56 protein-coding genes (1 of these 56 only partly in view) are annotated in these 57,671 nt (G+C 41.8%); 38 read left to right on the forward strand and 18 right to left on the reverse strand.

The features are described from left to right. From murA to P8610_RS11945, 5 genes are all read left to right on the forward strand, one after another. Nucleotides 1–1,199 carry the 3' portion of a UDP-N-acetylglucosamine 1-carboxyvinyltransferase gene (gene murA / locus P8610_RS11925; protein WP_289494080.1) on the forward strand. The gene continues 115 nt to the left of window position 1, outside the view, so only the last 1,199 of its 1,314 coding nucleotides appear in the window; the start codon falls outside the window, past its left edge; its stop codon occupies nt 1,197–1,199. Nucleotides 1,200–1,774: 575 nt separating this feature from the next. Then, nucleotides 1,775–1,921, forward strand: a complete 147-nt coding sequence (locus P8610_RS11930; RefSeq protein ID WP_394604555.1) for a lmo0937 family membrane protein — start codon at nt 1,775–1,777, stop codon at nt 1,919–1,921. A gap of 225 nt (nt 1,922–2,146) precedes the next feature. Beyond that, nucleotides 2,147–3,814: a M4 family metallopeptidase gene (locus P8610_RS11935; RefSeq protein WP_394604556.1), complete on the forward strand. Its 1,668-nt coding sequence runs from the start codon at nt 2,147–2,149 to the stop codon at nt 3,812–3,814. A gap of 141 nt (nt 3,815–3,955) precedes the next feature. Next, entirely contained in the window at nt 3,956–4,666 is a 711-nt protein-coding gene (locus tag P8610_RS11940; protein WP_394604557.1) for a YetF domain-containing protein, read from the forward strand. Between the two features lies 1 nt (nt 4,667). Continuing rightward, nucleotides 4,668–5,372, forward strand: coding sequence for a YetF domain-containing protein (locus P8610_RS11945; protein WP_394604558.1), 705 nt, complete (start codon nt 4,668–4,670; stop codon nt 5,370–5,372). An 82-nt stretch (nt 5,373–5,454) separates the two neighbouring features. Here P8610_RS11945 and P8610_RS11950 read toward each other — a convergent pair whose 3' ends face one another. Beyond that, nucleotides 5,455–6,069 carry a DUF3298 and DUF4163 domain-containing protein gene (locus P8610_RS11950; protein WP_394604559.1) on the reverse strand — a complete coding sequence of 205 codons (615 nt, stop codon included), beginning with the start codon at nt 6,067–6,069 and terminating at the stop codon, nt 5,455–5,457. Nucleotides 6,070–6,263: 194 nt separating this feature from the next. On the opposite strand from P8610_RS11950, the gene spoIID reads away from it, so the two are divergent. The 9 genes from spoIID (at nt 6,264) to P8610_RS11995 (ending at nt 14,200) form a co-directional block, all read left to right on the forward strand. Then, nucleotides 6,264–7,304, forward strand: coding sequence for a stage II sporulation protein D (spoIID, locus tag P8610_RS11955; protein WP_394604560.1), 1,041 nt, complete (start codon nt 6,264–6,266; stop codon nt 7,302–7,304). Nucleotides 7,305–7,529: 225 nt separating this feature from the next. After that, the gene (locus P8610_RS11960; protein ID WP_394604561.1) at nt 7,530–8,477 is read left to right on the forward strand and encodes a peptidoglycan DD-metalloendopeptidase family protein; all 948 of its coding nucleotides are present in this window, start codon (nt 7,530–7,532) and stop codon (nt 8,475–8,477) included. Between the two features lie 527 nt (nt 8,478–9,004). Further along, complete coding sequence (gene spoIIID, locus P8610_RS11965) at nt 9,005–9,271, forward strand: sporulation transcriptional regulator SpoIIID (protein WP_007203593.1); 267 nt, start codon at nt 9,005–9,007, stop codon at nt 9,269–9,271. 195 nt (nt 9,272–9,466) lie between these two features. Continuing rightward, nucleotides 9,467–10,462: a rod shape-determining protein gene (locus P8610_RS11970; protein ID WP_289494088.1), complete on the forward strand. Its 996-nt coding sequence runs from the start codon at nt 9,467–9,469 to the stop codon at nt 10,460–10,462. A gap of 388 nt (nt 10,463–10,850) precedes the next feature. Continuing rightward, nucleotides 10,851–11,678, forward strand: coding sequence for a flagellar hook-basal body protein (locus P8610_RS11975; protein ID WP_394604562.1), 828 nt, complete (start codon nt 10,851–10,853; stop codon nt 11,676–11,678). Between the two features lie 11 nt (nt 11,679–11,689). Next, nucleotides 11,690–12,517, forward strand: a complete 828-nt coding sequence (locus tag P8610_RS11980) for a flagellar hook-basal body protein (RefSeq protein ID WP_394604563.1) — start codon at nt 11,690–11,692, stop codon at nt 12,515–12,517. A 15-nt stretch (nt 12,518–12,532) separates the two neighbouring features. Further along, a complete protein-coding gene (locus P8610_RS11985; RefSeq protein ID WP_289494091.1) occupies nt 12,533–12,820 on the forward strand; it encodes a DNA-directed RNA polymerase subunit beta in 288 nt (95 codons plus the stop codon). 134 nt (nt 12,821–12,954) lie between these two features. Further along, nucleotides 12,955–13,380, forward strand: a complete 426-nt coding sequence (gene fabZ / locus P8610_RS11990; RefSeq protein ID WP_066244840.1) for a 3-hydroxyacyl-ACP dehydratase FabZ — start codon at nt 12,955–12,957, stop codon at nt 13,378–13,380. 145 nt (nt 13,381–13,525) lie between these two features. Then, nucleotides 13,526–14,200 carry an HAD family hydrolase gene (locus tag P8610_RS11995; protein WP_394604564.1) on the forward strand — a complete coding sequence of 225 codons (675 nt, stop codon included), beginning with the start codon at nt 13,526–13,528 and terminating at the stop codon, nt 14,198–14,200. Between the two features lie 292 nt (nt 14,201–14,492). Here P8610_RS11995 and P8610_RS12000 read toward each other — a convergent pair whose 3' ends face one another. Next, the gene (locus P8610_RS12000) at nt 14,493–15,524 is read right to left on the reverse strand and encodes a class I SAM-dependent methyltransferase (RefSeq protein ID WP_394604565.1); all 1,032 of its coding nucleotides are present in this window, start codon (nt 15,522–15,524) and stop codon (nt 14,493–14,495) included. 125 nt (nt 15,525–15,649) lie between these two features. Here P8610_RS12000 and P8610_RS12005 point away from each other — a divergent pair, with 125 nt between their 5' ends. From P8610_RS12005 to P8610_RS12050, 10 genes are all read left to right on the forward strand, one after another. Then, a complete protein-coding gene (locus P8610_RS12005) occupies nt 15,650–16,246 on the forward strand; it encodes an SGNH/GDSL hydrolase family protein (protein WP_394604566.1) in 597 nt (198 codons plus the stop codon). Between the two features lie 21 nt (nt 16,247–16,267). Beyond that, nucleotides 16,268–16,744, forward strand: a complete 477-nt coding sequence (locus P8610_RS12010) for a GNAT family N-acetyltransferase (RefSeq protein ID WP_394604567.1) — start codon at nt 16,268–16,270, stop codon at nt 16,742–16,744. A gap of 165 nt (nt 16,745–16,909) precedes the next feature. Continuing rightward, nucleotides 16,910–17,086, forward strand: a complete 177-nt coding sequence (locus tag P8610_RS12015) for a hypothetical protein (RefSeq protein WP_394604568.1) — start codon at nt 16,910–16,912, stop codon at nt 17,084–17,086. Between the two features lie 391 nt (nt 17,087–17,477). After that, on the forward strand, nt 17,478–21,824 hold the full coding sequence (locus P8610_RS12020) for an alpha-amylase family glycosyl hydrolase (RefSeq protein WP_425590821.1): 4,347 nt from the start codon (nt 17,478–17,480) through the stop codon (nt 21,822–21,824). Nucleotides 21,825–21,999: 175 nt separating this feature from the next. Further along, nucleotides 22,000–22,710 (forward strand): HAD family hydrolase, encoded by a 711-nt coding sequence (locus P8610_RS12025; RefSeq protein ID WP_394604569.1) that lies wholly within the window; start codon nt 22,000–22,002, stop codon nt 22,708–22,710. A 117-nt stretch (nt 22,711–22,827) separates the two neighbouring features. Continuing rightward, complete coding sequence (locus P8610_RS12030; RefSeq protein WP_394604570.1) at nt 22,828–23,322, forward strand: Lrp/AsnC family transcriptional regulator; 495 nt, start codon at nt 22,828–22,830, stop codon at nt 23,320–23,322. Continuing rightward, complete coding sequence (locus P8610_RS12035; protein WP_394604571.1) at nt 23,319–24,491, forward strand: aminotransferase; 1,173 nt, start codon at nt 23,319–23,321, stop codon at nt 24,489–24,491. The genes P8610_RS12030 and P8610_RS12035 overlap by 4 nt, the downstream gene beginning before the upstream one ends. A 287-nt stretch (nt 24,492–24,778) precedes the next feature. Further along, entirely contained in the window at nt 24,779–26,953 is a 2,175-nt protein-coding gene (locus P8610_RS12040) for a type IA DNA topoisomerase (protein ID WP_394604572.1), read from the forward strand. 211 nt (nt 26,954–27,164) lie between these two features. Next, complete coding sequence (locus P8610_RS12045) at nt 27,165–28,010, forward strand: SMI1/KNR4 family protein (protein WP_394604573.1); 846 nt, start codon at nt 27,165–27,167, stop codon at nt 28,008–28,010. Between the two features lie 27 nt (nt 28,011–28,037). Beyond that, on the forward strand, nt 28,038–28,391 hold the full coding sequence (locus P8610_RS12050; protein ID WP_394604574.1) for a cupin: 354 nt from the start codon (nt 28,038–28,040) through the stop codon (nt 28,389–28,391). An 87-nt stretch (nt 28,392–28,478) separates the two neighbouring features. Here P8610_RS12050 and P8610_RS12055 read toward each other — a convergent pair whose 3' ends face one another. Then, the gene (locus P8610_RS12055; RefSeq protein ID WP_394604575.1) at nt 28,479–28,748 is read right to left on the reverse strand and encodes a hypothetical protein; all 270 of its coding nucleotides are present in this window, start codon (nt 28,746–28,748) and stop codon (nt 28,479–28,481) included. A gap of 200 nt (nt 28,749–28,948) precedes the next feature. Here P8610_RS12055 and P8610_RS12060 point away from each other — a divergent pair, with 200 nt between their 5' ends. Next, complete coding sequence (locus P8610_RS12060; protein WP_394604576.1) at nt 28,949–30,250, forward strand: YjiH family protein; 1,302 nt, start codon at nt 28,949–28,951, stop codon at nt 30,248–30,250. Between the two features lie 366 nt (nt 30,251–30,616). Next, entirely contained in the window at nt 30,617–31,633 is a 1,017-nt protein-coding gene (locus tag P8610_RS12065) for a MoeB/ThiF family adenylyltransferase (RefSeq protein WP_394604577.1), read from the forward strand. A 21-nt stretch (nt 31,634–31,654) separates the two neighbouring features. On the opposite strand, the gene P8610_RS12070 is transcribed toward P8610_RS12065, so the two are convergent. Beyond that, the gene (locus tag P8610_RS12070) at nt 31,655–32,572 is read right to left on the reverse strand and encodes a DMT family transporter (RefSeq protein WP_394604578.1); all 918 of its coding nucleotides are present in this window, start codon (nt 32,570–32,572) and stop codon (nt 31,655–31,657) included. Nucleotides 32,573–32,924: 352 nt separating this feature from the next. On the opposite strand from P8610_RS12070, the gene P8610_RS12075 reads away from it, so the two are divergent. The 7 genes from P8610_RS12075 to P8610_RS12105 all read left to right on the forward strand — a co-directional run bounded on the left by P8610_RS12075 (nt 32,925) and on the right by P8610_RS12105 (nt 39,557). After that, a complete protein-coding gene (locus P8610_RS12075; RefSeq protein WP_394604579.1) occupies nt 32,925–33,842 on the forward strand; it encodes a DMT family transporter in 918 nt (305 codons plus the stop codon). 104 nt (nt 33,843–33,946) lie between these two features. Beyond that, nucleotides 33,947–34,897: an ABC transporter ATP-binding protein gene (locus P8610_RS12080; RefSeq protein ID WP_394604580.1), complete on the forward strand. Its 951-nt coding sequence runs from the start codon at nt 33,947–33,949 to the stop codon at nt 34,895–34,897. Further along, nucleotides 34,869–35,828: an ABC transporter permease gene (locus P8610_RS12085; protein ID WP_394604581.1), complete on the forward strand. Its 960-nt coding sequence runs from the start codon at nt 34,869–34,871 to the stop codon at nt 35,826–35,828. Before P8610_RS12080 ends, P8610_RS12085 begins: the two co-directional genes overlap by 29 nt. 197 nt (nt 35,829–36,025) lie before the next feature. Then, nucleotides 36,026–37,720: a hypothetical protein gene (locus P8610_RS12090; RefSeq protein WP_394604582.1), complete on the forward strand. Its 1,695-nt coding sequence runs from the start codon at nt 36,026–36,028 to the stop codon at nt 37,718–37,720. A gap of 11 nt (nt 37,721–37,731) precedes the next feature. After that, nucleotides 37,732–38,259, forward strand: coding sequence for an SMI1/KNR4 family protein (locus tag P8610_RS12095; RefSeq protein WP_394604583.1), 528 nt, complete (start codon nt 37,732–37,734; stop codon nt 38,257–38,259). Between the two features lie 46 nt (nt 38,260–38,305). Further along, a complete protein-coding gene (locus tag P8610_RS12100; RefSeq protein WP_394604584.1) occupies nt 38,306–38,854 on the forward strand; it encodes an SUKH-4 family immunity protein in 549 nt (182 codons plus the stop codon). Between the two features lie 256 nt (nt 38,855–39,110). Then, entirely contained in the window at nt 39,111–39,557 is a 447-nt protein-coding gene (locus P8610_RS12105; RefSeq protein WP_394604585.1) for a DUF2569 domain-containing protein, read from the forward strand. A gap of 70 nt (nt 39,558–39,627) precedes the next feature. Here P8610_RS12105 and aceA read toward each other — a convergent pair whose 3' ends face one another. The 3 genes from aceA to yhfH form a co-directional block, all read right to left on the reverse strand. Further along, entirely contained in the window at nt 39,628–40,914 is a 1,287-nt protein-coding gene (gene aceA, locus P8610_RS12110; RefSeq protein WP_289494114.1) for an isocitrate lyase, read from the reverse strand. Nucleotides 40,915–41,112: 198 nt separating this feature from the next. Next, nucleotides 41,113–42,702, reverse strand: coding sequence for a malate synthase A (aceB, locus tag P8610_RS12115; RefSeq protein ID WP_394604586.1), 1,590 nt, complete (start codon nt 42,700–42,702; stop codon nt 41,113–41,115). Between the two features lie 85 nt (nt 42,703–42,787). Then, nucleotides 42,788–42,919, reverse strand: a complete 132-nt coding sequence (yhfH, locus tag P8610_RS12120; RefSeq protein ID WP_082820809.1) for a protein YhfH — start codon at nt 42,917–42,919, stop codon at nt 42,788–42,790. Between the two features lie 398 nt (nt 42,920–43,317). Between yhfH and P8610_RS12125 the strand changes: the two genes are divergently transcribed. The 3 genes from P8610_RS12125 to P8610_RS12135 all read left to right on the forward strand — a co-directional run bounded on the left by P8610_RS12125 (nt 43,318) and on the right by P8610_RS12135 (nt 45,991). After that, nucleotides 43,318–43,797: a site-2 protease family protein gene (locus tag P8610_RS12125; RefSeq protein ID WP_289494117.1), complete on the forward strand. Its 480-nt coding sequence runs from the start codon at nt 43,318–43,320 to the stop codon at nt 43,795–43,797. A 167-nt stretch (nt 43,798–43,964) separates the two neighbouring features. Next, entirely contained in the window at nt 43,965–44,933 is a 969-nt protein-coding gene (locus tag P8610_RS12130) for a DMT family transporter (RefSeq protein WP_394604587.1), read from the forward strand. Nucleotides 44,934–45,121: 188 nt separating this feature from the next. After that, on the forward strand, nt 45,122–45,991 hold the full coding sequence (locus P8610_RS12135) for an AraC family transcriptional regulator (RefSeq protein ID WP_394604588.1): 870 nt from the start codon (nt 45,122–45,124) through the stop codon (nt 45,989–45,991). Between the two features lie 300 nt (nt 45,992–46,291). On the opposite strand, the gene P8610_RS12140 is transcribed toward P8610_RS12135, so the two are convergent. The 8 genes from P8610_RS12140 to P8610_RS12175 all read right to left on the reverse strand — a co-directional run bounded on the left by P8610_RS12140 (nt 46,292) and on the right by P8610_RS12175 (nt 54,541). Next, the gene (locus P8610_RS12140; protein WP_394604589.1) at nt 46,292–47,434 is read right to left on the reverse strand and encodes a hypothetical protein; all 1,143 of its coding nucleotides are present in this window, start codon (nt 47,432–47,434) and stop codon (nt 46,292–46,294) included. 15 nt (nt 47,435–47,449) lie between these two features. Beyond that, nucleotides 47,450–48,718 (reverse strand): ABC transporter permease subunit, encoded by a 1,269-nt coding sequence (locus tag P8610_RS12145; protein WP_394604590.1) that lies wholly within the window; start codon nt 48,716–48,718, stop codon nt 47,450–47,452. Beyond that, the gene (locus P8610_RS12150; protein WP_394604591.1) at nt 48,711–49,598 is read right to left on the reverse strand and encodes an ABC transporter ATP-binding protein; all 888 of its coding nucleotides are present in this window, start codon (nt 49,596–49,598) and stop codon (nt 48,711–48,713) included. The genes P8610_RS12145 and P8610_RS12150 overlap by 8 nt, the downstream gene beginning before the upstream one ends. Beyond that, nucleotides 49,599–50,354 carry a hypothetical protein gene (locus P8610_RS12155; protein ID WP_394604592.1) on the reverse strand — a complete coding sequence of 252 codons (756 nt, stop codon included), beginning with the start codon at nt 50,352–50,354 and terminating at the stop codon, nt 49,599–49,601. Further along, nucleotides 50,355–50,900 carry an RNA polymerase sigma factor gene (locus P8610_RS12160; RefSeq protein ID WP_394604593.1) on the reverse strand — a complete coding sequence of 182 codons (546 nt, stop codon included), beginning with the start codon at nt 50,898–50,900 and terminating at the stop codon, nt 50,355–50,357. 391 nt (nt 50,901–51,291) lie between these two features. Beyond that, entirely contained in the window at nt 51,292–51,987 is a 696-nt protein-coding gene (locus P8610_RS12165) for an OmpA/MotB family protein (RefSeq protein WP_289494125.1), read from the reverse strand. Between the two features lie 5 nt (nt 51,988–51,992). After that, complete coding sequence (locus tag P8610_RS12170) at nt 51,993–53,612, reverse strand: hypothetical protein (protein ID WP_394604594.1); 1,620 nt, start codon at nt 53,610–53,612, stop codon at nt 51,993–51,995. 269 nt (nt 53,613–53,881) lie between these two features. Further along, entirely contained in the window at nt 53,882–54,541 is a 660-nt protein-coding gene (locus P8610_RS12175) for a DUF975 family protein (RefSeq protein WP_394604595.1), read from the reverse strand. A 123-nt stretch (nt 54,542–54,664) separates the two neighbouring features. On the opposite strand from P8610_RS12175, the gene P8610_RS12180 reads away from it, so the two are divergent. Together P8610_RS12180 and P8610_RS12185 are read left to right on the forward strand one after the other, a co-directional pair. Beyond that, nucleotides 54,665–55,078, forward strand: a complete 414-nt coding sequence (locus P8610_RS12180; protein ID WP_394604596.1) for a thiol-disulfide oxidoreductase DCC family protein — start codon at nt 54,665–54,667, stop codon at nt 55,076–55,078. A gap of 76 nt (nt 55,079–55,154) precedes the next feature. Then, nucleotides 55,155–56,102, forward strand: a complete 948-nt coding sequence (locus tag P8610_RS12185) for a nucleoside hydrolase (protein ID WP_394604597.1) — start codon at nt 55,155–55,157, stop codon at nt 56,100–56,102. A gap of 22 nt (nt 56,103–56,124) precedes the next feature. Here P8610_RS12185 and P8610_RS12190 read toward each other — a convergent pair whose 3' ends face one another. From P8610_RS12190 to P8610_RS12200, 3 genes are all read right to left on the reverse strand, one after another. Further along, complete coding sequence (locus tag P8610_RS12190; protein ID WP_394604598.1) at nt 56,125–56,559, reverse strand: hypothetical protein; 435 nt, start codon at nt 56,557–56,559, stop codon at nt 56,125–56,127. Between the two features lie 122 nt (nt 56,560–56,681). Further along, nucleotides 56,682–56,852 carry an aspartyl-phosphate phosphatase Spo0E family protein gene (locus P8610_RS12195; protein WP_082820769.1) on the reverse strand — a complete coding sequence of 57 codons (171 nt, stop codon included), beginning with the start codon at nt 56,850–56,852 and terminating at the stop codon, nt 56,682–56,684. 234 nt (nt 56,853–57,086) lie between these two features. Further along, complete coding sequence (locus tag P8610_RS12200; RefSeq protein ID WP_394604599.1) at nt 57,087–57,647, reverse strand: transposase; 561 nt, start codon at nt 57,645–57,647, stop codon at nt 57,087–57,089. Between the last annotated feature and the right edge of the window lie 24 nt (nt 57,648–57,671).

Genomic DNA, 57,671 nt, shown 5'->3' on the forward strand with positions numbered 1-57,671 from the left:
AGAGCACAATAAAAGATGTGCCAGCCCTTGCTGATGTGTTTACGATTAACGAAGTATTACGTTATTTAAATATTGATGTAGCATTTGATAACGGAGAAATTTCTGTTGATGCTACAAGCGAACTGAAAACAGAAGCACCATTTGAGTATGTCCGCAAAATGAGAGCATCATTCCTAGTTATGGGACCGTTGCTTGCTCGTGTTGGACTTTCTCGTATCGCACTTCCTGGAGGCTGCGCAATCGGATCACGTCCGATCGATCAGCACTTAAAAGGATTTGAAGCGATGGGAGCTACGGTTAAAATCGGGAACGGTTTTATCGAAGCAAAAATCGATGGCCGCTTGCAAGGTGCAAAGATTTATTTAGACTTCCCAAGTGTAGGTGCTACTGAGAACATCATGATGGCCGCAACACTTGCTGAAGGTACAACAATCATCGAAAACGCTGCAAAAGAACCAGAAATCGTATGTCTAGCTAACTACTTGAATGCGATGGGTGCAACAGTTATCGGTGCAGGTACTGGTACAATCCGTATCGTCGGTGCTGAAGAGCTTGCAGGTGCTGAGCATACTGTAGTTCCAGACCGTATCGAAGCAGGTACGTACATGGTAGCAGCTGCTATCACGGAAGGCGACGTATTGATTGAGAATGCAATCGCAGAGCACCTTCGTCCTTTAATCGCAAAAATGGAAGAGATGGGTGTACAAATTCAAGAAGAAGGAAACGGACTTCGTGTTCGCGGACCTCGTGAATTAAAGCCTGTTGATATTAAAACAATGCCACATCCAGGATTCCCGACTGATCTTCAGTCGCAAATGATGGCGCTATTGCTTCGTGCGAACGGAACAAGCGTAATCACGGAAACTGTATTCGAAAACCGTTTCATGCACGTGGAAGAATTCCGCCGTATGAATGGAGATATCAAAATTGAAGGCCGTTCTTCTGTAATCAACGGACCTGTAAATCTGCAAGGTGCTGAGGTTGCTTCAACTGACCTTCGCGCAGGTGCAGCTTTGGTACTTGCTGGGCTTGTCGCAGACGGTTACACACGTGTAACTGAACTCAAGCACATCGACCGTGGATACGTTGATTTTACTGGAAAACTAGCCGCATTAGGTGCTGACATCGAGCGTGTGAACGAAGATGTGAAAACAACACCTGCAAAAGAAGAGCAATCATTAAAAAGTAATTTAGCTTAATTTATACAGAGAAAGCTGACTCTAAGGTGCTATATGTACCTTTGTAGTCAGCTTTTTTGTTTGTTAGTAGTTGATTTTCGCTCCAGGATGCTCGCTTTTCGCGGGGCAGGAATCTCGCACCTTCCGCTACAACCTACTGTTCAAAGAAGACGAAATAAAAGATTAAAAAGCAATAATCTTTCAGAAAAAAGCCTTTAGAAAAAGCTTTTTTTGATCAAGTGAACCCTTTTTTTAAGTTTTATCACATTATTTAATGCGATTGATGATTAAAAATGTACTCAGATACCCGGTCTGCGCGAGAAACAGTGAAACGTGCGCGTAACTGATGCTTTTCTGCGCGCAATCAGGACTGAACTGCGCGCGAAAGAGGCTCAACTGCGCGCAAATAAGCCTGCGTTGCGCGTAACCAAAATTTGACCCACTGAGTTGCTTAAGTTCACGATAAATGCATCATATCTTTACCATGAACACCCTGCATAAAGTTTTAAACCAAAATTGTTTACGCCGCATGTTGTTCGGGAAATCTATACCTATAACTAAACATATCTATTTTCCTCGGAAAGGATGTCGAACTCATGCTTTGGACCATTATTGGTATATTAATCGTACTCTGGTTATTAGGCGTAATCTTTAAAGTAGCAGGCGGTATTATTCATATCTTACTCGTCATCGCTTTGATCGTCTTCGTGTTAAATTTTATTAAAGGCAGGAAAATGAAATAGCTGTAGAAAAAGCTGGCAGAGGTTGCCGGCTTTTTTTATTGTCTATTTTTTGGTGAAAACAACATTTAATCAAAATTATAGTAACAAACACCCAATTTATTGAAAAACAGCTTTCAACTAGTACCTTATAATCAAAATTTTTAAAATAGTTTGAAAATAAAATAAAAGGTGCTAATATAAATCCACTGGCTTTAAAATTCATGAAGCAAAGGGGATTGAAAGGGTATGAAAAAGCAGTTATCAGTATGGGGTTTAGCACTAGGTCTTGCGGTGAGTCCATTAGCGGCAGGACAAGCTAATGCTGACGCACCAGTTAATGTTCTATCAACAAAGCAGTTCAATAGCTTAACGGGTACACCATCTTTTGTATCAGGTAAATTAACGGAGGCATCATCAAAATCTGCAAAAGAAGTGGTTATGTCTTATCTTCAAAAAGAGTCAAAGACATTTAAATTAGGAAGTCAAAAAGCGGAAGAGGCGTTCACAGTTAAGTCTGTGACAAAAGACGAGCTTGGCAGACAGCTAGTACGCCTTCAGCAAACATATAAAGGAGTACCTGTTTGGGGATCCACACAAGTGGCTCACGTTAACGATCAAGGAGAACTTGTTGTATTCTCGGGAACAGTGATTCCGAATCTGCAGAACAAGCCAGGATTAGGTTTTGGTAAAAAGATTTCTGCATCTAAAGCGGTAGCAGCAGCCGTTAAAGACTTAGGTTTCACACCTGAATATGAAGCAGATCCAACGTCAAATCTTGTTGTTTATACAGAAGGAGATCAAGCGACATATGCTTACTTAGTAAACCTTAACTTCTTATCTCCTGAGCCAGGAAACTACAACTATTTTGTAGATGCTGTAACAGGTAAGATTTTAAACTCTTACAATGATTTAGACGAAGCGCATGGCGGTACGAAAGCACCTCCAACAGGCGGCGGTTCATTGGTTGGAACAAACGCTGTTGGTTCTGGAACAGGTGTATTAGGTGACTCAAAAACGCTAAATACGTTACTATCAAACGGAACGTACTACTTACAAGATAATACAAGAGGTGGAGGCGTATTTACATACGATGCGCAAAATCGCCAGCAGCTTCCAGGAAAGCTTTGGGCAGATGCGGACAACCAGTTTAACGCAACATACGATCGTGCAGCTGTAGATGCTCACTATTATGCAGGAGCAACGTACGATTATTATAAAGAAGTTTTCAACCGTAACTCTTACGACAATAAAGGAGCTGCGTTAAAATCAACAGTACATTACGGCCGTAACTACAATAACGCGTTCTGGAACGGTCAGCAGATGGTTTACGGTGATGGTGACGGAACAACATTCGTCTCCTTATCCGGTGGTCTGGATGTTGTAGCGCATGAATTGACACACGCTGTAACAGACTTTTCTTCTGATCTGATCTATCAAAACGAATCTGGTGCGTTGAACGAAGCCATGTCCGATATTTTCGGTACGTTAGTTGAGCACCATGAAAATAACAACCCGGATTATGAGATCGGTGAAGACATCTACACGCCAGGAACGCCAAATGATGCACTGCGTTCGATGAGTGATCCTACAAAGTATAATGACCCTGACCACTATTCCGTTCGCTACACAGGAACAGGTGACAATGGTGGCGTACACATCAACAGCGGTATCATCAACAAAGCGGCTTACTTGCTGGCAGTTGGCGGAACGCATTACGGCGTGACAGTTCCGGCGATCGGCAACCAAAAAGTAGGAGCAATCTATTACAGAGCGAATACGGTTTACTTAACAGCTTCTTCTAACTTCAGCCAAGCAAGAGCAGCGCTTGTTCAATCGGCGTCTGACCTTTATGGCGCAACATCTGCTGAAGTAGCAGCGGTTAAAAAATCGTACGACGCAATTGGCGTAAACTAAATCATAATGAAGAAACCCTGATCTTTGCTTGTGGAGATCAGGGTTTTTTAGCGTTACCAAATAATTATAGAAATATTGGGGATTTTAACCTATATATGCAAATTCAAGAATCACAAAAGAGTCACTAAAGGAAGATGAAGTATGGAACTTAAACATGTGTTATTTCAAGCAGAGGATTTAAGCATAATTGAACAAATCTTTAGAACTTCCTTGCTGTATTTTTTGTTATTTGCGTCTGATAAAGCAATGGGTTTTAAGCAGAATGCTATTACGACCCCTTATAATTTCATCATGGCAGCTGGAATCAGTCATATCTCGGCTACCCGTATCGTGGTTCCTGATTCGCGGCCGATCGATGCTTTTGCCATCATCATTGTTTATACGATATTTATGCTATTTCTCACCTATTTCGGGTACCTTAAGTTCCCTTCCGTTGTTTCTCAAACTCCAAATATTATCGTGAAAAACGGTAAAATCATAAAGAAAAATTTAAAGAAAACAAGACTGACACTTGATAATGTGTTTTCTATATTAAGAGTGAAAGATGCTTTTAACCTTGAAAAAGTGAAGTTTTTAGTAGCAGAAACAACGGGAGATTTTAGTGTCGCGATCGACAATCAAGACCTGCCTGTAACAAAATCTTCTATGGGCATACCAACAACTCCGAATGAGCTGTCTCAGCTTCTAATCTATGAAGGTAAAGTGGATCAGCGCGTGCTGAGGAAAAACAATCTAGACAGCGAGTGGATAGACCAGCAGCTGCAGATGCTTAATATTCCAGCGATAAAAGATGTTTTTGTAGGAATTCTTACACCTGGTGGAACACTATACATAAACAAACAGGGGGATTAAGATGCCTCAAGTTTTTGGTGAATTAAAAGACATAACATTGATAGGGTACGTCATTCGAACGATTCTTGTAGGGGTTATCGTTTTTTTTGTTGGAAGGTTTGTGACGAAAAGGTCCTTCAGTCAGATGACGACCTTTGACTTTGCGCTGATCTGGATATTAGGGGCACTTACTGTTTCTCCTTTATTGGATGGAGAGGTGACTTTTACACGCACGATCACCCCCATTCTAACGCTATTCTTTTGGCATACTCTTTTGAGTATGATCTCCTTAAAGAGCAGGTCTTTTGCCCATTTTTTTAACGGAAAGCCTCTCCTGCTTATAGATGACGGGAGAATCGTAAGGAAGCATCTGAGAAAGCACTTTATAAATATTGATCTCTTACTGGCAGAGCTTAGAATCAGAAAAGTATTTAACATTTCAGAAGTAAGGTATTGCATGTTGGAGCCGAACGGTCAGCTAAGTATCATGAAATACAGTGCTCACGATCCTGTTACAGCATCAGATGTTAAAGTGGCAGCTGACCAAGTTGAAATTCCTTTAGTAGTAATAAATGATGGGAAACTATTCGAAGAGAACCTAAAGAAAGCAAAAGTGGATCTGCCGTGGCTGAAAGAAAACTTGGTGACTTATCAAGTTGAGGATATAGACTCCGTGTACTTGGCGACTGTTGATCAGCATAAGAAGCTGTATGTATCGAAAAAATAAGAAGTTTCCAGAATAAAAACGGCCAGAGTGAATGAAATCTGGTCGTTTTTTTGTGTGATCATTAAATGTAAGATTCCTGTTTTTAAAGACTATTCACCGCCAACCTCCCGAGCGGTCCGTTCTCATCGATAATATTCTGCAGATCAAACACTGAAATCACAAACATCGGAAAGCCGTACGCATAGGCGGTTAGATCATACAGTTGAAAATAGATAACGAGCGCTTTATCAGCAATGTAATAATCTTGGTTCGGACCGATTGACTTGAACGGTTCCAGCGTGATGATCTGCTGCGATTTAATCTGAGCTTTTATGATGCGATTCAACACTTCTACATAGTCGCTGCCAGGTTTAAATAGATCCTTTAATTGATAGGTTCTTCCTGTTGATAGGTCCCACGTCTGTGACTTAATGTACGTCATGCCATGAGCCGCCATTGGGGTGTATGCATAATTCAAAAATCCGATGCTGAGAATGTTCTTTTCGTTTGTTTTCACAGCGAATTCTCCGTACATGCCCGGACGCGCTTCAGGGTTTTGCATTTGCTGAAGCTGCTGATTGATCTGAATGATCTGCTGATTGACTTGTTGCTGAATGCGCGGATTGATGCGACCTTCAACCTGCGGATAATAAATCTTCATGCTGCCAGGTGCATACGTAAGCGTTCGAACCAAAACAGGAGGCTGAAAACTGTCCATGCTGTTCACCCTTTCGTGCTGGTCATCTCTTTATTTTATGCAGAGAATGGTCTGTCTCAGTATCTGCAGCAAAACTTGTAAATCAGGAATTTGAATAGCACATTTCAATTGTAAAAATGCTAGTTTCGAGTTCTAAAGCCCATCTTTTTTGTATAAGTTGTATGGTAGAAAACATTATAGGAGGGCATTGGAACGTGAATGTAAAAATCAAGCCGCTGATCTGGATTCTAGCTATTTTTGTCGCTATCATCGTCCTGCTTCCCACGATACTCGTACTACCATTTTCGTCAGCACCTCCTGAATGGAAAGAAGAGAAAACAGCGCAGCCGTCTGAGAGAATGCTAGCTTTGGAAATTCCTCACTCAGATATCGTTGTCCCTGTTTTCAGAAAGTCCATGGACACGGTCGAGAACATCCCTTTAGAAGAGTATGTGGCAGGTGTGGTCGCATCTGAAATGCCGGCAGACTTTGAGCTCGAAGCACTGAAAGCACAAGCATTAACAGCAAGAACGTTTATTGTAAAAGCCCTTTTAAACCGAGGCAGAGATGATAGTTTGCCAGAAGGTGCCGTAGTGTCAGACACCGTGATGCATCAAGTGTATAAAGGCAACAAAGAGCTAGAAACCCTTTGGGGAGAGGATTTTGACACCAAAATAGAAAAAATCATTAAAGCGGTCTCTGAAACAAAAGGACAGATTCTAACCTATGAAGGAGATCCGATTCAAGCAAGCTTCTTCTCCACGAGCAATGGCTTTACGGTTAATTCTGAAGACTATTGGAAAAACAAATACCCCTATTTAAGAAGTGTAGAAAGTCCGTGGGATAAAGAAGAATCGCCAAAGTACACGGATACCATACAGCTTCCAGTCAGTACGGTAGAACAAAAGCTGGGTGTTTCGCTATCAAAGAACGGTAAGATCGGAAAAGTCGTCGCAACAACGAGCGGGAAGCGAATCGGTAAATTCGCGATCGGTAAAAAAGAGTTTACCGGTAAAGAGATACGAGAAAAGCTGGAGCTGCGTTCAACAGATTTTCAGATGGAGAAAAAAGGTAAGCAGGTCAGCATCACGACGCGCGGCTACGGACACGGAGTGGGACTGAGCCAGTACGGAGCGAATGGAATGGCGAAAGAAGGCAAGACATACAAGGAAATCGTTAATTATTACTACAAAGGAATTGAGATCACTGATTATAAGCCTATCGCTGATAAAGGGCTTGCGTATCAGCCTCAGTGAATGTTGTGGAAATGGTGTGGAATTGTGTGAAAATTGTAGGGGGTCTGTCCCGGGGACAGACCCCCTACAATTTCATTCAACTTATTTCAAACCCTAAATTGACCGCATTGTGCTCTATGCATGATGCGGTTTTTTATATTGTCGAAAAGAAATTTTATAAAAAATAGAGTGCTAAAGTATATATTTTCAGAATTCTGTTCAAACTTGTTGCTGAGGTGATGAAAAATGAAAGAAGAAGAAAAACAAACCAAAAAAACAATACCGATGAAAGGTAAGAGTGCTATGAAAAAACGTTGGGTTTATCCGGCAGTATATCTTAGTTTTGCAGCAGTCATTTTAACATCTGTTCTATGGTATCAAAACGATGCGAAAAACGTGGAGAAAAATAATACTCCTGACAGCGCATTAGAAGACAATGGAGCAGCAGTACCCGTTTCACTAACAAAAGAACAATTCCAAATGCCAGTTGCTGATCCTGAAGCCATTGAAGTAATAAAAGATTTCTTTAGTCCAGACGCTACAGCTCAAGAGCAAGAAGCAGCACTCGTATTCTATAACAATATTTACTACCAAAACCGCGGAATCGATTTAGCGACTGCTGACAACAAAGCATTCGACGTAACAGCAGCATTAAGCGGGAACGTTGTAAAAGTGGCAAAAGATCCTGCGCTAGGATTTGTAGTAGAAGTAGAGCATGATAAAGGTGTTGTAACACACTACTCATCACTCGCTTCTGTATCTGTTAAGCAAGGTGACCAAGTGAAACAAGGCACAGTCCTTGGACAAGCTGGTGAGAATGCGTATGATAAAGATTCTAAAATCCACGCTCACTTCGAAGTTCGTAAAGACGGAGAAGCAGTAGACCCGGTGATGGCTTGGGATCAATCTGTTGCACAGCTTGCAGCCGCTGTTGATGATTCTCGTAAAGAGATGAAAAAAGCAGAAGAAAAGAAAGCTGCTGAAGAGCAGAAAAAAGCTGAAGAGCAAAAGCCTGGTAAAGAAGAAGAAAAGCCAGCACCAAAAGCCGACGATAAAGGCGGCAAAGATATGAAAGATTCAAAAGATACGAAAGACACGAAAGATGGCAAAGATGCCAACGGTGAACAAGAATCATCATCTCAATCAGCAGAAGACACTGGCGCACAAGCCGACGATTCTGGTGCAAACGAATAATTTTCATAAGGAAGCTGTCTCGGATACGAACCGAGGCAGCTTTTTTCGTTGTTTAGGAAATTATAAAAACGAGTCTTGTGTACTTGCTATTTTTTGATTGTGCAATGTAAGGATCATAGCTCGTTCGAACGCTTAACGTTGTAAATGCACCTCAATCGGCAAACGCGTAACAAATTTAAAAAACACGTTCCGTAACGTAACATAAACGTAAAACATTTCTTCCACCCAGAAATGTGCTAATTATAAAATTTTCCATGAGTTTACAAAGGTTTTTTTAAGAAAATGGACATTTCCCCTTGTCCCAGTTGAGATTTAGGCATATAACGAAAACTTGGTTAATAAGATGTTACAAAACCTACAATAATTCAATTGAGGGTGAGCGGTGAGAAATCGTACTATGGCTGCGGTGGAAAAAGGGGAATGGAAGCAATACTTATAAGCCGAAGATGACAACAAAACTTGTCACGTAGCTTGTTCATAGAAGTCTCTATCGCATCTCTCACATCCATTTTAGGGAGGCGAGTGGTGTGCACGATTACATCAAAGAGCGAACCATCAAGATAGGACGGTATATCGTGGAGACAAGAAAAACAGTCCGCATGATCGCAAAAGAATTCGGGGTTTCCAAAAGCACGGTGCATAAAGATCTCACCGAGCGGCTGCCTGAAATTAATCCCGATCTTGCAAATAACGTAAAAGAAATCCTCGAATACCATAAGTCCATCCGCCACTTGAGAGGTGGAGAAGCGACGCGTGTGAAGTACAAAAAAGGCACAGAGGAAGTTGTTCAGTAAGTCTGGAATTGATAGGGATGAAACATGACACTTGAAACATTATGTGCCGTATAGGTCTGACGCCCAATAATTATTTTTTGACAATATTTAACCTTGTTCGACATACTTGTGATATAATGATAAATTGGATAGAACTTCGATTTTTTACTAAAAATGTCATTATATTGTATGGATGTTTAACAGGGAGGATATAACATGTTTTCAAGGGACGTTGGAATTGACCTTGGTACCGCTAATGTACTGATTTATGTAAAAGGAAAAGGAATTGTGCTTGATGAGCCATCTGTTGTTGCGATCGACACGAATACCGGAAAAGCACTCGCTGTAGGGGAAGAAGCCCGCCGTATGGTAGGCCGTACACCAGGAAACATCGTGGCGATCCGTCCGTTAAAAGACGGAGTTATCGCTGACTTTGAAGTAACCGAGCAAATGCTGAAACACTTTATTAACAAAATCAAAGTGAAAGGCGTGTTTGCCAAGCCTAGAATCTTGATCTGTACGCCAACGAACATTACGTCTGTTGAACAAAAAGCCATTAGAGAAGCTGCGCAAAAGTGCGGAGCTAAGCAAATTTTTCTTGAAGAAGAGCCGAAAGTGGCTGCAATAGGGGCGGGGATGGATATCTTCCAGCCAAGCGGCAATATGGTTGTTGACATCGGTGGTGGCACAACTGACATTGCGGTCTTGAGCATGGGCGATATCGTCACCTCCTCTTCTATTAAAATGGCTGGGGACAAGTTCGATACAGAGATTCTTCAGTACATAAAGAAAGAGTACAAGCTGTTGATCGGGGAACGTACCGCTGAAAACATTAAATTAAACGTCGCGACGGTTTACGAGCGTGACGAAGAGCTAGAGATCCGCGGCCGCGATATGGTATCTGGTTTGCCGCGTACGATTACCGTTGGCTCAAAAGAAATTCAAAAAGCGTTGATGGAGCCTGTTATGGTGATTGTTCAAGCAGCGAAAAGCGTGTTAGAGAAGACACCGCCTGAACTTTCTGCTGACATCATCGACCGCGGCATCATGCTGACAGGTGGAGGAGCACTTCTTCACGGAATCGACCGATTGTTTGCCGACGAGTTAAAAGTGCCTGTGCTGATTGCAGAAGAGCCGATGAGAGCCGTAGCGAACGGAACCGGCTTAATGCTTGAGCATATGGATAAAATTGCGAAACGAAAAGTGTTTTAATGAAGGAAATGCCGCCCGCAGTGGGTGGCATTTTATTTTTTTGTGAAAAAGTAAGCTTGGCCTGTGCCAAGCAACCTAATAAAAAGTCTCAAAAACTGCTTTTAGGCCCTAAAACAGATTTTATAGTCCTTCAAAATAATTTATAGTCCCTTCAAGTAAGTTTATGGTCCTTCAAAAAAGTTTATAAGCCCTCAAAATTATTTATAGGCTTTTCGACAAATCTACCTCAGCGATTTCAACGCATACTTCATCATTCCTGGTACAAATTCCTCATTTTAAAAAAGGATTCCGTCAATTTCCGCAGAATTCTATTAAGAAATGTAAAAAACTGTCGATAAGACAGATGAGACATATTGTGTCCAGATTACAAGTGCAGGAGGAATACTCCGTGTTAAGAGGCTTTTATAATGCTGCAGCCGGTATGCTGGCACAGCAGCGCAAACAAGAAATTTTAACGAACAATATGGCGAATGCCAATACACCTGGATATAAAGCGGACAATGCAAGTCTGCGCACGTTCCCTACGATGCTGCTTCAGCATATGGGGGAGACCGAATTAAACGGAAAAAAAATACCGAATAACTACTCGATCGGGCCAGCCACGTTATCAACGGGAGTCTATGTGCAAGAGACGACACCAAACTTTCTGCAAGGCGACATGCGCGAAACGGGGATTAAAACCGACATTGCACTATTGCAGGGCCAAGTGCCTGCTGACCCAGAAAGTGGAGCTCCCGGCGGACTCTTTTTCCGGTTAAATGTGAATGGTGAAGAGCGTTTTACGCGAAACGGCCATTTTTCGGTGGATGCAGAAGGAAGTCTTGTTACGCCTGAAGGCTATTACGTGCTTGGAACAGATGGCAATCCGATCACCGTGACGAGCGACAATTTTACGGTGAACAAAGACGGTACAGTTATTGATAATGGTGCTGTGGCAGGTCAGATTGATGTTGCGTACATCACGAACCCTAACAATCTTGTAAAAGAGGGATCAGGTTTGTTCAGGCTTGATGGTGAAGCGGACAGTGCGATCGGAAACCCAAACATCACTTACAATCTGCAGCAAGGATTTGTGGAGAGGTCTAACGTGAACACGGAACAGACGATGACGGAGATGCTGACGGCATACCGCGCGTTTGAGGCTAATCAAAAAGTACTTCAAGCATATGACCGTACGATGGAAAAAGCAGCGAATGAAATTGGCAGGATCGGCTAGGGGGAGCAAACATGAATCAGTCTATGATTTCAGCAGCGGTGACGATGGGACAGCTTCAGCATAAGCTGGATACCATTTCAAACAATATGGCGAACAGCACGACGAACGGTTACAAAAGACGTGAAGCTCAGTTTTCGGATATTCTTTTTCAGCAGATTAAAAGTGAAGCACTAGAACCGACAGAAGCCGGCCGTTTAACTCCGAACGGAATCCGACTCGGAAGCGGAGCGCGTGTTTCGTCGACGGCAGTAAGTATGGAAACAGGCACACTGCAGCAGACAGGACGTGCGCTCGATGTAGCACTAACGCAGCCTAGTTTTTATTTTCAGATTGCTGGAGTGGACACGAACGGAAATGAAACTCAGCAATTTACAAGGGATGGCAGCTTTTATTTATCCCCGTCTGCCGGTAACCCTGAAGAGATGGAACTCGTGACCTCAGAAGGCAATAAAGTGGTGGGCGTTGATGGACCGATCACCATTCCAGCTGACCATAGTAAAATTACCATTGGACAAAACGGCCAAGTTTCGGTAACGTTAAATAATGGAGCAGTTGTTGAATCAGGACAGCTGGCGATTGTGAATATGATTCGGCCGCAGCTGATGTTATCTGTTGGGCAGAACTTACAAGCGCCAGAAAACATGCCGTTAAATCAACTAATAGAGGAAGTAAATGCTGGAGAAGTTAATTTCGTTCAGCAAGGTGCACTCGAATCCTCAAATGTTAACATTTCCAATGAGATGACGGAACTGATTCAGACACAACGTTCTTATCAATTTAATGCGCGTTCTCTTACAATTGCTGACCAGATGATGGGGTTAGTAAACGGGCTTCGCTAAATGAGGTAGGTTTGTATGACGAATAAGATGCAAGAGTTGAATCATAACGAAAAACCAAAAACACAGCGTTACAATGAGAAAGAGAAATCTTCTAAAGAAGAGAAGAAACAGTGGTATCAACGTCGAACGAAAAGAAGCTTCCCAATCTGGCTTCGTCTTCTTCTGCTAGTCTGCGGAATCATTGTGTGTTTTGCTGTGGGTACGATGGTCGGTTACGGTGTAATTGGTGACGGTAAGCCGATGAACGTGTTTGAAAAAGAAACATGGACACACATCATCGACCTTGTACAAAAAGAATTGTAAAGATATAATAAAAAAACAATGGCAGGTTTTGAGAGTCATTGTTTTCTTTTGAGGTAAAATTAGTACCAGGTAACAATACCAAGTATAATGAAAATAAATGTATATGATAATGCAAAAGAAAGGTGATGTTTTGTATGTTAACGATTGAAGAAATCAAAGAAATTATTCCGCACCGTTATCCGTTTTTGCTGATTGACCGCATTTTAGAAGTAGATGAAGGCCAGCGCGCAGTCGGCATAAAAAATGTAACAGCAAACGAAGAATTCTTTAACGGCCACTTCCCGGAGTATCCTGTGATGCCAGGAGTGCTGATCGTTGAAGCACTTGCTCAAGTAGGCGCAGTGGCGATGCTGAAAAAGGAAGAAAACCGCGGCAAGCTTGCATTCTTTGCAGGAATCGATAACTGCCGATTCAAGAAGCAAGTCGTACCAGGTGACCAGCTTCGCTTAGAAGTAGAGATGACGCGTGTGCGTGGTTCGATCGGTAAAGGCAAGGGGATTGCAACGGTCGACGGCCAGGTAGCCTGCGAAGTCGAAATCACCTTCGCCCTAGGTAAATAAGGGGGGTCTGACCCCACACAATTATCATAAAAGCTTGAAATGGAGCAAACACCCTAGAGGAATGCTCCATTTCAAGCTTTCTTTTTATGGTATTTTAAATAGAGAGCATCCAAAATACAAAAAATAAGGAGCGGAGATGATTTACTTGGAAAAAATCTATAAGATTATTCTTTTTGACTTAGACGGCACACTATCTGATCCGAAAATAGGCATCACTAAATCTGTTCAATTTGCTTTAGAAAGAATGGGCATCAAAGAAAAGAGCCTCGATCACTTAGAACCATTCATTGGACCACCGCTTCAACAATCGTTCTCAGACTTTTACCACTTCAATGATACACAGACGCAAACAGCCATCACACATTATCGCGAACGATTCAGCGACGTGGGGATGTACGAAAACACACTTTATGAACACATTCCAGAGCTTTTACAGAAGTTAAAGGAAAGCGGCTTTACGTTAGTTGTTGCTACTTCTAAGCCAACCGTCTTTGCTGAACAAATTTTGAAGTATTTCAATATCCATCACCACTTCGATCTAATCGTCGGAAGCAACCTCGATGGAACAAGAACCGCCAAAACGGACATCATCCAGTACATACTCCAACACTACAACAACCATCCAAAACAAGATTTCATCATGATCGGTGACAGAAAACACGATATCATTGGAGCGCATAACACAGGTATCGATTCGATTGGAGTTACGTACGGTTATGGATCATTAGACGAGATTACGACAGCAGCGCCTACTATTATCGCTGAAAGCGTCCTTGAATTAAGGAAATATCTATTAAAACACACTTCAATTAAGGTGTAATAACGAGATTCGGTTAAATCTAAAAGATTTGTGTATGCCTGAAATAGACATTCTGAGAATATGTGTTCACAAGACGAACACCTATTAATCATTAAGAGCTAATTCACTTTTTATCCACGGATAAGGCCTATAATTCCGCGGTAATTCATTTTATATCCGCGGATAAGACACATAATTCCGCGTATAAAATTATTTATCCGATTTTCGACAAGTTCTGCTATTTTCATAACCGCCTTCAACCTTAACCAACCCGTGAACCAATCAAAAAAACCTGGAGCTCACTCCAGGTTTTTTACTTCGTCCTCGCCACGATCCCATTATGCACCTTGATATATCCGTGCTTCATAATATCCAGGCCGTTTTCATACAGATAAAGCCCCATCTGCTCTAATGTCATCAGTTCACGATAAGTGTGGTTCATCACATCAGCCATAATTTCGTAATATAACTTGGAACGTAGCTGCGCGCGCGGTGTGGTCATCACGATATAGCCGTTTGGCTTCAAAAATTTCCGATGCCACTCTACCACCTCAGATTTCATGGAGTCCGGAAAATGCTCCAATAAACCAACGCTCAGCACAATATCAAACTCCCTGCCGTACGGAAGGTTTCGGATGTCGTCCACCACATATGAAATGTTGAAATCATTTTTATAATAAACCTTATCTCCGCCCGTTCGTGGATTCTCCCCTAAAAATGGGTAAGCGTCCGGAAACTCTGCAAACCTTGCATCGCGGCAGAACGGATCATAATCGACCATCACCACTTCGCCGCCAGGATATATAGCAGACAACTGCATCGCCTCATAACCTTCCGCTGCTCCCAAAAATAAAATGCGGGGCTTCTTCACATCAAGCCCTTCAAACAAGGCTCGCTTCCCCCGCGGATCCCAAATGCCATCTTGGATACGGTGAACATAATTCCACAAATGAATGCGCAAATAATCCCCAAGCGCGACTTTTACTTCAGAAGGTTTAAAGCTTTTTAAACTATGAAAAAATGCACCCTTTTTATCTTGAATATCAGCAGGAACATCCTTTGAAAACCATTCGTGAAACGACTGGTTGAACATTGTCCATGACGTATGGACCGGAAGCGTTTCGCCGTGTGCCTTTTCCCAATCTGTTTTTTCTTTTGAAAAAGAAGTAACTTCATAAGGCTTGCCGACATCTTTCCAAGACACGGTAGACCAATCATTCACCGTATTTACTTTTACAAACTTCTCATAATCTTTCTGACTATATTGGCGCAAATCCATGCGATATGACGGTCTCATTTCCGTGTGGCCAACATTCACTGGGCGTTGAACAACAGTTTCAAGCATATTTGCCCTCCTGTAAAAAGGATTTTATATAAGTATTCAAAGAAACGCTGCAAAATCCTTTAAAGCCTTTATTTTTACCGTGTCATGATAAAATAGAATAAAAGAAATCAGAGAGGGGAACGGCCATGAAGATTATTTTTATTGGCGACAGCATCACAGCTTCAAATAAAAACACAGATCCAGAAAGACTAGGAAACGGCTATGTACGGATGATTAAAGAAGCTTTGCCAAAAGACGTAAATGTCATCAACAAAGGGGTAAACGGACATCGCGTATCGGATCTGGCACTTCGTTGGGAGCGGGATGTTCTTGATTTGGAGCCAGACCTTTTATCGGTTTCAATTGGGATCAACGATGTATGGAGACAGTTGGACAGCCCAGGCATCGGGCAAGTAGATGTATCAAAATTTAAAGAAGTTTACCGTGAGCTGTTGTCACAGGTTCCTGCCACCATCAAACTAATCCTCATGGAACCCACAATCATAAAAGAAAATCCGCAATCTCAAGGGAACCAGATGCTGATTCCGTATGTAGAAGTGGTTCGAAAGCTGGCAATGGAATTTGATGCAGTCCTCGTTCCAACGCATGATGTGTTTATCAATCACCTTAATAAAAAACCAGATGTGTCCGTAACAACAGACGGCGTACATATGAGGAAAAAAGGAAATGAATTAATAGCAAAAAGCTGGCTAGAAGCAGCAAAGTCACTCATTAACCAATAAAAATGAACCGAGGTTATGATTATGGGGAACACCGCACTCGCTTTTTTTGAAGAAAAACATAGAGAAGCTTTAGAAAAATTTTATTTACCTGAAGATCAGGAGAAATTTACTCAGCTGCCTGCAAAAGCATTAACATTTTGTGAAGAAGATGACAAACGAACTCCGGTTGTCATTGAAGCGTCTGGCAAAACAGTAGGCTTTTTTGTTTTACATACAGGAGAGAACATTCAAGATTTTACAGCAAACCCAAATGCAATGGTCATACGCGCGTTATCCATCAATCACTCCGAGCAAGGAAAAGGATATGCGAAGGATGCGATGCTGCAGCTGCCAGAGTTCGTCACGGCAAACTTTCCTGATGTCAACGAACTTATCCTGGCGGTAAACTTTAAGAATGAGCCAGCTAAAAAGCTATATGAAAAAGCTGGATTCGTTGATCGCGGTCAGATCAAACATGGTCCGGTTGGGCCTCAATATGTGCTGCATTATGATGTCTAATTATTAAGCTGATATAAAGCTGATTTTAGGATTGTAAAGTCTCCGTTATGACTTAGTAAATTGCGTCTTTTCGGGATTTTTTCATGATATATTCTGAACAGGGACAAAGAAACCCCGTACTCATGCAAAAATCATAATGAATATCCGAAGGGAGCAATTTTAAAGATGAGCAAAACGTTTTTGGCGAAAATCGGAGCATCTCTTATGGCAATTTTTTTGATCACTGCATGTAACAACGCGGAAGACACGAACACTGAGGGAGAAACAAACACAGAACAATCTGATACTCAAGACGAAGAAACTTCAACAGATGAGGAATCAACGGAAGAGTCAGCTGAATAAGATAAAGGAAGTGCCGGGCCTCTACCTACCAGAGAGGACCCGGTTTTTCGTTGTGATGAGGGGAATCAATCAGGCGCAACCTGTATTTATTACGCGTTTGCGCACTAACCAGGAGTTTACGCGCAGGAAGTATCTGTTTGCACGTGCGTCGAGCGAAATTGCGCGCACGTAACTCCAATCACGTGCACTTTTCCTCTATTTCCGCGCAACAGCACTCATCACTGTCGAAAACATAAGAATATATACCTATTTATAAACAGTTTTATCAGCCGAATGCCTTATTTTCCAATAAAAGAAAACATGACATAATAAAGTAAATGAAAGCGTTATCTTAAATGCATTTGTGCAAACGCTTTCACTAGTTTGCACACTATTAAAAGGGGGAAATGAAGTGAGGAAAACGAAATCACGCTATGGAGTTTCATGGCTATTGCTTTTTACAATGATTTTGCAAACGTTTGCATCTGCAATGCTTATACAACCTGCTTCAACAAAAGCGCAAGAGCGTACGGTGACACTTGTTGGAAATCTGCAATCTGAACTTGGCGGCACAGAAGACTGGAACCCTGCAGACGCAGCTACAAAAATGGAGCTTCAACCGAACGGAAAGTACAAGCTCACTGGAAAACTTCCAGCGGGCAACTATGAGTACAAAATTGCGATTAACGGCTCATGGGACGAAAACTATGGTGTGGACGGAAAACAAGGTGGCGACAACTACAAACTGACGATTGACGCTGAAAAGGAAGTGACGTTTGTGTACGATGACACGACGCACAAAGTTACAATTCCAGAACTACTTCCAGCAGAACAAACACCGCGTATTGTTGGTGATATTCAACCTGAATTAGGTGCTGGCGGCGAGTGGGCACCTGGAGAATCAACGGCCCTCCTACAGGACGAAGACGGTGACAACATCTACACGTACACCGCACAAGTGCCAAAAGGAAAGCACGAATTTAAAATTCTGCTCGGCAACGCTTGGGGTGCACCAGCATACCCAGCCGACAATTTCAAACTAAACGTTATTAAAGAAGCTGAAATCACGTTTTTTTACAACCACGATACGAAAGAAGTGTACACAAACTATGACCCTGGATTGCCGGATGGCAGCGTGAACGCGGGCAAGCTTTTCCATGATACGTGGAACGAAGCATTTCGTGCGCCGTTTGGAGCAATCAAAGCTGGACAAGATGTAACATTGCGCCTTCAAACGAAAAAAGGCGACCTGACTGGAGCAAAACTTTACCTTCGCAACTATAACTCTGGCTCTACGACTGTAAAAGATATGGAGAACGCGGGCTGGACAACCGTGAACGGTGAAGAGATCGAGCTTTGGGAAGCGACAGTAACACCTGAGGAAAAAGGCGTTTACGGATATAAATTTACTGCGCGCGATGGAGATGCGGTAAAAGAGTACGGTGAAGACACAGCAGAGGGTGGAAAAGGAGCGGCATCTGACACGAACGCTGGACTTTTCCAAATGACGGTTTACGATCCGTCTTACAAAACTCCTGACTGGATGAAAGAATCTGTCGTTTATCAGATTTTCCCGGACCGTTTTTATAACGGAAACGAGAAAAACGATACAGCCAAAATAACGGCACGCGGAACAGAACCGATTGAGCATCAAGACTGGAACGAGCTGCCGGACAATCCTCGTCAAGCTGAAACAGAAGGCTATGACGGAGACGAAATCTGGTCGAACGATTTCTTTGGCGGTGATATTGCGGGTATCCAAAAGAAACTAGACTACATCGAGTCACTTGGCGTAAACACGCTTTACCTAAACCCGGTGGCACATGCTGCTTCCAACCACAAGTACGATGCGACAGACTACAAAGCAATGGACCCGATGTTTGGATCACCTGAAGAATTCAAAGCTTTTACAAAAGAACTCAAAAAACGCAAGATGCACTTGATCTTAGATGGCGTGTTCAACCACGTTGGAGACGACTCGATCTATTTTGACCGTTACGGAAAATACGATACAGTCGGTGCTTACGAATATTGGGCAAGCATCTATGATCTGATGAGCACCAAAGGCTTAACAGAAGCAGAAGCGAAAAAACAAACAGAAGCGAAGTTCACGAAAGAAGGACAGAAGTTCAGTCCATACGGCTTCCACAACTGGTTTAACATCGAGGACGAAAAAGTGAACGGTGTTTATAAATACCAGGCATGGTGGGGCTTTGACTCACTTCCTGAGATCAAGTCGATTCCTGGTGAGGCCGTAGACTATGATTCTGAATTAAACAACAAACCGTTTGCAGACTATATCATGTATGACGAAGATTCTGCGGCGAAATCGTGGCTTGACCGCGGTGCATCAGGCTGGCGTCTGGACGTTGCGAACGAAGTAGATACCGAGTTTTGGAGAGAGTTCCGTAACGAGTTGAAGGAAGGCAAGAAAGAAGATCCGCTTATCTTGGGCGAAATCTGGGACGATGCGTCTGAATACTTCCTTGGCGACCTTTACGACTCTGTTATGAACTACCGATTCCGCGGTGCGATGATTGATTACCTAAAGAACGGTAACGCGGAGAGTGCAGAAAACCAGCTGAACGCTGTATTTGAAGATTACCCGCAAGAAGCATTCTACGCATTAATGAACTTGATGGGATCTCATGACACGCCACGTGCGGCATTTATCCTTGGAAACGGAACAGATTCGTACGAGCGTGCTGAACTCGATCCTAAGTACGATCATGAGTTAGGTGTAAAACGACTGAAGCTTGCAGCGATTTTACAGATGGGTTATGCAGGCGCACCGACTCTTTATTACGGAGATGAAGCGGGAGTTACAGGCTCTAAAGATCCGGATGACCGCAGAACTTATCCATGGGGCTCTGAAGATAAAAACTTAGTGAAACACTATCAAAATATCGGAAAAGTACGTGCAGACTATCATGATCTGTTCAGCTATGGTGAGTTGAATCACCTATTCGCTGAAAAAGACGTGCTAGCGTATACACGTACGGATAAAAAGAACGCGGCACTTGTGATCACAAACCGCGGAAACGAAGACAAAACCGTTGAGCTGGACGTGAAGAAGCTGATCGTAAACAACGTGAAGCTGACAGATCAACTGGATAAGAAGTACAAAACAGCCGTAAAAGACGGCAAACTGACAATAACGGTTCCAGCAATGACGGGACGCATGCTCGTGTCAGATAAAGGACAGAATCTAAAGACACCTGAAGCAGTAACAAACGTGAAAGCAACAGAAGAAAGCCATTCTGTATCCCTTTCATGGAGTGGTGATGCTAAAAGTTACGCAGTCTACCAAACAACGATCTCTGGTGCTTTTTATGAAAAGGTAGCTGAAACGAAGAGCAACTCCATTAAGATTGACGACCTAGATAACGGACGCAAGTACTACTTCGCTGTTGTCGCGATCGACAAGAATAACAATGAATCTGTGAAAACAGAATCAAAAGCAGCAATTCCGCACGTTGCACTAAAAGACGGCAACTATGAAATTGCGGGAGTAACAACATTAGAGAACGGTGTAATCGACCTTTCTAATTCACAAAACGTTTCAGCTGATATTTTTATAAAAGGTGAGACAGAAAGTGACTTGGCAGAAGGTCTGCAAGCAGAACTTCAAGTGAAGGAGCCAGGTAAGGATACTTGGACAACCCACAAAGCAACTTACACAGCTCAAAACGGAGAGTTCAACACATTCAGCTCGTCATTCCTGCCGTTTAACGAAGGAACGTATGAATATCGTTATGCGTTTTCTACCGATCTTGGCCGTACATGGGTAACGAGTGAAACGAAATCCGTAACGTTCACAAAAGGTGATGACACAACAGCACCAGCAGAATCTGTAACACTAGAAGAGCCAGCACAAGAATCTGGACAAGTAAATCTAAATTGGACGGTTGAAAGTGCGAACGAGCCATACCTATTCACAATCGTTCGTGACGGGGAAGTGATCGATCAGATTCTTGATACAAACGCAACAACCTACAAAGATATGAACGTAACAAATGGAAAAACGTATTCGTATGAAGTGCACATCTACGACAAAGCAGGTAACAGCGTGAAGTCAAACACGGTAAGTGTAACACCTGACCTTGTGATGGTAAAAGTAACGCTGAAAGTGAACGCGCCAGCGTATACACCACAGGGCGTGGACATTACAATACCAGGCAGCAAGAACGGCTGGAATACAGGAGCGTGGAAGATGACGCGCGGCGGTGCTGTGACAAACGATTACGAGTACACGTTTGAAGCGCAAGAAGGCGAAGTCATTACGTACAAATACGTAAAGAACAGCTCATGGGATCAAGAAGGTCTTGCTGACCACACACCTGGTAACCCGAATGATGATGATCCGAGTTATTATGGTTATGGTGCGCAAGGAACGGACCTTAGCTTTGTTGTTACAAACCAAGGCGGCAACAAGATGACCGTTCAAGACAAAATCGTACGTTGGATCGACATGCCAGTTGTTGTAACGTCACATACTGATGGTCAAACTGTGTCATCTGATAGCATCACGCTAAAAGGTACAGCGATTAAAGAAGGTGTGATGACGATTAACGGTCAGCCAGTAACGATTAACGATGACATGACGTTCTCGCACACGGTGAACTTGAATCCTGGAGAAAACAAACTCAACATTCATATCGAACCGTCTGAAGAAAACAAATCTACTATTTTTAAGAACGACGGTGGTGCAATTGCCAAGAACACAAAAGATAGTGTGATGACGATTATTAAAAACTAGATGGTTTGGATGCTGCTTCTTTAATGAAGCAGCATTTTTTTTTTTTAGAAAATGTGTTGGAACGAAGCACTACATAGTTTATTTAACGGGCTAGACTGTCTAATAAGCATGCAAAATCGTAATTAAGGGTAATCACCATTTATAAAGAGAATGCAAGGATAGGAGAATGTCGATAATGATAAAAGCTGTATTGTTTGATTTGGACGGAACGCTTTTGGACCGCGACACGTCGGTTAAGAAGTTTGTAGAGGACCAGCATACTCGTCTGTCATCCGTTCTGTCCCATATTCCTAAAAAGATATTTGCAGAAAAATTTATTGCGCTTGAACAGAATGGATATGTGTGGAAGGACAAAGTGTACCAGAAGCTAGCCGAGGAGCTGGCTGTAAGAAGAATGCCACCAGGAGAATTGCTAGACGACTACTTAACAAATTTTAAGTATCATTGCACACCGTTTCCAAACCTTTTAAGCATGCTGGGTGAACTGAAGAAAAAGGGTCTGCGCCTTGGTTTGGTCACGAACGGATACGGCGTGTTTCAAAATGACTCCATTAAGGCATTAGAAATTAAGGAATACTTTGACGCCATCCTTATATCTGAGATGGAGGGTCTGAGCAAGCCTGATCCACTCATATTCGAGAGAGCTGCGGAGCGATTGAACGTTAAGACGGAAGAGTGCATGTTCGTAGGCGACCACCCGAAAAATGACGTAGAAGCCGCGAAGAACACTGGAATGTTAGCCGTTTGGAAAACAAGCCCCTACTGGGACGAAGCCGAAGCAGCCGATTATAGTATAACTGATCTGGAGGAGCTGAAGCTGATCATAGAAAATGAGGAGAAGAGGCAATACAACCTTCAAAATAAAGAAAAGAGCACTGTGATGTAGCAGTACTTGCACATTAAATCACTTACATTTACCAAATTAATTCTAATAAGATGAGTGGCTTAACTTAGAGGGTTTGTTATAATGGTCAGCATATTCTATTAAAAGCGAGTGATTGATTTGAATTCTACAGAACGCGAACTATTGCAACTCATTGAAAAAAACGGACGTCTTGAAACAGCAACGATCGCAAAGTTAATGGGTATATCAGTGGATAAAACAAAGCAAATCCTAGAAAAACTCGAAAAAGAAAAAGTGATACTAGGCTATTCTGCCATTATTGACTGGACGAAGGGTACCGAAGAAGGAACTGTAACAGCCATGATTGATGTAAAAGTCACACCAAAACGAGGTGTCGGCTTTGATAAAGTTGCCGAGCGAATCTACCGTTTTCCTGAGGTTAAAGCGGTGTATCTCATGTCCGGTGTTTATGATTTGTCGGTATCGATTGAAGGTAAGACGATGGCAGAAGTCGGCCGCTTTGTATCTGAAAAACTCTCGACCATCGATTCGGTCATATCGACAACTACTCATTTCATCCTAAAAAAATACAAGCATGACGGCCTTGTTTTTAGTGATAATGATGAGGATAAGCGAATTGTGGTGTCGCCATGATTACTGAACCAACTTCAAACTATCTATCAAATACTGTAAAATCCATTCAGCCATCGGGTATCCGTCGTTTTTTTGATCTTGCTTCTTCTATGGAAAACGTCATTTCCCTTGGCGTCGGTGAACCGGATTTCGTTACACCTTGGAACGTGATAGAAGCAAGTTATCACTCGTTGGAACAAGGCTATACCGCCTATACAGCAAATGCCGGATTGTTCGAGTTGAGGAAAGAGATTTCTCGATATATGAAAAGGCGATTTGGTGTTGCGTACAGTGCGGAAGAGGAAATGGTGGTTACAGTCGGTGCTTCACAGGCGATTGATCTTGCTTTGCGTGCCGTCCTTAATCCAGGAGAAGAAGTCATTGTCGTTGAGCCAAGCTTTGTGTCATACGCACCTACAGTAACACTGGCAGGCGGAGTCCCTGTTCCAGTAAATACGTACAGAGAGGATGATTTCAAGCTTCAGCCTGAACAAATTGAAGCTGCTATCACGGATAAAACGAAAGTCATTATGTTATGCAGTCCGAATAATCCAACAGGAACCGTTTTATCTAAAGGAGATTTGGAAAGGATTGCGGAGGTCGTAGAGAAGCATGATCTGCTCGTGATTTCAGATGAAATTTACGCGGAGCTAACGTACGATGAACCTTATACTAGTTTTCCTGCTGTGAGAAAGATGCGGGACCGAACGATCTTAATTTCTGGATTTTCAAAAGCCTTTGCCATGACGGGCTGGCGATTAGGTTTTGCATGCGGTCCAAAAGCTATTTTGCAAGCCATGCTAAAAATACATCAGTACACGATGATGTGCGCTCCTACCATGGCTCAACATGCTGCTCTTGAAGCTCTCGTAAACGGACAGAAGGATGTCGTGAAAATGAAAGAAAGCTATAGGCAGCGTCGCAGTTTGGTCATTCATGCTTTAGAGGAGATGGGTTTATCGTGCCATGTTCCAGGTGGTGCTTTTTATGTATTCCCCTCGATTGAAAAGACAGGACTGTCATCCGAAGAGTTTGCAGAACAGCTCCTGATGAAAGAGCAGGTTGCTGTTGTACCAGGTAGTGTTTTTGGTGAAAGTGGAGAGGGGCATGTTCGCTGCTCTTATGCGACCTCTGTTCAAAAGCTAGAAGAAGCGATGCGTCGAATTGACCAGTTTTTAAAAACGTTATAAGGATCTGTTTACGAAGGTAGCAACGAACGGTGCATTTCTGTGTTAAGAATTGCACCGTTTTTTTATGATTACGGAGCAGCATTATGAAAAATCCACAATGTGAGTAAACATGAACCATGGAAGAATAGCTTGATGCTCAATTTTATAAGATATGGGTAAAAAAAAGTAGAAACCACTTAGGCTTTCTAACACTCAAATTCATAGATTCAGAGAATGTTATTGAATTTATAATCAAAATGATACAATAAGAAGAAAACTAAGTGATATAGGATTAAGGTGAAGTTAAAATGAGCAAAATCGTCATTCTAGCAGAGAAACCGTCACAAGCTAAGGCTTACTCAGATGCCTTTTCGATAAAAAAGAAAGATAAAACGTTTATTGAGTTGAACCCATGCAGCATCTTTCCGAATGGTGCCGTGATTACATGGGGAATCGGGCATTTAGTAGAGCTGAAGCAACCAAAAGAATATAAGCAAGAGTGGGGAACATGGCGTTTATCTTCCTTACCGATCCTGCCAGAACGCTATGAATTTAAAGTGGCAACAGGAAAATATGAACAGTTTAATGCGGTAAAACGTTTATTTAAGGAAGCTGACATCATCATTAACGGCTGTGATGTTGATCGTGAAGGTTCGAACATCTTTTATTCGATCTACCATATGACAGGTGTGAGAGGCAAGACCATTAAACGACTATGGATTAACTCACTAGAAGTCGATGAGGTCCAAAAAGGGTTTTCTAACCTTCATGATAACGAGAAAGATCTATTGCTTTATGCAGAAGCGAAAACACGTCAGATTTCGGATTGGCTCGTTGGAATGAACGGAAGTCGGCTGTATACCTTGCTTTTACAACAAAAAGGTCTTAAAGATAGCTTGAGCATTGGTAGAGTGCAGTCGCCGACAACGTATTTAATTTATCAGCGGCACCTCGAAATTGAGAATTTTGTGGCTAAACCGTTTTATGAGATTGAAGGTAACTTTACAGCTGCCAGCGGTAAATATAAAGGAAAAGCAAAAATAAAAAGTGAAAATAAAGAAGAAGTCGAGCGGCTGTTGAACAAGCACAACATAACAGGAAATGATAAAGGTATTATCAAGACTGTCTCAAAAAAGGAAATGCGAATCAAATCTCCTAAATTGCATGCGCTCTCTACCTTGCAAGCAACAGCTAATAAACGATGGAAATACAGTCCGAAAAAGGTCCTTGATACCGTTCAGAAGTTATATGATAAAAAAATCCTATCCTATCCAAGAACAGATACACAATATATTACTGAAAATGAGTTCGCCTATCTAGCTGCTAATCTTGAATCCTATCAAGAACTAATAGAGAACCCTTTTACCCCAGCTTCTAAAAGACCGAGTAAAAGGTATGTAGATGGATCAAAGGTTCAAGAACACTATGCGATCGTTCCTACAAAAAAGGTTCCAACACGTGCAAAAATTCAGGGGTTATCAATAGAAGAAAGAAATATTTACTTTGAAGTCTTAAACACAACCTTAGCTATGTTTCACCATGATTATGTTTACGAAGAGACAAAGGTAACAACGGATGTGAACGGTTTAGACTTTGAGACGGTAGGAAAAACAGAAATCAGCAAAGGCTGGAAAGAACTGTTTAACTATGGTTCAAATGACAATAAACCTAAGAAAGATGACAACGCTGCACAACCTCTTCCTAAACTTGAAAAAGGAGAGAACGTGAAGAGCGTCATCAAAATGAAAGAAGGAATGACTACTCCTCCGAAACCTTACACAGAAGGTCAGCTCATTTCGATGATGAAAACGTGTGGAAAATCTGTTGAAAATGAAGAAGAAATGGAAATTCTAAAAGAAGTTGAAGGCTTAGGTACGGAAGCGACACGAAGCGGAATCATTGAAACGATAAAGAAACATCAATACATCGAAGTGAAAAAGAACATTGTTCAAATAACCGAAAAAGGGAAGATTCTGTGTCAGTCGATAGAAGGTAACTTACTTTCCAGTCCTTCCATGACGGCCAAATGGGAAGCCTATTTAAAGAAAATCGGAAACGGAAACGGTACGCCCCAAGCCTTTTTAGGAAGTATAGCAAAGTTCATTAATAAATTGATTGAAGAAGTGCCAGGACAACTGAATGCAGATTCTATTCAACGGAGTCTGGACGTTGTTAAGAAAGTGAGCCAGAAACCGATCGCTCTATGCCCTCGCTGCAAAAAAGGAAGCATCAGCGTGAATCGTTCATACTATAGCTGCTCAGAATCTACGAATGGTTGCAAACAGACCTTTCCAGGAAAATTACTTAGTAAAAATATTACTGAGAAACAGGTGAAGGATTTGTGTACGAAGGGCAAAACCAATGTCATTAAAGGGTTCAAACCAAAAGCGAAAGAAAAAAGAAAGTTCGATGCGATGCTCATTCTAAAGGATGATTTAACAATAGGATTTGAGTTTCCTAAAAAGCAATTTGCTAAGAAATGAGTATTTTTAGAACACGAAGGACAATTTATAAAGTTTAGTTAGGTGAGATGCTGCTTCTGTAATGGAGCAGCATTTTATATTAAACAGCATTTCTGTTTTTCCAGCATTAAAAAGGGTTTTAAAAATACTGCATTGAATATATATCAAGGTTTAAAGTACAGATTTACTTTGTATGGAACATTGAAACATCTCTTAATTTCAGGAGGATATCATGATTTTTTCAGGCGATTATTTTGATAACTACCGTTTAGAGGATCTAACTAGCGAAATGATTGAAGCAGCAGAAAAGAAGTTAAAGGTGAAGCTGCCAGCTGCGTATGTTGAATTGATGAAAGTGGAAAACGGTGGTGAGCTAAAACGCCAAAAGTTTGTAAATGACATTTTTGAAGATGGGTTTATAGAAATAGAATATTTATATGGAATTGGCAAAAAAAGCGGAGAAGGAATTCTGATAGATTCGTATACGCGAAAAGAATGGGGTTTATCCAATAAGTTTGTTTACCTCTACGGAGATAGCCACAATTGGATAGCTTTAGATTACCGCAGATACACTGGAGATAATCCACCTGTTGTATATCTAGATGTTGATACAAAGGAAAAAGTACAAATCGCTGATAATTTTACCGAGTTCATAAGCAGACTGACGGTTTTAGAGGAGCGGAGTGAACCCTTTGTTTTTGGTGAAGAGGAGTTTGTAAGAGAAGAAGTGGAAGAAGCATTATTAGGTGGAACCAATATATACTTAATGACTGCAGGCATCAAATACTTTGGAATGCACGATGAGGATTTAAATTGGTTTTTAACCCAAATGGATAGTTCCATAAAAAGAATGATAAACCAACGTCCGTATGAAGGTCTTTATAACATCGATGATTATTTAAATACGATGATCGAGATCATAAAAAAGAGAAGTATTGATCTTACTCAATATCCGCAAACAAAAGAACTGTTCGATTTATTAACAAAATTCCCACCTGATCTCGATGATCATTCAATGATACGAAAAAAAAGCGAAAGAATTCAACATTATATAGAGAATAATGGGATTTCCATCTAAAAAAAACTAGATGAATCGGGGGTACTAATGAAAATTTATCACTTTCAAAAAGAAACAGGTAAGAAAATTACGAAATTTAATTCTGATTTCATTATGTCGCATATTACCCAAACTCAAAAAACAGCTCATATAGGATGTATGTATTTAGAGGAGAATGGAGTAATCGGTTTTCATCAAGCAGTAGTCCCTCAACTTCTTTTAATTGTAAGTGGAGAAGGATGGGTTAGAGGGGAAACAAATGAATATATTAAAGTTCATAGTGGCGAGGCAGTTTTTTGGGAAAAAGACGAGTGGCATGAAACCAAAACGGATACAGGGTTAACTGCAATTGTTATAGAGAGTGAAGAGTTAACCACTGCCACGGTAATGGTAGTGGAGTAAGGGAAGATTGTTTTCTATTAAAAGCACTGCAAAATTCTGCAGTGCTTTCTCAATCTATTACTTATTAGACCTATTAGAATCAACAAACTATCCCCGATACCTCTCCAAAATCTTTTCTGTAACACCCCTCATATCTCCATTTCCTCTCTTCGCCTCCGCATATTGCTTGTAATCTTCAGCGGAAACCTCCAGCAAGAAGCTTTTAGGAAAGATATAAGGCTTTCCATTGTCCTGCTCATCTAAGTTGTTCATCACTTCAAGCTCATCGTTGTTTTCCTCGTTCGTCGCAGGATCGAAGCTGAACAGCTTACCGTACTCTTCTTCCACACTTTTATTCACGTTCATAAAGTATCGCATCACTAACACTCCTATTCTTGGGCTATGTAAATGGTATTCCCTACACGTCTGAATAACAGACATGTTTCCGTGCAAAAAAGGGGATTAAAAAATAGAACAGTTGTACAAGCACGACTCGTCATATTTCGTACTTTGTCCCGATATGATGTATAGAGAGCCTGAACCGGCAGGCTTATCAACGGTTGAGGGAGTTGAATGAAATGAAAAAAGCTGCAGATTCCTGGTCTCATTCTTTGAAGTTTCTTTTTTTCAGTGCAGTCGGTATTTTCATGTTCTTCGTTCCAATCACGGTAAAAGGGAAGTCATCCATTCCGCTCGATCACCTCGTCACATGGGTGAGAGATACAGCGGGTGAGGCTGTCCCGATTTACGCGCTGCTCGTTATTCTTCTTGGTGCAGTTTATCCGTTCTACACAAAAACGTGGAACAAAGACCGGGTCACAACCACTTTCTCTTTATTAAAAGTCGTGGGTTTGATCGCGGCAGTCCTTCTTTATTTTGAATGGGGTCCGAGCTGGTTGAGCGACCCGAACATGGGGCCATTTTTATTTGAAAAACTAGTCGTTCCCGTAGGACTGCTCGTTCCGCTTGGGGCAGTATTCCTTGCCTTTATCGTAGGTTATGGTCTGATGGAATTTATCGGTGTCCTCGTACAAAAGATCATGCGTCCGATTTGGAAGACGCCAGGCCGATCAGCTGTTGATGCCGTTGCCTCGTTTGTTGGCAGCTATTCAATCGGCTTACTCATTACGAACCGTGTGTTTAAAGAAGGGAAGTATACGGTAAAAGAAGCGGCGATCATAGCAACAGGCTTCTCGACCGTTTCCGCCACGTTCATGATCGTTGTGGCAAACACGCTCGGGCTAATGGAGATGTGGAACACGTACTTCTGGACGACACTCGTTGTTACGTTCCTCGTAACGGCGATCACGGTTCGAATCCGTCCGTTAAGCAGAATGGATGATTCGTATGTTGGCGGGGAGGGACAGCCGGAAGAAGTCGTAAGCGAGAAATATCTGCAAACCGCGTGGAGAAGCGCGATGGATTCATCACAAAACGCTCCAGCATTTTTGAACAATATCTGGTCTAACTTAAAAGATGGATTCGTGATGGCGATGAGCATTCTGCCTTCCATCATGAGCGTCGGGCTGATCGGCTTGCTACTCGCCGAATACACGCCTGTTTTTGACTGGGTCGGCTACGTGTTCTATCCGATCACATGGGCGCTGCAGCTACCAGATGCCATGCTTGCAGCAAAAGCAGCCTCAATTGGTGTAGCTGAAATGTTCCTTCCAGCACTATTAGTAACAGAAGCGGCTCTCGTCACAAAATTTGTAATCGGCGTCGTATCCGTAGCATCCATCCTATTCTTTTCCGCAAGCATTCCATGTGTATTATCAACAGAAATTCCGATCAGTGTGCCAAAACTTCTATGGATCTGGTTCCAACGCACGGTTTTAGCGTTGATTTTGGCAACACCGATTGCGTATTTGTTGTTATAGGTGTAATAAAATACAAAAAGACGCTGCTGAACGTTTGGCAGCGTCTTTTTTGTAGCGTAAAATGGCGCTCGGATCGATAAAATGAACATCATTTGAAGGTAGTTTACCTTTCGCTGCGCGTAAACTCAGTCTTAGCGCGTGTAACTCCCCACTTTCTGCGCGCAAAACAGCTCAGTCTGCGCGTGAAATGTACTGTAGCGCGTGAGAAAAGCAGTTGACTGCGCGAATCTGTAATACATATAAGAACACGTACCGTAAAAATCTCTATCCAAGACAATCCCCTGTCAAAACATACAATATGATAATCTATAAATAGAAATCATCGGCTGCACAATGCGACAGTCCTAGATAGGGGTTGAACACAAAGTGAATGACAGATATTCGAGGCAGGAATTATTTAGACCGATCGGTAGAGAGGGGCAAGAAAAAATCAGGCAAAAGAGCGTGCTGATCGTTGGGGCAGGGGCCCTTGGCGCAGCGAGTGCGGAATCACTCACACGAGCGGGTGTAAAACGCATCGTACTCATCGACCGAGATTATGTAGATTGGACGAACCTTCAGCGCCAGCAGCTGTATACAGAGAATGATGCAAAACAACAGCTACCAAAAGTCATTGCCGCTAAAAACCAGCTAACCCAAATCAATTCAGAAGTAGAAATCCAGGCACATGTGATGGATATGGGAATTGAAGAAGCTGAGGAGCTGATCGAGGGGATCGACCTCATTATAGATGCGACGGACAACTTTGAAACACGATTACTCATCAACGACCTGTCGCAAAAATACCAGGTGCCTTGGATCTACGGGGCATGTGTCGGTAGCTACGGCATCTCCTACACCATCATTCCAGGACAAGGGCCTTGCCTGAATTGCCTTCTAGATAAAATTCCTGCAAACGGCCAAACGTGTGATACAGCTGGAATTATTGCGCCTGCAGTTCAAATGGTGACAGCTTACCAAACGGCTGAAGCTCTAAAAATATTGGTCGAAAACTTTGAAGCTGTTAGAAAAAAAATCGTAACTTTCGACCTTTGGACTAATCAACATGTTCAGTTAGGAATGGGTAAGGCTAAAAAAGACGATTGCCCATCTTGCGGAACCCATCAGACATATCCGTATCTTCAAAAGCATTCGGAAATGAAGACAGCTGTTTTGTGCGGACGGGACACCGTGCAGATCCGCCCATCCTCCAACAGAGAAATCGACTTAGAGCAGCTGGAACAAAGTCTAGTGTCACACGGAAAAGTTCGTAGAAATCCGTACCTGCTGGAGATCGAAAGCGACAACCACAGACTGGTTCTTTTTAAAGACGGGCGCGCACTCGTGCATGGAACAAAAAGTACAGCTGAAGCAAAATCCATCTATTATAAATTTATAGGATAAAGAAAAAGATGCTGCTTGGAGTTAAGCCGCATCTTTTTTACGCAATCTTCTGTTTCGAATCTCCTCAACAGCGCCAGATCCTAACAGAACTCCTGTGATAATAAGGAAAAATCCGAGTATATGCTGAAACAAAATTTTCTCGTTTAAAAACAAAACAGCCCCAACTAAAGCAAAGAACGGGTTCAAGTTTATGAAGATCGACGCTTCCGACGCTCCAATTTTACCAATTGCTTCGTTATAAAGCATGTGCCCCATCGCTGTAGCGATACAGGCGGAAGCGAAATAGATCAGCCATAATGATACCGTTGAATTCTCAAACACTCCTGCAAATCCTTGGGGCTCCTCGATCAATCCAATCACGATCAAGAACAGCGAGCCGATCACCATCATGTACCCGGTCATCAAGCGGGGATCCAGCGTGTGTGCGACTCTTTTTATTAGAATAAAACTAACGGCTTGCGTAAGAACAGATAAAAGGATGTACCCGTCACCGAATGAGATGCCCGTCACTTGGCTGCCTTCTAACACGATGAAGGCAACTCCAGAGAATCCTAGTAAAAGTCCGATTGTCTTAAGCAGTGTTAATGGTGTACCTAGGAACGAGATGGCAAGGATGGTCGTCAGAAGCGGCGACATTCCCATAATCAAACCGCCGTTTGTGGCTGTTGTTTCGGTTAGGCCGATCGACAGAAAATAATGATGTGCCACAACATTAAAGATCGAAGCTAAAAAAACATACCAAAACTCTTTTTTTGTTAGCATTCGAACCTTTTTAATAAGAGAGAGAAGCAAAAATACCGTTAAGCCAGCGGTTAGAACACGAATTCCTGTGATCGTAACAGGCATGAAGTTCGTAACGAGAATTTTCGTCGCCGTTACATTTAGACCCCACACCACCATCACAGAAAATAAAATGATATACGTTCGATACGGTTTCATCACGTCATCTTCTTTCTTCTGCTTTTACTTCATGAAGTAAAGTATTAAAATGATTTTAGTTTCCATTGTACATCATTGTGGATGTTTTTACAGAAAAAAAGCTTACATTTTACAGTTTGAGCCGAAACGACCATATCTTCTTCAAGAGGTAGTCTGATATAGTGGGAGAAAATAATTTTGAAGCTGATTAAATTATCATGTTGTCTGGTGACTTACTATTGTCAGGTTTGTCGAAAGGCCATTATTTTTTAAATTTAGACTTAATTGGTAGCTGTTTAGACTTAATTTCTTCTAAAAAAGACCTAATTGAAGCACAAAACGACTTAATTACAAAAAAAGGTGTGATCATCACATGAAAAAAGTGAACCCATATGTACTTCTAGTTGTCGCAACCTTGATCTGGGGAGGCAATTTCGTGATTGGACGAGCGATTACGAGCAGTTTACCGCCTGTTACACTATCTTTTTTGCGATGGTGCACAGCACTCGTCATTTTCCTCCCGTTTGCCTGGCCATTTCTGCGTAAAGAGTGGCAGGTGGTGAAAAAGCAGTGGCGAATTGTACTATTCATGGCACTCACTGGTATTACTGGCTTCAACACACTTCTATACATCGCACTTCATTACACGACTTCCATTAACGCATCACTCGTAAACACGTCGACACCGATTATTATCTTTATTCTGTCTTTTATCTGGCTAGGTGAGCGGCTAAACGCCAAACAAGTTGCAGGTGCTATTCTTTCAATCGCTGGACTTCTGTTTATTATTTCAAAAGGCTCACTTGAGGTGTTGCTGCAGTTTTCCTTTAACAGGGGAGACCTGATTGTGATCGCAGCCGTCATTTGCTGGAGCATTTATTCTTTACTTATAAAAAGATATGCTGGAAAACTTCCGACATACAGTACGTTCATCGTTTCGATGGTTCTCGGTATCATGATCTTGCTTCCGTTTTTTATAAAAGAAGCACAAGACACAGAGATCGTCTGGTCGACAGGTTCCATTCTAACGATTTTATACACAGGAATCTTTGCGTCCATTGTTGCCTTTATATCGTGGAACACAGCGGTAGAACGAGTAGGACCGAATAAAGCAGGCATTTTTCTGAACTTGATTCCAGTGTTCGCTGCCACTTTTGCCGTGCTGTTTATTGATGAAACGCTCGCTTATTATCAAGCGGTTGGCGGAGCGTTAGTCATACTAGGTGTTTATCTATCAACCCGTGTAACAAAAAGAGCAAAAAGGAGTGTCGCAGCAGATAGAAGTCTTTAGTATAAAAGTAAATAATTTACAAAATTATTGAAACTATCTATTGCTTTCACTCGTATAAATAATTGAAAAAAGAGAGAGTTGAGATAGGAGGAGTTGGGAATTTCATGACAACACATACGTTAGAACTAAAGAACTTAACGAAAAAGATTAAAAGCAAGACCATCGTGGATGATCTGTCGTTCTCGGTTAGAGAAGGAGAAATCTTTGGCCTGCTCGGCCCGAATGGTGCTGGGAAAACAACGACGATCCGAATGATTGTAGGACTCATCTCAATAACAGACGGTGATGTTCTGATCAACGGTGACAACATTCGCGGAAACTATGAAAAAGCGATGGAACGCGTTGGTGCGATTGTTGAAAATCCTCAACTGTACGATTATATGTCTGGATATAAAAACCTGATGCAATATGCGAGGATCATGCCAGATGTAACGAAGGAAAGAATTGACGAAGTGATCGAACTCGTCGATCTGAAATACGCCATTCACGACAAAGTAAAAACCTACTCGCTTGGTATGAGACAGCGACTGGGAGTAGCGCAGGCCCTTTTACATAAGCCGAATGTGTTGATTCTGGACGAACCAACAAACGGACTCGATCCACAAGGGATCTATGATCTAAGAAACTATTTACGTCTTTTAGCAAACAATGGAACTTCTGTTGTCGTATCATCACACATGCTTGCCGAGATGCAGATGATGTGTGACCGTGTTGCGATCATTCAGCACGGAAAACTTGTGCGAATTGACGAAATCACGAACCAAGAAGATGAAGCAGACGTAAAAGTTCACTTCCAGATCGAGGGAGATACTTCACAGGCGAAACAAGTTTTAGTGAAGATGAATGATGCACTTGACGTGACTGAATCTGGCAATGAACTGATTGTTGAAGTATCTGACGTACGATTTATCGCAGAGCTGAACAAACAGCTTGTATTAGCAGGTGTTCTCGTTGTTGGGATTCAACGTAAAACGAAGACGTTAGAAGAGCGGTTCTTAGAAATGACGAAGAAAGGGGGCGATGTGAATGAAGTGGCTGTCCCTGTTAACGAATGAGTGGATTAAGATCTTTAGCCGCATACGCACATGGATTTTTCTTGCGCTTCCGATCGTCATCATTATCGGTGTTGCCGTCTATGATAAAGTAACGACGGATGAGGAAGTGAATAACAACTGGAAGCAGGAGCTTACAGAACAAATTAAGAATGATAAAAAGTTAGTAGAAGAAGAAAAGAAAAACGGCGCTGATGAGTTTTACATAGAGATGCTTGAAACAGGCATCAAGCAAAACGAATACGCCATTGCCAACGAAATTTCACCATATGAAACAACAACATGGCAGTTCATGAAAGACATGGCGCCGATTTCGTCCTTAATTGGATTATTTGTTATCGTAGTCGCGAGTGATATTGTCTCAAGTGAATTTTCAAAAGGAACCATTAAGATGCTGCTCATTCGTCCTTATAGCAGATGGAAGATCCTATTATCCAAATTCCTTGCAACATTAGGATTTGCCTTTGTGATGTGGCTCGTTGTGATTGCATCAACGTGGCTGGTCGGTGGTCTAGCGTATGGATTCGGAGGAATGGATCAATCGTATCTGGTTGTAACGGAGAATCAACAAGTAAAAGAACGATTAATCGTTGAGTACGTTTTTGCTAACATCGGTGTCGAGTTTATCGAATTAACAGCACTTGTAGCTCTGTCGTTCATGATTTCTACTCTGTTCATGAGTAACTCGGTCGCAATTGGGGTGGCCATGTTCACGATGTTTGCAGGAAACACGATTGTGATGCTGCTCGCCAACAAAGACTGGATTGTTTACACACTGTTTGCCAACATGGATCTTAGCGTGCTTATTGACGGGCAAAATCAGCTGATCAAAGATTTAACATTACCGTTCTCCATTAGTGTGTTGGCGGTGTATACAGCCTTGATGCTCGCTATCACTTTCACGGTTTTCCAAAAGCGCGACGTGAAAGCGTAATAGTAAAATAATAAATAAACGAACAAAAGATAACCAATTCAGGTTGTCTTTTTGTTTTGTCATAAAAATATAGAAGTAAGAAAGACCTCGTACCTTCGTACCAACTTGTTAAAAATTGACCAATACATATAGTTTTTGCTTTTATTGCTAGGGTAAGATGGGTGTAGCAGAACAGCGGAAAAGTAGGAGGGAATCAATTGAAAACGAGAGGTATATTAGGATTATGTTTTCTTGCTCTTTTTATCATGTTAATACCGATACATACTCTAGCAAACTCTCAACATACAGAGAAAATAGACTATACAAAAAATCATCTCGTACCAACGCTTGAACAAGGCGCAAAAAAGAACCCACCACCACCCCCTCCAAGTAAAAATATAGGAGACAGTGATGATAGCTTTTTAGATAAAGCAAAAAAGCTTGGAAAGAAATTAGTAACAGGTACCGTTGACGGTTTTAAAACAGCTACAAAAGTGGTTAAAGAAACCACTTCGGATATTTTGGATTCTGCCTCAGATTATTGGGAAGAGCGGTCGCTGTTTGAAAAATCCCTAATTATTGTAGGAACGATAGCGACTGTCGTAACATTAGGGGCAGCTGCGGGTATTATCTCTGCAGGGGCTGCCGTCACAATGGGTGCGATGGGGGCACTGAATTACGGGCTTTATGCAATGACAGCTGACAATGTTACGTTTGGAGGCGGCCTGTTGTGGGGTGGCCTCGGTATGGCAGGTGGAGCTCTAGGAATGGCTGCAAGAGGAGCAAAATTTCTGGCACCAGCACGCGCTTTTGTGAGCAGAGCAACCATTCCAGCATTGGGCAGACTCGGAACGTTTCTGCCGGCCGTCGGAGCAGGAGCTGCATTAAGTTCGGGCACAGCCGTTTATACACACCTCGCAAAATGGGCGATCACAGGAGAACCGCCAAACTGGGGTGACATGGGACGAGATGCCCTCGTTTGGGGTGCAGCCGGAGCAGTAGGAGGCGGCGCATTTAGTGCTGTGTCAAAAGCTGCTTCAAGGTTCATGAGTAAAGGTAAATCAATAGTAGCAGGCGGTGTCACAGCAGGTGGATCTGAAACCGCGGTAAGTGACTGGCTGCAAGGAAACAAAGTTACGTTGAAAAAAGTGGCAATCGGTGCGACAGCGGGGGCTGTTTTAACAGGAGCTTTAGTAGCTTTACCTAACCTCGGAAACAAACCAGTAAACCAAGCGATAAACAAGACAGAAGTTACAGCAGAATCCATAAAGGCAGTAGCTCCTAAACGTACACCTGTGGACAAATTGTCAGCAGGAACAGGGTATAAAGTTGATCAGCCAGTACTGCCTTTAGCCAATACTGCAACAGATCCATATACGCTTCTTAAACAAAACGGCATACCGCAAACATTTACGGACAGTGAACTTGCCATGTTAAGAGCAGCTGACATGAGGATGGAGCTACAGGTTGGAAGAACAAGTATTAAAAATACAGAAAAAATAAGAGTTGTAGATGGTAAGAAACAATACAATGTAAACGGGAAATGGTTAACTGATAAACAATTTTCTGTTCTTCGTCAAAAAGCTGTTCGACAATCTTGGAAACAAGAAAAAGATCTTGTGCTCAAGACTGGAAGAGGAACAAGAGAGTGGACTTCTGATGAATTAACTGAATTAATAACAACAGGAAAAGTAAAAGGGTATGAAGGTCAGCATATGAAATCTGCAAATGAGTATCCAGACTTTGCGGGAGAACCTGATAATATTCAATTTCTAAAAGGTAGAAATATGGATGTTAACGAGCACCTGGATGCTCATGGAGGGAGTTACCATAATCCCACAAACGGCTATTATTTACCTCAACCTGGAATAATGGTGGATTTCGGTGATAAAATACCTTGGATTCATAAATAGGGGGAACAGAAATGTCACATAAATACTTAAATAACCAAGATTTAATACCTTTTTTTGAAGAAATTAATAAGTACGCAGAAGATGTACATTATTTAAAAGCTGGTGCTAACCTAGAAGAAATAGAAAGTCTTGAAAAAGAGCTGAATATTAATTTGCCCCAAATCTATAAAGACTTTCTTCAAGTTTGTAATGGCGGAGAACTATTTGTTCCCGGAACAGTCTTATCAGAAATTTACTTACCAAAAACTGGACCAAAACAAAAAGGAGAATCTTACTTAAATGATTCATTTGAGGAAGATCGCCGATTACTAGGCATGCCAAACTCTTATTTGATTATTGCTGACATGAATTATGGGGACACAATAAATTTTGATTTGCAAACAAGTAATGGTTACGATGCAAAAGTAATTCAATGGGATAAAGAAATGGGAGACGTATCAAGAAGCTGGGATGGCCTTGCTTCATGGCTGATGGATGCATTGGATGAAGGGTCTATGCTTGTAGATTATGAAGGAAATGATAAAGACTTGGATTTCTAAATGGGGAATTACGGGCGAGAGGATAGAACTCAGGAAGGTGAAGAATATGTTACCTCATATTTTTAAAGAAAAATGGGATGTAAAAAAAGATGGTCCATTAATTACACTTAATGAAAACAAATTAGAAAATACACCTTTTTCTTTGGAAGTAAAACAGTTTTTAACAGTTAGCGGTTTACCCGAAACGCCCCCACCCTATTTAGAATTCACAGCACTTGCAGAGCCCTTACAACCAATGAACCAGAAGTTTAACCTCCCAGAAAAGTTTCAAGAATTCTGGTACTTAGGTTCGACTGGAGATGGGTATCCCATTTGCCTTCAAGAAAAAAGTGAAATAATCATGTATCTTAACTATGATCAAAGTGGTAAGGAAGTTTTTATAAACTCCTCCATTCATCAGTTTGCGGAATGTCTATTACTATACGTAGAGATGATTAATAAAGTCATTGAAGTAAATGGAGAAGACGCATACATTGATAATGATATCCCTGTATCTATTTTAGCTGGATTGAAAAATCAGTTTCATAGAGTTGACCCTAAATGTATTCAGCCTAATCATTTTTGGTATGAAGAACTAGAAAAATTATCAGAATAAGACTTGTAAACAGAAGAAAATAATATGGGGTTCAAATCTATAAAACAGGAGGTTGGCTGTGCGGATTGAATGGCAGTTACTCTTCTGATAATTTAATAGCGGTCTTTCCCCAAAATAATAGAGTTGCAATATGCCTTAATAAGTTATATGTATAAACGCTCAAACACCGATATAGTCAAGATTAACCAAAGATTAGTTGAGAATCCCATGTTAAACTATAAAAAGCTAATAAAATCAATGAAAAAGGTGACTAACATTGGAAACTCAAACAAAACAAAAAGAAGATGTAAAAGGGATAGGAGGCTGGCTGCTGTTGGTGGCAGTGGGACTTATCTTAGCTCTCCCATATAAGCTGAATGCTATACTGATCGGGCTGGAGGCTATTAAAGGCTATACCCTAAATTCTATATTATTGAAGTACATCATTTACGGAGAATTGGTCTTTAACATCGGCTTACTATTGTTTAATGTTTATCTTCTTTATTTATTTTTCGCAAAGAAAAAAGTTTTCGTCAAATCATGGCTGTTTCTGCTACAGATCACATTATATTTTGCCATCGTGTTAGATGTATTGCTTCTCTTTGTGGATGAAGTGGATACAGGGACTGCTTTTGTTAACTCAGCATCTGCTGTATTAGCCTTTGTTATTTGGTCAGCGTATGCCAAAAAATCGTACCGCGTCCACAACACATTTGTAAATTAATCTAAAAAGGACAGGGGCCACATGTGCTCCTGTCCTTCGTCTATTTATCTCCTATCCAACGACTCTATCTCTACGCCTTTTGAGACTGAAATTGATCTTCTTCTGTAGATCCTTTTAGTGCAGTTGTTGAAGCTGTTCCGCCTGAAACGAGCTGTGTTACTTCGTCAAAGTAGCCTGTTCCTACTTCGCGCTGATGGCGAGTTGCCGTATACCCGTCGATCTCACTATCAAACTCTCGTTGCTGAAGCTCAGAATAAGCACCCATACCTCTTGCTTTGTAGCCTTTTGCGAGCTCGAACATGCTGTGGTTCAGTGCATGGAACCCTGCAAGTGTAACGAACTGGAACTTGTAGCCCATTGCCGCAAGCTGCTGCTGGAACGTTTCAATCGTCGCGTCATCCAACTTCTTTTTCCAGTTGAAAGAAGGAGAACAGTTGTAGGCTAATAGTTTACCAGGGAACTGCTCGTGAATCGCATCGGCAAAACGCTGCGCTTGCTCGAGGTTTGGTTCACTCGTTTCACACCAGATTAAATCCGCATATGGCGCATACGCAAGCCCGCGAGCGATTGCTTGATCAAGGCCAGCATTCGTACGGTAGAAGCCTTCAGCCGTGCGCTCACCTGTAATAAAGGCGCGGTCGACTGGGTCGATGTCACTTGTAATCAAGTCTGCTGCATCAGCATCTGTACGTGCGATCAAGATCGTTGGCGTGCCCATTACATCTGCCGCAAGACGAGCAGAGATTAAGTTGCGTACAGCCGTCATTGTCGGCAACAGTACTTTTCCGCCAAGGTGTCCGCACTTTTTCTCAGAAGATAATTGATCTTCAAAGTGAACAGCAGATGCTCCTGATTCAATCATGCCTTTCATTAGTTCGAACACGTTAAGCTGTCCGCCAAACCCAGCTTCTGCATCGGCAACGATCGGTAAGAAGTAATCAACTTCATTACCGCCTTCCATATGCTGAATCTGATCGGCACGCTGAAGTGCAGAGTTAATGCGTTTTACCACGTGTGGCACGGAGTTTGCTGGGTACAAACTTTGGTCAGGATACATGTTTCCAGAAAGGTTAGCATCTGCAGCGACCTGCCAACCGCTTAAGTATACGGCTTTCAGACCTGCCTTTGCTTGCTGAACCGCCTGATTGCCTGTTAAAGCTCCTAAAGCGTTTACATATGTTTCATTTTGAAGAAGATCCCAGAATTTTTCCGCACCGCGTTTTGCAAGTGTATGTTCGATATCAATTGACCCGCGCAAGCGAATAACCTCTTCTGCTGTATATGGGCGCTGAACTCCTGACCAGCGCTCTTCGTTTTGCCACATTTCCTGTAATTTCTCCACACGTGATTGTTTCATAATATAACTCTCTCCTTAAGTTTTCATAGTTTTTGTGAAATGGTATTTTTATTAACGTTGCTTAAAATGTGTTTTGTTTTGACCTTGCGGGACAAGCGGTCAGGTGAGACCCTTAAGGGCGCAAAGCGGCAAGGGGCTCACCGCCTGCCCCGCGGAAAGCGAGCATCCTGGAGCGTAAATCATCCGCCGACAAACTTTTTACAACACCTCATAGCCTCGGTTGGTTAAGAAATCTTGAAAATCATCATCGCGAATCAGTTCGTCAAACAGGCCGACAGCCTCCATAAAGCGGCCAGAATTGAATGAATCCTCATTCATTTGCTGTCTTAATTTCTGAACTTCCTGCAGCTTTAGTTCCTCTACCAGCTCGAATGTAACTTTGCGGCCATCGTTCAAAATGCCTTTAGGGTGACGGATCCATTGCCATACTTGGGCTCGCGAGATTTCTGCAGTTGCTGCATCTTCCATAAGGTGGTTGATTGGTGCAGCACCTTTTCCTCTAAGCCATGACGCGATGTATTGGATGCCGACACTAATGTTGACGCGCAAACCTTCTTCTGTAATTTCGCCCTCTGGTACAGCCACTAAATCGTCAGCCGTTACGACCACGTCTTCACGTTTTCGATCGATCTGATTAGGTGTTGGCATGATACGGTCAAACACTTCCATTGCAACAGGTACAAGTCCTGGGTGGGCAACCCACGTCCCATCATGACCGTCAGAAGCTTCGCGCTCTTTGTCAGCACGCACTTTTTCAAAAGCAGCTGCATTTGCCGCCTCATCATTTTTAATCGGAATCTGTGCAGCCATTCCACCGATTGCTGGAGCGTTCCGTTTGTGACACGTCTGAATTGCCAGAAGAGAGTAAGATCTCATGAATGGTACAGTCATTGTAACAAGCGATCGATCTGGTAGAATCACATGCGGCTGGTTACGGAATTTTTTGATATAGCTGAAGATATAATCCCAGCGTCCGCAGTTCACGCCTGCAGAGTGTTCACGCAGTTCGTATAAAATTTCATCCATCTCAAAAGCGGCGACGATCGTTTCGATTAGTACAGTAGCTTTGATTGTTCCTCTAGGAATACCGAGCTGCTGTTGTGCGTAGATGAAAACATCGTTCCAAAGGCGAGCTTCTTTGTGGCTTTCCATTTTAGGAAGGTAAAAATATGGACCAGAACCTTTTTCAATAAGTGTTTTCGCATTGTGATAAAAATAAAGTCCAAAATCTACTAAACTCCCAGACATGGGTTCGTTGTCGACAACAATATGTTTTTCTTCTAAATGCCACCCGCGGGGACGCACGATCAACGTCGCGATGTCCTTGTTCAATGTATATTTTTTGCCGTTCGGATTTTCAAAAGAAATGGTACCGTTAACGGCATCCTTCAGATTGATCTGACCCTCAATCGTATTTTCCCAAGTAGGAGAGTTCGAATCTTCAAGGTCGGCCATAAACAATTTGGCACCTGAGTTAAGCGCGTTGATCACCATTTTTCGGTCAACAGGGCCTGTAATTTCCACTCTGCGGTCTTGAAGATCTTTCGGAAGAGGAAAGATGGTCCAATCGCTGTTTCGGATATGTTCAGTTTCAGGTAAAAAGGTGGGAAGAATCCCTGAATTGATTTCTTTCTGTTTCACTTTACGCTGCTCTAAAAGTTCTTTTCGTGTGGTATTGAATTGAAGGTGCAGTGACTTTAAGAAAAGAATGGCACCTGGTGTTAATATCTTTTCATACGCTGGGGTTATATCGCCAATCACTTGAAGATTTGAGGTTTCGATGGTCACTAATTCCACAGTCCTTTCTGAATATGTTATTAAACAGGTGCTTAATCTTTATTATTGTTATATAACAGTAGAGGTAAAAAAATATTTACCTCTCGTGTTTGCCCATGCAGCGCTCGCACTCGTAAAGGTAAGATTCGTGCTGCTCCTCGATCACACATCCACATTCTGTACACGTTTTGTCCGGTATGTTGCGGTGAAGCTCCAAGTAATTTTTCATTTTAAGTTCCTCCTGTTTTGTTTTTGATTGATTATAATGCATTGTATTATAACAGATATAGTTTTGCAACACCTGTTTTATAACATTTTTCGATTTTTTATAAAATTGAGTCATCTGTCCAACTGTTTTCCCTTGATATATCAGCGTTTGTCCTAGTAAAAACTTTTTTTAAAGCTGTTGTAATACAGAGGTAGAAATTAATTAAAACCATTAAACAGATTTTTTTGTCTTATTTGGATAAACTTTATATTTTGTATAAAAAATGGAACACCCTGGAATGATTGACCTCCCTATACTTTTCTTGTAAAAAAGACGGGTCAAAAGCCTAGTGTGAACATGCTCAAAGTAGGAAACATTATACCTGATAATAGAAAAAATAGGTTATAGGAGGGATGCACATGTTTGGTTTTGAAGATGTTTGGAAGTTTTTCTTTTCATTCTTTCTCGTTTTACCGATTGTTACGTTTATTCACGAAGCAGGTCATCTCTTTTTCGGAAAAATAACGGGTGGCAAAGTCAGCATTCATATCGGAAGTGGAAATAGACTGTTTAAGATTGGTCCTTGCAACGTTCGCAAATTGTATTTTTGGGACGGCTGGTGTGAATATGAAAATTTGAAAAATCATACACGCAGACACCTCGTGTTAGTGTATTTGGGTGGACCATTGTTTACGATTCTGAGCATGCTGATCGTGAACATGCTGATCTATATGAAAGTATTTGAACCAGGAATCTTCACTTACCAATTTGTGTACTTTTCCTTTTATTTTGTCTTTTTCTCATTGATTCCGATTGAGCAAAACGGATATCCGACAGATGGGAAAGCGGCGTGGGATGTACTAAAACAGAAGACGCTGAAAAACAACCCTCTCGGTTAAATAGAGATGACGTAACGTTTGGATGAATGCGGTCCAGACGTTTTTTGCGTTTTTGAAGGCATAAATAGAGTTATATACATTGTCCATGTGGTAAGATAATTTCAATCTTTAGTTGGTATGTCGGACAAAACAAATGAATACTTTTTAGGGGAAACGGGGGATTTAGGATGAAACCGATATGGCTTGGTATTGCGGCAGCCTTTTTCTTTGGGGTGACGTTCATATTGAATCGTTCAATGGATTTATCGGGCGGAAGCTGGCATTGGAGTGCAGCCCTTCGCTTTTTTTACATGGTTCCGCTTTTATGGATCATCGTTTGGATGCGTGGAAACGTGCGTCCGGTTTTTGAGGAGTTACGAGCTCGGTTTGGCGCGTGGTTTTTATGGAGTTCAGTTGGGTTTGTGCTCTTTTATGCGCCGATTACGTATGCAGCTGGCTTTGGCGAAGCATGGCTCGTGGCGGCGACTTGGCAGATTACGATTGTAGCAGGATCTCTTCTTGTACCGTTCTTTTATGAAGGAGAAGGAAAGAATAGAGCAGGCGCGTCAAGGCAAAAAATACCGTTTAAAGGTCTCGGGTTTTCTGTCATCATTTTAGCAGGAGTCGCACTCGTTCAAGTGCAAGAAGCGAGCGGGGTGAATGGATCGGCGTGGCTAAACGTCGTACTGCCGGTTTTGATTGCCGCCATCGCCTATCCACTCGGCAACCGTAAGATGATGGTCGTGACAAACAAACGGCTTGATGCGTTTCAACGTGCGTTCGGCATGACGATTGCCTCATTGCCGTGGTGGATCGTTTTGGCTGTAGTCGGCTGGGTCGAAAGCGGACCGCCAACGAATGATCAGCTGTGGCAAACGTTTTTAGTGGCAATCTCCTCAGGTGTGATCGCAACCGTACTCTTTTTCCAGGCCACCGACCTTTGCGCGAACAATCCTGTAAAATTGGCAGGTGTGGAAGCGACGCAATCAGCTGAAATCATTTTCGTGCTTGCAGGAGAGATGTGGCTGTTATCGATTGCGAGTCCAACTTTCCTTTCAATGTTTGGTGTTTTTATCATCATGCTAGGCATGTTTTTACACAGCTATTACGGAAAAACAGAGGTCGTTCAAAAAAAATCTATGAAACTTGCAAAATGATGAATAAAATTATGTGAGCTGGGAATAGTAGTACTACCCCCCCTTTTTATATAGTTAATTTGGAACAACCGCTGCCCGTAGCAGCGGTTGTTTTTTTATGCAAAAAAGGAATCCGACATATGTGTGCATAATAAGTCGGGTAGGCCACATGAGCTCCTGTTATGGTTGAGTTGAAAGGAGGCGTTCGTATGGATTCGCTTCAGAAAATGAATGACGCACTGAATTACATTGAAGAAAATTTGGCAGATGATATTGATTATAAGGAAATAGCAAAGCGTGCCTATTGCTCCGAATATCATTTTAAAAGAATGTTTTCATTCTTAGCGGGTGTCCCACTATCGGAATATATTCGCCGCAGACGTCTGACTTCTGCAGCATTTGAACTAGCGAACGGTGAAACAAAGGTCATTGATATAGCTGTAAAATATGGCTACCGTTCACCGGATGCTTTTACAAAAGCGTTTCAACACTTGCACGGTATAACACCATCAGAAGCTCGGAGGAACGGTCATTCTTTAAAAGCATTTCCGCGCATGTCCTTTCAACTATCGGTAAAAGGAGGAAATGAAATGAACTATCGCATCGTTGAAAAAGAGGCGTTCCGCATTGTGGGAATGAAGAAACGAGTTCCATTGATTTTTGAAGGAGTAAATCCAGAGATTGCTGCTATGTGGCAGAGTCTAAACTTGGACACCATTAACGAGCTTAAGCAGTTATCGAATATAGAGCCAAAAGGCCTGATCAGTGTCTCAACAAACTTTTCAGAGAGGGTGGCTGAGAACAGCGAACTCGATCACTATATTGGGGCAGCTACGACTAACGAATGTCCTGGTCACTTGGCTAATCTAGAGGTTGCAGCATCGACTTGGGCCGTTTTTGAAGCAGTCGGCCCATTTCCAGAAACGCTGCAAAATGTATGGGGACGCATCTATGCAGAATGGTTTCCGTCATCTTCCTACGAACAAACAGAAGGACCGGAAATGTTATGGAACGCAGACAAAGACACCTCATCACCAACGTTTAGAAGTGAGATTTGGATTCCTGTGAAGAAGAAGTGAACGAGGAAGCATCGGCCGAATGAGGCTGATGCTTTTTAATGTGAATATAAAGTGAATGTGTCGACTCGCGGGATTATAGCAAAATCTTGCGGGAATAACTTTGGAATTTCCGGAATAGTTTCAAAAACTTCTCGGATTAGTTGTAATACACCGCCTGGTATAAGAAAAAACCATATTTGCATTTATTAGTACTGTGGTGCTGGGAACTCGCTTGGATGTGCGCGCGTAAAAAGCCTCTTGCTGCGGAATCACAATGACAACAAAAAGAGTATAAAACCCTTTTCGGTTTTATACTCAATTTTACGCAATATCCCTCACTTTCTCATTCCTGTATCTCCACCCATACAAGAGTGCGCAAATTAAAAGGATGATTACGAGTGAAATTGGCACGAGATGTTGAGGCAGATAAACAATCGTAATGTTTTGCACAAGATAGCTTGTTCCTAGCCCAAACAGAATAAATGCTAGAGGAACATGTAAGCCGACACTCGTCATATAGTTGGGTGCGATGCTTGAGATGCACGCTGCAACCAGCACCAAAGCTATCCCTAATAAATAGATACATATCACCGTGAGAACAATATATTGAAAAAACGTGATGTCATACCAAGAAACAAAATTATTGTAAATCGAGTTAATGGTTAGCGGGAAGAACATACTCGTGTCGTTCCCAGCATAAAGAAAGAAAAAGCAGCTGAGGTGAATCGTAATAACGGTTAAGGAAGCTATTAATCCAGCCAAAAGCTTTTTTGTGAAAAGCGAACGTCCGACTTTAGATGTGTATTGCAGAAAAATAGCATGATTCCGTTTATCCCCAACATATAAAGGCATAAGGACTAGCATGACACTTAGAAAGATCATAATCGCAACAACTTTTATTAGCGTATTATAATTTTCAAACACGAGATAGGTAAAAACAGCAGTTGTCGCTCCGTTCTCTACTAATTCATGAATACGAGCCTCTTGCTTTTCGTTTAATTCACCGGGTCCGTATTGGCTAAAACGCTCGGGATGTTCATAAGTATCAATCATTACTTCCCTCGCTTGAATCTCCCAAAACACGTCCACAAAATCCTCAAACACAACTTTGTGATGAAGCGCTGATAATTTTTCGTCTTCAAGATCCATACTGCGGAATTCTTTGTATGTGTCTATACCCGCGGCGGCCAATTCATCCTGTGACTTTATATACGCTGTCGCTTCATCTATTCTTTTTTCGTAAATATCTTTAAAATCCTCAAACTCATCCTCATCCATCGTTTCACCATAGTCTTCTAACATTTTTTGAGTAGCAAGAAATGTATCAAGTAAGGGACGGCCGTTCGGGAAATGCTTAAAATCAAACATGATAAACTGCTGGTACATAATAAAGCTGACTACTGAAATCAAGATGATGGTTTTTACCGTAAAAAGCTTCTTTAATTCCTCGACTATAAGTCTCATATGTTCGCTTCCTATCTATAAATTTTCTCGTGTGAAACGGCGAATACAGAACCAAGCCAGAAGCATTAAAGCGATTGACCAAAGAGACACCGTCATGACTTCATAATATTTGAACGTTGTAAACACACCGCTTTCCATCCACCATTTTTTCACGTTCATCACGAGCATAAATGGTGAATAGTGTGAGTAAAGAAGCATCACGCTATCTTTTGGAATTCTACTTGGCAGGAGAAGAACAGCACCGAAAATGACGCCGAAAACCGTAAAAACCATATAGCTGTTTCTGATCCACATCGAGAGACAAAACGTGATTAAAGCGAAAATCACTTGGCAGATCAAAACCAAGGTACAAGATAGAAGCAGATACTCTAAAAACGTTAAGTTCCACCAGCTAATGAATGGAATGTTGTTCAGTTCTATCATAAAACCTGTGCTGATTGGGACGTTCCAAAGACCCCGATAATCAAATACGGAAAAATAAACGAACAGGGTAGTGCAGAGTAAAAGCAAAGTCGCAACGGTGGATGAAAAGAGCGCCACAATTAACTTATCCCACACTAACTTTCTTCCTCTTTTCGTTGAATACGCCAATAATGACGTTTTTTGCTCAAATTCATAGTTGACGATAAATCCAGTGAACAAGACGACCAAAATCATGGCTTGAAAAATGACGAACCCAAATAGCGTTTTGAAAAGGAAAGAATGTGTAGCAAAGATTTTCCCGTGAAAAAAGAGGTGCAGGTGCTCTTTATTTTGAATTAATTCCTCTACTCGCGGCTTTAATGAGGCATATTGAGCGCGTACTTTTTCAGCCGCAGCACCGCTTAATCCGTACATGCGGATTCCTTCTTCAGCGTTGTCCATGACATCTAAGTTTTTGTACTGTACTTCGATCTCTTCAATGGATGTCACATATGTTTCTTTTAAGGCTAAGGCATTTATCGTTCCGAGCTCTTTGTCGCTGTATGTTTTGGAATCCATCAAAGCATAAAAGTGCTCTGGTTTATAAAAGTCTGTAGCTTTGGCGTAAGTGTCACCGGTTTTGCTTTTAGCGAGCTTGTTCCAGTCTTCTAAGTCTTTTTCGTACGACGATTGCAAACCACTCCGGCCTTCTGTGTCCATCAGTGTTCCGTGTTCTTTTACGATGGGTTGAAGCAGGCTCATGTCTTCACGCATCGGTGATTGCTCATAAATCAGATAAAAGTTAAAGAGAGTGAACAGAACGAACAGGCCGATAATGATAGGTGAAGTAATGATTTTTTTGAATTCGAGCCGCTTAATCATTGAAACTGCCTTGAGCTGTAGTCTCATCTTGATAGATGTACAAAAATACATCTTCTAAGTTCGGGTGAACCGAATGCCACTCTGGTTTTGCTGTGTCTGTCGTCAAAAACCTCATATGCATGCTGCCGGCTTCTTGTTTTTCAGAAAGAGTAAGGTATGTGGAGCGGAATCGATCAGTATCTTCGTAATGAACTTCCGTCTCATAAACTAAGCCTTCAATTTTGCGGCAGATGTTAGAAACGGTATCTTTGTATAACACTTCTTGATTTTTTATCGTGATAATTTCGTTTGCGATCGACTCTACATCAGACACGATGTGCGTGGATAAAATCACGATTCGGTCGCGAGCGAGATTCGTGAGCAGGTTGCGGAAACGAACTCTTTCTTTTGGATCTAGTCCAGCTGTTGGTTCGTCTAAAATAAGAATCTTTGGATCGTTTAACATGGCTTGCGCGATACCGACACGCTGAATCATGCCGCCTGAAAACTTCTTCATCTTTTTCGTCGCCACATGATCGAGAGCTACCGTTTTAAGCAACTCTTTGACACGAGAAACGGCTGTTTTTCGATCGATTCCTTTTAACGCAGCCAGATAAAGAAGATAGGCAGTAGGCGTATAGTTTTTGTAATAGCCAAACTCTTGCGGCAGATAGCCAATGAGATCGCGGTACATTTCATCCATCTTAATGATGTCGTTTCCTTCGTATCGTATCGTGCCGCTGGTTGGAAACAGGAGAGTCGTGAGCATCTTAATCAGCGTCGTTTTTCCAGCTCCGTTTGGTGCCAGCAAGCCGTACACACCGTTATGAAACTCTAAATTTATGTTTTTGAGTGCATTGAACTTTCCGAAATTCTTTGTAACGTCTTCAACGAGTAACATCTATAAAACTCCTTCTGCATGGCGAAATGCGATTAGTTTTTTTAATGAATTCACATAGAGTACGAGACTTGCGGCGCATACAACAGCGTACACATACACGGGCACATGACTAAGAAAAACAGAATATACATCTTGGCTAAAAAAGGCTGGAAGTAAGTTTGCGAGCAGCCATCCCGCCATCATCGCATATGTGCTATATCTTCCTTTTACACGCTGCAGTACATAGAGATACAGAACGGAAAATACGCTTAATGAACTGCTTGATAAGAGTAAAGCTTGGAGCACATTGATAGATTGAAAGAGTAGGGATACAAGCACAATTAATAAACTGTTTAAGAGAAGCGCGATCACACTGAAGATCAGCATGCGAAAGGCAGCCAGCTGAAACACGTGATATTTACAGGTCATCTCTACCGCAAACGTGTTTTTTGTTAACGCATTTACGAGAAATAAGGAAGCGACAATAAAGTACAGAACAGGTGACAAGGTGAAGATGAACGAATAAATGTCGTCCGTTTGTATGGAAGAATCTAACGAAAAAATACCGTATATCAACACACAGAGCGCTAAAGAGACAGTGAACAGAATCTCAGTCGCATCTCGAAACAGGTAACGAAACCCAAGCTGCTGATACATTTCTAATAAGGATTGCAGAAACGATTTTGGTTTAGTAAGTCCTGCAGAAACGATGAATTGAATGTGATTTTTTATTTCGTGCTCCTCAGGATAATCAACGTAAAACTTGTGCTTGTCCACTTACTCAGCCTCCATTCGCTGCTTAATCTTTTTTATTGCAGAATAATACTTGGTCTTGATGGATGATTCAGGAATATCAAGTGTGGTGGCGATCTCCGAAAACGTATGCTCGGCGAATAATTTGAGCCGCAGAATTTGCTGATCTTTTACATGAAAACCATTTAACAGGTGGGTCACTCTTTGGATGTCTTCTTTATATTCCAGTTCAATTGTAAAATCTGAAGTTGCGACCACTTCTACAAACTCCATGTAGTCTGTGGACTGGTCGTATGTATAGTTCCTCGACCTGAAATAATCAACGACTTTATACGTTGCGATTCGGTACAGCCACGTTTTAAAGGATGCTTTCTTGTCATCGAATTGCTGAATGGACTGCAACATGCTGATAAAGATTTCTTGTGTTACGTCCATCGACAGTTCTTTATTCAGCGTCTGTTTATAAACGTACGCATAAATAGATGGGTAGTAATGTGCGATCAGTTCGTTCGCAGCGTTTTCATCTGATTTTTTCTGGATTAGCTTGATCCATTTTTTCTGTTTCATCATGATATGTTTTTCACTTCCAGACTGGAAAAGGGTGTCTTACTAGTACATTCGTAAGAAAGAGATAAATAGTTTTACTTTTTATAAAAAATTTTCCAATTTAATTATAAAGTTAATCTCTTTAAAAAGACTATTGATCATTTTTAAGTTACTAGGATGAAAAGCAGATTTTACGGGTTCGCGCAGCATAGTGCATTTTTCGCGCGTGAAGGTATGTGTTACGCGCAGGAGAAGCTCATTTGCGCGCGGTTTTGTTTAAATTGCGCGCAGGAAGTTCCCAAATTCGCGCACAGTAGGACATTCAGGGCATCCATTCACAATGAAAAATAAAAAAACTGGCCTCAAAAGGTTAGTTTAGCTACCCTTTAAGCCAGCTTCTAGCATTTTTATCGATTTATTGTTCAACAATCTCCTTCAACTTGCTCTGCCACTTGTCGTCATCCAATATGATCTGAAACGAGATTCGGCGGTTCTTTTGCAGAGCGTCAGCTGAGTTTCCTTCTGCAATCGGCTTATATTCGCTGTATCCTGTTGCCGCCAAGTATTGCGCGTACTCTTTTTTCGCAAGTTTCGGATTCGCTTTTCCGAGATAATCAACAACCGCCACCGCACGCTGGGTAGAGAGGGACCAGTTGTCGTACGGAACAGAATCGGTGTGGCCTTCAATTAAAATGATGTAAAGGTACTGACTCATGTCTTTTTCCTCGATGATCGCAGCGAGTGCATCAGCGAGTGGATCGAGAACCTGCTTTCCTTTTGCGGAGATCTCAGCACTTCCTGTATCAAAAAGGATGTTGCCCTCTACCGAAATCGTGTTGTTTGGACCGCGGATGATCTTATCCTTTCCAACGTTTTCTTCTAGCTGTTTTTGAATCAGGTCAGAGATGTGTTTCTTTACCTCAGCCACCTGACCGAGTTCACGCTTGATCTGCGCCTGGTCATAAGCGTTGTAAATGCTCTGCACGTAGGCAAGTATCGCGATAAAGACCATGACGAGCACCATCATCGCCATCATATCGGTAAAACTTGGCCAGAAGATTTCTTTCGTTTCTTGGCTGTCGTCGTTGTAGTAGGATTTGCGCGCCTTCATACCGGTCACCGTCTCCTAAAATTTTGCGGAGAGACCTCAGGCATCCGCTCGTCATCGACATATTCCGTTGCCCGTGGACTGCGTGTTTCATAGACCACTTGGTTTGATTGGTTCATGGCAGCTTGATAGATGCGCTGCATGAGGTGGTACATATCTGAGAGCGTACGGTTGTTGTCGGTGATGCTTCGCGTTAAGCCGTGGTGCAGGTTTTCGAGTGTACGTGCGAGTTCACGCATATCATCATCACGGCTGTTTTGGTTTTGAGAATTGTTCAGGGTAGAAGCGAGCTGGCGGCTCTGGCTATCCATGACGTTTCGTACTTGGTCTGTAAAATCACGTTTGATGTGTTCAACAGCGGAATAAAAGCTTTTTTCAAGCTGTCCGACGCTTGACGCGAAGTCCGCTGCTGCCCGGCCATATTCTCCTTGTTTTTCAGAGTATCGGTAATGCCATTCGTCTTGTTTTTGGGCGAGACGATTTTCAAGTGCATCATGCTGATTTTGGTAATGCTGAAGCTGTTCTTGCATGCCGCGAAGCATCGATTGTGCGTGTTCTTCCGATCGGCGCTGTGCTTCTTGCAGCATTTTATCAGAGCGCTGGATAAGCTGCTCGAACTTTTGCTGACCTTGTGTGTGGCGGTCGTTGCTTGTTTTTAGCTGCTGTTCGAATGAGGAAATGTTTTTTGCGAGTGCGTTGATGCTCGTATCGACCGTTTTTTGTATCGTGCCAAGTTCTTTCGTTGTTTCGTTAAAACGCTGGCCGAACTGATCGAGCTGTGTGGTGGATGCTGCGAACCGTTCAGAGTGCTCACGCTGTGCTTCAAATATTCCGTTCACGTCTTCCATCGCTTTTTGAAGACCTGCAGTAAAATTAACCATTTGAGACGCGAACTCGCCAAGTGTTTTATCGAACGATGATTCAACTCTTGCAGCGAGGCGGTCAAGCAGACGTTCAACCGAATCCTGCGGCTTGTCGTTGATCAGATCGCTGTTGATGTTGTGATCGAGATACACTTCACAATCGGCTAAAAGTTTATTTTGCATGTAAGAAAGGGAAGTGCCCTGAGAGAAAAAGCCTGACTGGATCAGGTTCAAGAAGAGTGCAGCTCCAATTCCAGCGATACTTGTAAAAAAGGCAACGCTCATCCCTTCAAACGGTGCAGTGAGTGATGAGATGATTGAGTTAAGTGTGAGGTTGGAGTCGGCGGGCTGAGTGCCGAGCGTCATGAGCGTGTCTTGCATCGATAGCAGTGAGAGCGTTAGGCCGATGAAGGTTCCGAGCACACCGAGAATGATGGTGAAAGACGGAAGCTGGTTCAGCAGTTTTTGTATATTTCCGACCGGTACTCTGAAAATTCCGAGCAGCGGAATGCGTTCGTTGTATAGGTGCTTTTCGATAAGCGCTTGTGTGTTAAGCTGCGGCACACCAGCGAGATGAAATTGCTTGTAATCTGATGTGACACGCTGCAGCCAGTGGGAGTAAGGCTGCTGATCTTTGTTGTTCTCGATCTGCTGCAGCTCTTTAGTCCACTTGCGTAAGTGGTAAGCCGTTTGCGTATATCCGACGATACCCATAAATACGAGAAACCCAATGACCCCGACGACGATTACAGTAAGTTGATCCATCATGCCACCCCTTAGATGTCTTGTCTGATTGTCCTTACTGATAGATATGTCCTATGAGTGGGAAATATTTAGGGAAATGGGGTCTGGCCCCAAACAAATACAAAAGCCCCTGTTTTGTCCATCTGATATGGACAAAACAGGGGCTTATTCTTAAGCTTATTGTATTCTTCCAAGTTCCGTTCCACTCCCTCCACTCTCAGCACTCCACACACTCATTACCGTCAATCCAACAACCTAATAGGGCAGCTAACTGCTACCTTTCCTAATATTTATGCCCCTTCTTGCTGTCTCAACAAGTTCTCGTAAAAAGCAGCATAGGACGCGGTGATGTAAGGTGAAAGCCAAAGGAATCCGATCCCGAGAGTAAGTAAACATAGAATTCCCCAGCCGATGAAGCTTAGCTGCAGGACAAAAAATCTCCACTTATACCCGTCCATCAGCTTGCGGCTTTTTGTGATCGCTGCGTTGATGCCGATCCCCGGGTGGTCTCTTAATACAAAATATGTTTGCGAATACGAGAATGCTTTTATAATTCCTGGTATCACAAGAAGAAGTGTCCACAGAAACATATACACCATCATCACTAAATACGTTCCGAGAATTCTCAAGTACATACTGATTTCGGAAAATGCTTGGAGGAGGCTGGAAAACTTAATTTTTTCACCAGTGCGAAAGACCGATAAAAAGGTCCATAAATATCCGATATATAACGGCAGTAAAACAAGCGTAATGACAAATGTACTTACAGCAGGTCCATCGGCACCTTCAGGCTTGTTTACCCATGCGTTAAAGCCGCCACTTAAATTAATTTCAATAATTAACGGGATGAAGTAATAAATCGAAGCAAATAGCAGAGTTAATAATGCTGCTGCACCCCATTGTCCTTTTAGCTGCAACCGAGCCTGTTGTTTGATTTCTTTATTTTTCATGATGCAATCACCTTTCTAGATCTGTCCTCTAATTATACTACGAGATGTAAGAGAGAAAGATGATATTGATAGGTATTAATAGTAAGATTGAAGAAAAGGCACTCGTAAAAGGGAGGGGTGGATGTGGAGAATTTGAAAGGAAAAGAGGCTGTTCTTCTTTTTGATGGAATATGTAATCTTTGCAATAGTAGCGTGCAATTTATTCTCAAACATGAAAAGAGCAGTGTGCTAAAGTTTTCAGCTATTCAATCAGAAGCAGGGCAAAAGTTGCTCTCTCGATACAATATAGATCCTGTGCATACCAATTCCGTTATTTTAATAAAGGACGGAAAAGTTTATACAGAATCCGATGCTGTATTCGCAACCTCCCAGTTTTTAAAATTTCCATTTAACCTTGGAAAAGTTCTCGTTATCGTACCAAAGCCTCTTCGGAATTTCTTATATAAAAAAGTAGCGAAAAATCGCTATAGGTGGTTTGGTAAAAAGGATAGCTGTATGATTCCAACGCCTGACCTAAAAAATAGGTTTTTACAATAGTTTTTACTGCCAAATTTCATAAGACAACATATCGCCTAATAGGATAAAACAAAAGCCTAAAAAGGGGATTCGTGCAATGGGACAAAAAGTGTTGCTCTTTGGAGACGCGGGGATTGATGATGCAGTCGCCTTAACATATGCCTATTTAAGCAACGAAATAGATATCGTAGGGGTCGTTGCGGACTATGGAAATGTGTCCAGAGAGCAGACGATTGCGAATGTACAATATCTTGCAAAAGTATTCAACTTCCCAAGTGAAGTGAAAATAATCGGCGGAGCAGAAGTTCCGATGACAGGGGAACAGCCCATTTTTTATCCTGAGGTTCATGGAGTCTATGGATTAGGCCCGATAGAGCCCGAAACGAATAGCGGAGTGATCGAAAACTTCTTTGAGATCGTGAACATCATCGAAGAATATCAGGGTGAGCTTATCATTGTAAATGCAGGCAGACTTACTTCACTCGCAACGATGTTTATTTTGTATCAATCGCTTATGAAAAAAGTAAAAGCCTATTACATAATGGGCGGAGCTTTTTGGGTTCCTGGTAACGTAACGGCAGTGTCAGAAGCAAACTTTCACGCCGATCCCATCGCAGTAAGGATTGTTCTGCAATATGCAAAAAACTTAACCATCATCCCATTGAACGTAACAGACAGGGCGCTTGTTACCCCAGAAATGGTCAACTATATTGATTACAAAGGTAAAGCACCGATCATCAAACCGGTGCTGGATTTTTATTATAATTTTTATAAAAGCCGCATCCCAAATATTCAAGGAAGTCCGGTTCACGATGCAATCACCTTAATGGCGTGCATAAGGGAAGATATGTTCACGTATAGGACGCTTCCTGTACATATTGTGCTGCAAGACGGCACCACTGCCAGAGGTCAAAGTATTGCAGATGTCAGGCCGTATGTACAATTTGGCGAACAAGAAAAAAAACATCGCATCGCGTTTGATTTCGATTATAACTACTTTTTTAGAGATTTTATGAGCGTGATGACGGGTGAAACGTTTACATGATCTGGTGGTGTATACTCAATTTTTAGTATGTAATAGCTTTCAGCTGTATTTTTCTGTTGTTGTATAGGACTTCAATATGCTTCGGAAAAGATTGATGCTCAAATTCTAGTAATAATCTATCTTTCGCGTCCGCATCATGATAGGCATCTTGATTATTTATTCTGATCTGAAGTTTATCCTTTTGGCTGACTAGAGTAGCCTTTGGATAGCTGTACAAGTTTCTGTTGTCGTTTCGGTCAAAATAAAAATAGATGGATTTCTGGCTATCTGTTTTTGAGAAAAAGAGATACGCGCTTTCTTTTTCAAGTGTTGAACGGATAATTAACTTGTGAGTTTCAGGTGAAAGGTTATTTAGCTCTAATTCCTTAAAACTGATTTGGTTTGGCGTAAAGATAAAATATAAAGAAAGCAAAAATACTATAGAAATAGCAAGGGATACATAGGTTTTCGTTTTCAAAGTATTACCCCAATCAGCGGTTATAAGTTTAAGAGTAAACCAATCAATAAAAAACCGAGCTTCCTATCCATGCAGACAAGACCTCGGTTAACTTTTGAATTAAATGTGTGTATGCTTAATATCTATGCGCAATCTTTAATTTGATCCAGTTTGTTTAATTTCTCATCTAAAATCTGACTTAACTGAACAAGAAGCGGATCTGCAAGACTATTAACCTTTTTGCTTACCTCATACATGGTCGTGCGAATGGCGTCTATCTCTGTAGTTAAGACAAGAGCATTGCTTCGGCTCATGGTCCATTCCCCCTCTAATATAATAACCACTTCTGCACCATTAATATCGGTAAATCTTGTAAATATTATATACCATATTTTGTGTCAAGTCTATTATTTTTTTACACATATAGGGGGACAGACCCCATACAATTACACATTCGCCGATTTTGTCTTTCACAGAAAGACAAAATCGGCTTTTTCTTTGCTGTGACTGACTTTCTTTCATTGATAGAGTGTAATTTTACATCCGATTTACAGCTCAACTGCTGGTGATATCTTACTTTCTACGTAATCTCGATATTGAGTTTTTGAATCTTGAAAAAGTCCAAGGATGGTTGAGGTGTCTACGAAAGGGCAAACCGATTGGGTCACATAATATCGGTAACTGCTCCAAGGGTATTCGAGAGGAAACATAACAAGGTCTGCGGCCACAGGGTTTAGATGAATGTAACGGCTCGTATCTAGAAGGTACGAACGTTCTTCGATCAATTCTGCTCCGTAGCGTCCTTGAAATACATGGCCAGTTAATTCATATTTATTGTTGAAGTACATGGCATACGTTTCATTTAGTTCTTTCATGAATTCTCCAGGTGGGGACTTGCTGCACAGAATTTGAAGGTGCGTATGGTTTGTCATGAGGCAATAAGAGAAGAGCTCGACAGCGTGCTTTTTAACACAGTGACTTAAGATCTTTAAGTAGCGGTGGAAATCCAGATGGGAATAAAATAGGGGTTCCCTGCGGTTTCCGCGAGTCGTCACGTGATAAACAGCATCGGGGTACCAAATTCGGGGTGATCTAGGAATAATTTTCACCTCCTTTCAGTTGTACTTCTATTA

The sequence above is a fragment of the Fictibacillus sp. UD genome, assembly GCF_043558025.1.
Lineage (GTDB): Bacteria > Bacillota > Bacilli > Bacillales > Fictibacillaceae > Fictibacillus.

What these genes read in the sequence shown, in the direction of transcription:
- P8610_RS11930 (WP_394604555.1), top strand. Translation starts at nt 1,775, where the DNA reads ATGCTTTGGACCATTATTGGTATATTAATCGTACTCTGGTTATTAGGC.
- P8610_RS11935 (WP_394604556.1), top strand. Translation starts at nt 2,147, where the DNA reads ATGAAAAAGCAGTTATCAGTATGGGGTTTAGCACTAGGTCTTGCGGTG.
- P8610_RS11940 (WP_394604557.1), top strand. Translation starts at nt 3,956, where the DNA reads ATGGAACTTAAACATGTGTTATTTCAAGCAGAGGATTTAAGCATAATT.
- P8610_RS11945 (WP_394604558.1), top strand. Translation starts at nt 4,668, where the DNA reads ATGCCTCAAGTTTTTGGTGAATTAAAAGACATAACATTGATAGGGTAC.
- P8610_RS11950 (WP_394604559.1), bottom strand. Translation starts at nt 6,069, where the DNA reads ATGGACAGTTTTCAGCCTCCTGTTTTGGTTCGAACGCTTACGTATGCA.
- P8610_RS11960 (WP_394604561.1), top strand. Translation starts at nt 7,530, where the DNA reads ATGAAAGAAGAAGAAAAACAAACCAAAAAAACAATACCGATGAAAGGT.
- P8610_RS11970 (WP_289494088.1), top strand. Translation starts at nt 9,467, where the DNA reads ATGTTTTCAAGGGACGTTGGAATTGACCTTGGTACCGCTAATGTACTG.
- P8610_RS11980 (WP_394604563.1), top strand. Translation starts at nt 11,690, where the DNA reads ATGAATCAGTCTATGATTTCAGCAGCGGTGACGATGGGACAGCTTCAG.
- P8610_RS11985 (WP_289494091.1), top strand. Translation starts at nt 12,533, where the DNA reads ATGACGAATAAGATGCAAGAGTTGAATCATAACGAAAAACCAAAAACA.
- fabZ (WP_066244840.1), top strand. Translation starts at nt 12,955, where the DNA reads ATGTTAACGATTGAAGAAATCAAAGAAATTATTCCGCACCGTTATCCG.
- P8610_RS12000 (WP_394604565.1), bottom strand. Translation starts at nt 15,524, where the DNA reads ATGCTTGAAACTGTTGTTCAACGCCCAGTGAATGTTGGCCACACGGAA.
- P8610_RS12005 (WP_394604566.1), top strand. Translation starts at nt 15,650, where the DNA reads ATGAAGATTATTTTTATTGGCGACAGCATCACAGCTTCAAATAAAAAC.
- P8610_RS12010 (WP_394604567.1), top strand. Translation starts at nt 16,268, where the DNA reads ATGGGGAACACCGCACTCGCTTTTTTTGAAGAAAAACATAGAGAAGCT.
- P8610_RS12015 (WP_394604568.1), top strand. Translation starts at nt 16,910, where the DNA reads ATGAGCAAAACGTTTTTGGCGAAAATCGGAGCATCTCTTATGGCAATT.
- P8610_RS12025 (WP_394604569.1), top strand. Translation starts at nt 22,000, where the DNA reads ATGATAAAAGCTGTATTGTTTGATTTGGACGGAACGCTTTTGGACCGC.
- P8610_RS12035 (WP_394604571.1), top strand. Translation starts at nt 23,319, where the DNA reads ATGATTACTGAACCAACTTCAAACTATCTATCAAATACTGTAAAATCC.
- P8610_RS12040 (WP_394604572.1), top strand. Translation starts at nt 24,779, where the DNA reads ATGAGCAAAATCGTCATTCTAGCAGAGAAACCGTCACAAGCTAAGGCT.
- P8610_RS12045 (WP_394604573.1), top strand. Translation starts at nt 27,165, where the DNA reads ATGATTTTTTCAGGCGATTATTTTGATAACTACCGTTTAGAGGATCTA.
- P8610_RS12050 (WP_394604574.1), top strand. Translation starts at nt 28,038, where the DNA reads ATGAAAATTTATCACTTTCAAAAAGAAACAGGTAAGAAAATTACGAAA.
- P8610_RS12055 (WP_394604575.1), bottom strand. Translation starts at nt 28,748, where the DNA reads ATGCGATACTTTATGAACGTGAATAAAAGTGTGGAAGAAGAGTACGGT.
- P8610_RS12060 (WP_394604576.1), top strand. Translation starts at nt 28,949, where the DNA reads ATGAAAAAAGCTGCAGATTCCTGGTCTCATTCTTTGAAGTTTCTTTTT.
- P8610_RS12070 (WP_394604578.1), bottom strand. Translation starts at nt 32,572, where the DNA reads ATGAAACCGTATCGAACGTATATCATTTTATTTTCTGTGATGGTGGTG.
- P8610_RS12075 (WP_394604579.1), top strand. Translation starts at nt 32,925, where the DNA reads ATGAAAAAAGTGAACCCATATGTACTTCTAGTTGTCGCAACCTTGATC.
- P8610_RS12080 (WP_394604580.1), top strand. Translation starts at nt 33,947, where the DNA reads ATGACAACACATACGTTAGAACTAAAGAACTTAACGAAAAAGATTAAA.
- P8610_RS12085 (WP_394604581.1), top strand. Translation starts at nt 34,869, where the DNA reads ATGAAGTGGCTGTCCCTGTTAACGAATGAGTGGATTAAGATCTTTAGC.
- P8610_RS12095 (WP_394604583.1), top strand. Translation starts at nt 37,732, where the DNA reads ATGTCACATAAATACTTAAATAACCAAGATTTAATACCTTTTTTTGAA.
- P8610_RS12100 (WP_394604584.1), top strand. Translation starts at nt 38,306, where the DNA reads ATGTTACCTCATATTTTTAAAGAAAAATGGGATGTAAAAAAAGATGGT.
- aceA (WP_289494114.1), bottom strand. Translation starts at nt 40,914, where the DNA reads ATGAAACAATCACGTGTGGAGAAATTACAGGAAATGTGGCAAAACGAA.
- yhfH (WP_082820809.1), bottom strand. Translation starts at nt 42,919, where the DNA reads ATGAAAAATTACTTGGAGCTTCACCGCAACATACCGGACAAAACGTGT.
- P8610_RS12125 (WP_289494117.1), top strand. Translation starts at nt 43,318, where the DNA reads ATGTTTGGTTTTGAAGATGTTTGGAAGTTTTTCTTTTCATTCTTTCTC.
- P8610_RS12130 (WP_394604587.1), top strand. Translation starts at nt 43,965, where the DNA reads ATGAAACCGATATGGCTTGGTATTGCGGCAGCCTTTTTCTTTGGGGTG.
- P8610_RS12135 (WP_394604588.1), top strand. Translation starts at nt 45,122, where the DNA reads ATGGATTCGCTTCAGAAAATGAATGACGCACTGAATTACATTGAAGAA.
- P8610_RS12140 (WP_394604589.1), bottom strand. Translation starts at nt 47,434, where the DNA reads ATGAGACTTATAGTCGAGGAATTAAAGAAGCTTTTTACGGTAAAAACC.
- P8610_RS12145 (WP_394604590.1), bottom strand. Translation starts at nt 48,718, where the DNA reads ATGATTAAGCGGCTCGAATTCAAAAAAATCATTACTTCACCTATCATT.
- P8610_RS12150 (WP_394604591.1), bottom strand. Translation starts at nt 49,598, where the DNA reads ATGTTACTCGTTGAAGACGTTACAAAGAATTTCGGAAAGTTCAATGCA.
- P8610_RS12160 (WP_394604593.1), bottom strand. Translation starts at nt 50,900, where the DNA reads ATGATGAAACAGAAAAAATGGATCAAGCTAATCCAGAAAAAATCAGAT.
- P8610_RS12165 (WP_289494125.1), bottom strand. Translation starts at nt 51,987, where the DNA reads ATGAAGGCGCGCAAATCCTACTACAACGACGACAGCCAAGAAACGAAA.
- P8610_RS12170 (WP_394604594.1), bottom strand. Translation starts at nt 53,612, where the DNA reads ATGGATCAACTTACTGTAATCGTCGTCGGGGTCATTGGGTTTCTCGTA.
- P8610_RS12175 (WP_394604595.1), bottom strand. Translation starts at nt 54,541, where the DNA reads ATGAAAAATAAAGAAATCAAACAACAGGCTCGGTTGCAGCTAAAAGGA.
- P8610_RS12185 (WP_394604597.1), top strand. Translation starts at nt 55,155, where the DNA reads ATGGGACAAAAAGTGTTGCTCTTTGGAGACGCGGGGATTGATGATGCA.
- P8610_RS12195 (WP_082820769.1), bottom strand. Translation starts at nt 56,852, where the DNA reads ATGAGCCGAAGCAATGCTCTTGTCTTAACTACAGAGATAGACGCCATT.